Source organism: Daejeonella sp. JGW-45, assembly GCF_029360805.1.
Classification (GTDB): Bacteria; Bacteroidota; Bacteroidia; order Sphingobacteriales; family Sphingobacteriaceae; genus Daejeonella.
Map to the genome: position 1 here is coordinate 230,687 of NZ_JARKNC010000010.1, position 57,671 is coordinate 288,357.

A 57,671-nucleotide genomic window follows, 5' to 3' on the forward strand; every position below is an offset into this window, starting at 1 on the left:
GTTAAACAGAGCCTGAAGGTTTTTTACAATCTCCGGATGATCCTCGACAAAAGCCCTTGATCCGTTCAAACCCTGCTCTTCACTTCCCCAATGTCCAACGAGGATTGTTCTTTTAGGATTAGGATAAACCTTTTTAAGGATTCGCATGGCTTCCAGCATGGTTATAGTTCCTGTTGCATTATCTGTTGCGCCGGTACCGCCATCCCATGAATCGAAATGCGCGGATAACATCACATATTCGTCTGGTTTCTCTGTGCCTTTAATTTCGGCAAGAGTATTAAATGTAGGCACCATGCCGTGTTCCTTAGAATCAGCTTTTACACTGATCTTAGGCTTAATGCCCGATTCGGTCAGCCTGTAGAGCAAGCCGTAGTCTTCCAGCGAAAGATCTATTGTCGGGATCTTGGTTGTATGGGCGCCGAATATTTTATTGACACCAAATCCTGCCGACCAGTTGGAAGCCAGGATACCAGCAGCACCTGCCCGTTCCAGCGCCAGCGCAAAATTTTTGGCGCTTAAGCGTGTATTTAGCGTACGGTTGCGCCATGCAGCTGTTTGAACCTCCCGTTCAGCTTTCATCTTCTCAAAAGATTCCTTTGTTGCCCATTCCTGCCAGTTGTAGTCGGGGCGACCCGTAGGCTGGTTCATGGATATCATCACAAACTTTCCTTTAACTGAAGGAAGCCATTTCTGAAAGGTTATAGAATCAGGGTTATCTGCCAGGATTATAGTTTCAGCTGTAACGGTCTTTCCACCCGTTGAAGGGCTCCAGGCGAGCTGCATGCCCTCAAGGGTTTTTACCCTTGGATATACCATGTCAATGTGGGATACACCTCTTTCCCATCCGCGCCATTCTCCCCACTTCTCATTTCTTGCGGAGATTCCCCAGCTCTGATATTTTGCCACAGCCCAGTCGTGCGCTTGTTTCATCTGCGGTGTTCCCACAAGCCGCGGGCCGATGCCATCTGTCAGCTCGTGTGCCAGCTGCTTTAACTGTGAATTCTGGGTAGCTTCTTTTATGATATTGTCAACAACAGCACTATTGCCCTGTGAGAAAGCGAGATTTGCTGCAAAAAGCAATGAAACAGACAGGAGTTGAAACGATCTCTTCATGAATAAGCGGTTAGGAGTTTATAATGGTTGAGACAAATATATAAAAATGTAGATATAGCACGGAAAGGGTATACCACCGTTTTATTTTTAGGCTCCGGTTCCGGCGATCAGATCATCATCGCACATGCCGGTGCTTCCGGTTTGAATAATTCTTCTTAATTTCCCCCCAACCTTACACAATAATCAAACATGATATCGTTAAAACCGGGCATAGCAAAGTTTCTTGCTGTTCTGGCGGGCTTAATTGCCAGTCATTCAACCGTATACTCACAATCCATATTTTCAGGTAAGGAAGCCTTGTTCACTACGCCGCGGCAATACATAGCCACGTTCTCTCATACGGCACCGGTAGTCGACGGGAAAATCGACGATGCAGTCTGGCAGAGCGCAGCCTGGACAGACAAGTTCATTGACATTGAAGGTGAAAGCAAATCCTTACCGGCCTGGGACACCCGGGCCAAAATGCTTTGGACCGCAGAAGGCCTGTATATCGCGGCTGAACTATTGGAACCTCATGTTTGGGGATACCTGAAAAACCACGACGATATAGTTTTCTATGATAACGACTTCGAAGTGTTCATCGATCCGGATAACGATACACACCGCTACTATGAGCTAGAAATAAATGCAGTGAATACCATTTTTGACCTGTTTATGCCTAAACCATACCGGAACAGCGGTGGTGCGATGTTCACGTATAATACGCCGGGTATGAAGACCGCTGTCAGCGTGCAGGGCACGGTAAACAACCCCAGTGATACAGATAAAGGCTGGACAGTGGAAATGTTTATTCCATTTCTGGCTGTAACCATGGGCAATGTCGCTAAAGTGCCGGCCGATGGAGAGTTCTGGCGAATTAACTTCTCGCGGGTAGAGTGGGACGTGGAAGTGAAAGGCGGCAAATATGTAAAGCTAAAAGACGCAAACGGCCGTAACCTGCCTGAACATAATTGGGTATGGTCGCCACAAGGCGTTATCAATATGCATTATCCGGAACGCTGGGGCTATTTGTTTTTCAGTAAGCCCGACGCCGGAAAGCCGCTGGCAGAATACAAAATTCCGTACAGCGAGGAACAAAAAAAGCATTTATGGCTTGTTTATTATCGTCAAAAGGAACATTTTCAAAAGAACCGTACCTATGCCAGGGACCTGAAAGAACTTGGGATAACTGCCACTGATATAAAAATCGATGGGAAGGATAATAAATTATCAATGGAAGCTACGAGCAGGCAATTTATGGTTTACATAACCGGCGAGCAGGTAACCTACACTGTCAATGATGAAGGCCTGGTACAGGCCATCAGACTTCCCAGGTAAGCGTTAGTTAAGCCTTAGTGAATGCTCGAACGTAGGATAAACGTAAGATAAACGTAGAATAAACGTAGGATAAACGTAGGATGATACCTCCTTAGTCCTTTCTAACTATAGCCCTTAAGTTCATACATCAGCACGCCAACAATTTCACGCATGAGCCTTTCCCAATTGCGAATATTCCGGGTATCCGGAATAAACAGGTCTTCGGGATAGTACCCTTGCTTGGCGGGTTCGGGGTCGGTAGAGTAAATATCTGCCGGTATCCCTGCCTTATCAAAACATCCTTTCGCCCTTCTCATATGAAACGCAGAGGTGATCAGTACCGGCGATGAGATTTTGTTTTGCTCTAAGATCTTTTTGGTTTCAACGGCATTCTCATAAGTATTGCGTGAAACAGTATCGATCAATATAACCGAATCGGGCACATGGCACTGTTTTACGAGGAACTCCCTGGCCAGCAATGCTTCGCGGGTATCGATCACCATGCTGCCTGAGCCTCCGCTGATCAGTATTTTGTCAACCTGCCCCTTTCTGTACATACTCAGCGCTTCCGTTAAGCGATCCACATCATCACCAAAAGTAAGGCGATGCAGTTCCGGGTCGCGGGTCATAAAGCCCGACAAAACAATAGCTATATCATATTGTCCATTCTGAGTAAACGCGGTGTCTTTTAACTCCCAGGCCCTCATTAGACGGCCGATGATAAACGGATTGCTGAAAATAAGCAGGAGCACCAGGGATGTAACAAGCAACCGCCGCTTTGTTTGAACCTTTCTAGCGAGCAGGGCTGCGAACAGGAGCAGCACAATGATCACCGTAGGGGATATCAGGAAGGTTAACAGCTTAGACAGGTAGAAAAACATTGAAGGATTCGCACATTATTTTGCTAAGGTAAATAAAGCCAATTTATTTGACATTAATATGAATTTTGACAATGGAACAGGCGTAACTATTCTTCCTGTATCCCGTACAACAGCCTAAGACAAAACGGTTTCATTCAATACCGGGGATACATTTACGCTAGTTGCCGCCCAATGCCAATTAAACCTCAACGGTTAATTTTCTTAATTTATCTATGCCTTTTGATACTGGCAGGGATGAATTCGGCCAGCGCACAGCAGAAAGCCATGTTCACCCAGTATATGTTCAATGGCCTGGTGGTGAATCCTGCGTATTCTGCTATCGACGAAACGCTTAATATCACCGCTCTTGCCCGCCAGCAGTGGGTGGGATTTAAAGGAGCACCTAATACCCAAACCTTAACAGTGCACAGTCCGATAAAGCAATCAAACACCTCCGCCGGGATCATCCTGATGCGGGATCAGATAGGAGAGGTTATCAGGGAAAATGGGGCCTTTGCTACCTTAGCTCACCGGGTGCAGCTGCAGGAAGGTACTTATCTTGCCCTGGGAGTAAATGGAGGCATAGGTAAATATGTTGGTGAATATAGCTTAACAGGCAGCGCATCTGCTGCTACTGATCCTGTATTCGGAGATCAAAACTCTCTGCGCGGCAACTTTGGTGTTGGCCTGATGCTCTTCTCAGACAAGTTCTATGCAGGCATATCATCGCCTTTTTTTTATTATCGCGACCTGGGCGGCGAAGCGCCATCAGAAACAGCATACAAGCCACACTATATAATGCAGGGCGGCTATCTGGTAGACCTGGGACCTGAACTCAAGTTTAAGCCCAACGTTCTTGTCAAATATGTAAGCGGTTCACCAGTTCAGGTGGATGTAAACGCTAACTTCCTGCTCAAGGAAACGATCTGGCTTGGCGGTTCGGTTCGCTCTATGGATTCATTTGACGTACTTGCAGAGCTGCAGCTAACACCTAATATTCAGCTGGGATACTCGTATGATTTTACCACATCGAGGCTTGCTAAGGTCGAGAAAGGGTCTCATGAAATTGTATTGAATTTCAGGCTGTGGTCCAGGGGCAATTCTACTACACTGCCCAAATGTTATTTCTAAGCTATTCTACGCTCACTGTAAGACCTTCCTGTTTAAGGATCTTTCTGTAGACTTCTACTTCCGTAAAGGAACCTTCCAGGATAACGCATTTCCCGTCATTATGCACCGTCCATGCTATCCGCTCAGCCTCCTTTTCTGTGTAGTCGAGGTATTTTACGAGGCAATTGATGACATGCTCAAAGGTATTGGTATCGTCATTCCAAAGAATAAGGCGATGGGTGACTTTTAACGCCGCTAATACTTCTTCAAGCGTTAGAGTTTCTTCCTGTACCTGTGTTCCCATTTTGCAAAAATACGGAATGGATAACGATTTCGATATTATAAATTGAGAATGCTATAAAGGAATAAGGAACAGAGAATAAGGAACAAAGATTGAATAGTTTAACTATCCCTTTGATATGTTCATCTTCCGGTATGCAGTCCTTGCTCTTTACTCCTTACTCCCTTTTAGATTAATCTGATTAGCTTCCTTTCGCAGACCGTGTCATCTGCTCAAGCATATCCCACATTTCCGGAGTTATGGCCTCAAGACCGTTAAACTGACCGGCTCCCTGCAGCCATTCTCCTCCGTCTATGGTGATCACTTCGCCATTAATATATCCTGAAAAATCTGAGAGCATAAATGCAGCCAGGTTTGCCAGCTCCTGGTACTCACCCACGCGCCTGAGGGGAACCCGGTTCCTGAAATCGAACTTCCTGGCCATATCACCTGGCAATAGGCGGTCCCATGCTCCTTTAGTTGGAAAGGGTCCCGGCGCGATAGCATTGGTACGGATCCCGTATTTACCCCACTCTACCGCCAGCGAGCGCGTCATTGCAAGCACGCCGCCTTTGGCGCAGGCAGAAGGCACGACATATCCCGATCCTGTAAAGGCATAAGTGGTGACGATATTCAATATAGTACCGGCTTGCTTCTCTTTGATCCAGTGCTTGCCGAAAGCCATGGTGCAGTTTGCCGTACCTTTAAGTACAATGTCAATGATAGTAGAAAAGGCATTGGCAGAAAGCCTCTCTGTTGGCGAGATGAAGTTGCCCGCTGCATTATTCAATAATCCGTGAACTCCTCCAAATGCTTCAATGGACGACTTCAGAACAGTTTCAATCTCGTCCGGATTCCTTACGTCGCATTGCAGGGGAAGGACATTGCCGGCAGTTTCACTTTGCATCTCGGATGCGGCTTTTGTGAGTACATCCAACTTGCGGCTGGTAATAACCACATTCGCCCCTAGTTTCAGGAAGTAGGTACTCATTGCACGCCCCAAACCAGTACCGCCGCCGGTTACGACAATAGTTTTTCCCGACAATGCGTCATCTCTTAGCATGGGTTCGTTGTACATCAGGATGATTTCTGTTGGAGGTTTTGGATAATCGTCTTTAAAATAGAGCGCGTACTCGGCGACCACCATTGTTTTAGCATAATTTCCAGCATCTCAGATTGATCGGCGCCTACCTTCGCAAGGAGTTCTGCCCTTAAATTAGCTTTACTCTGCCGCCACGTGGTTGGGTCCATCTGTATATATTTTTGTATGCTGCGCTCTGCCGCATGCAGAATACTTTCCGGTTTCACCAGCTCATCTACCAGCCCGGACTTGAGCGCCTCGCCGGTGTTCATCAGTTTACCCTCCAGCATATAGCGATAGGCCGTTGCATTGCCCAGCCAGAAGGAATACAGGTGAAAGATACTTTGCGGAACTATTATACCTACCGGTACTTCATTAAGACCGATGATATATTTGCCTTCCGACATCACGCGGTAGTCACAGCAGATTGCCAGAACGCAGCCTCCCGCCGGACTGTGGCCGCTGATTGCAGCGACCATGGGTTTACGAAAAGCAACAAGGGTTTTAACCAGATCCAGGAAGTCTATCCAGAATTGCCTGATGGCTGTTTCATCATAATTATAGAGTTCAATAAGGTCGAGTCCCGCGGAGAAGAAGCCTTCTTTCCCGCTGAGGATAAGCCCTGCAATATTATCGTCTTTCTCTATGCTCCGCACCATTTGCCCGATCTCTGAAACCATTTCCGCATTGATCGCATTTGAACGGCCTCTGTCAAGCTGAAGGACAGCTATTCTATCTTTGATATTAACTTTAATTGTATTCATTATCTTCTCTGTATTTCAGGTGCTACCTGACACTGTAACGGTATACCTGCCTGCCCGGCGAGCCCTTTAAATTAATTCCCTCGACAATGACTTTATAGTTTCCCGCGCCGTCAGCATTGAAGAACTCTACGCTCGATTTGCCATCATTATCGCTGATAACATTAGGGTTCCAGTACACCGTGGTTCTAAGGTCTGCAACCTTTGCATTGATTTTAGGATCTTCGTAGTTAGGTGAGTAAAACTCACGGGCTTTATAGAAGCCTTTGGGGTTATAGCTGATAACACCCGGGGCATAGGTTCTGTAATCTTTATTGCCCTCGGCCCGCTTGGTATTGATCACCAACACACCGCCTCCTCCGCGCATTCCGTAAATGGCTGTGTTACCCCCGCTTTTCAGGACCTCAATACTTTCCACATCATTTGGGTTTACAGATGAGATAAACTCCGGTTCAACATACATCCCATCTATAATGATCTGCATTGGAACAGGCCCGCGGAAGGAAGTGTTCATACTCCTGGTTGAATAAACTATGCCGTTATTCACTATTATACCCGCCACCCGTCCCTGGATACATTGAGTGAGAAAGGAGCAGTTCCGAAGGTCTTCACTTTTTATTATCGCATCAGCGTGGCCGGCGCCGTTAAGATTGGATGAGTGTTTAAGTACTGGCTTTTTCTCAACAATCTTTACTTCGTCGAGAAGGATGCTCCGGCCAACTATCCCGTGAAGGCGCCAGTCGTCATATTGATTTTTGCTGTTTTGAAGGTAAGGCAAAATAGAGCGGTTTACGTTGATCTCTACCTGTGCCTCATTTTTGTTTTTGGTCACCAGCTGGGCAGGAATACGGTTAAGTTCAATCTCAACATTCTTACGATCGCGTTCGTTTCTGGCCTGGACAATGAATTTGGTGCTGTCGCTAAATACTAAATTGGGAAACCTGAAATCACCGTTGACATCGGTCAGCGTATCCAGCAGAAAGACGTCGCCAGCTGAAGAAAGTAAGGTAACGCGGCCACCCACCACAGGCTTACCATTCAGGGCTTTAACCCTTCCGCTTATTTCCATATTAGTCTCGGGCTGATACACGAGGTTAGGGTATGAGTTAGAAAGAATGTTTTTCCATTCGAAGCGCCGCCAGCCCTGGGTCATCAGCAAGATATCCAGGTGCCTTATCTTCGTTTCATTAATATCGGTGAAATAATGATTCGGTTGCTCGATAAATCCCTTCAGATCAGAGCTAAGCAAGAGGTTTGAAATGATAGTCGTTTCCGCAGATTCATTGAACGGGACTTTCGTCTCGTCGATCACCGCAATTGAAAAGCTGCCGCTGGCAGGCAGGCCTTTCGAATCTTTCACATCCAGCATCAGCTTAACCTTTTCACGCTTCTCGTAGCTGCTTTTTGCGGTTCCCACCTCTATCTTCATAAAATCGGAATGGTTAATAAAAACCAGCCGTTCTGCCACTGGCTGATTGCCTGGCGAGAATAGTGTTAATTGCAGAATACCTGTAGGAAAACGGCTCTTAGGTATTTTGGAGCTGAAGGATTGGGCATCGAGTTTATTCTTTGCTACAAAATGCACCACGCCATTTGTCTGGGCTACTAAAGTGAATTTAGAGTCAGGCTGGATCCCTACCGAAGTCGAAATGTGGACATGCAGATTATCAGGGTCCATGTTGTTAACAGTTAATACATAACCCTTCGGAGCCACCCTTGGCAGCGGAAAGGTTCTTTCGGAGCCATCCTCAAATTTGATATGCGCTGTATAAGTTTCGTTTGCCAGCGGCTGTAACCTGAAATGTCCCATACCTGCATGTTCCGACTCGAAGTCAATTACCTTTGCGTTTGCCTCGTCGGAGATATATCCTGTTACCTTCATACCCAATCCGTCAGCGCCAACTGCTTTAAAACCGACCCGCGAACGTATGCCTGCAACAAGATCACCGCTTTCGGGGAAGAACTGCACATCCGCCTGGTTGGATGTAGATTTAACGGGAAAGTTCTTTGATACCAGTGTTTTGTCATCTACTTTGATGCTCGTCGATATTTTTCCTGATTTAAGTATGAAAGGCTGCGTGTTTGTAAAAGCGATCTGCAGGTCACCCTTCGCATCGGTAATGCCTTTGCCTTTTGTAATATTCCTGAAGTCTAAATTCACACTGTACGTTACCTCCTTATTGGCCAAAGGCACCCCATCCATATCTGTGTAATTAATATCAGCAATTACTTTTTCTGAGTTTCCCGTTTTACTGAATTGATAACTGACATTGGTCAGGATATTATTTGAAATGGAGTTCCCAATTGTAAATGTCTTATCAAAAAAATATTCTTCACCGAAATTACGCATCCATGTGGTATAAGCCCGGATGCGATAATTGCCCTCTTTAAGTGAATCGGCAAGCGCAAAATCTCCTGATGCAGTCCCGAACAGGAGGGGCAATTTTAAAGACTGCTTAACAGAGTCCTTTTCGTTGATCAACTCAACATACAGGATCTGGCTTAGAACAGACAACTCATTCCTTTCAGCGTTGACGACATAAGCTTTGAACCATATATTATCCCCAATTGCGTAGTATGGCTTGTCCATGTGCAGATGGACTTTCTCCTGCGGGTATTCGGAGCGATATTTTTCGATCTGCGCTAAGATCTTCTTCAGGGCTTCATCCTCCTGGATAAAACCGAATATAATTGTTGTAATCAGAACAGGTATCAGTAAAAGCAGGCGCTTTTTCATTGGGTTAGTTTTTTGCGGGTCTAAACCCTTTAAATGAGAATACCTCAATTTACGAAAAAATTGAGGTATTACTTTTACCGGCCAGAGTATTTTTACAAGGGCAAGCTTAAAACGAATTCTTCCACATCATACTTTCTACAGGTTTCGTGGTTTTATTATTGTATTTGGCACTGCCCTTCGTGTTATACATAGTTTCTACATCACCGTCGACCACGAAATAAATGAGCTGTCCGATTGGCATCCCGGCGTAGATCTTTACCGGCTGAGCACAGGATATTTCCAGGGTCCATGTATTGCAAAAGCCAACATCACCCTTCCCGGCAGTAGCGTGGATGTCTATTCCTAACCGCCCGGTACTTGATTTCCCTTCGAGAAAAGGTACATGCTTATGTGTTTCGGTATATTCAAGAGTTACCCCCAGGTAAAGAGTATTCGGCTGCAGTATAAAGCCGTCTTTAGGTATCTCAAAATGATCGATCTCGTTATGGGCTTTTGCATCAAGCACCCGGTTCTTGTAGGTTGCAAGATATTTCCCCAGATGTACATCATAGGAATTGGTACCCAGGCAGTCTTTTTTGAAGGGTTCGATAATAATATTCCCTCTGTCAATTTCTTCCAGGATCAGCTTGTCGGAAAGGATCATAAATAAGCTTAAGATTTGGCCTAAATTATGATTTATTTGAGATAGTTTTGCAGGTATTTTGTTTTTTAGAATGTCGCTCGTTTATCATAAGGAATTAGACCCGCATACATCTTTTGCGATATGGAAGATCGAGGAATCTGCGGATGAGCTGCTGGCAAAGCTGCAGTTGAAGTCTCACGAGATCTCGTACCTCGATACCCTGGTAAATGGGAAGCGGAATCTGCATTGGCTGAGTACCCGTGTATTGCTCCGTCGTATGATGAATACCGAAGAGTATATCGACTGCCAGGTAGATCCCAGCGGCAAGCCTTACCTGACAAATTTCCCGCATCACATTTCTCTGAGCCACTCGTTTGATTATGCAGCGGTTATGGTGAGCAGAACCCGGCGCGTCGGTATAGATATTGAGCTTATAAAGGATAAGATCGAACGCATAGCTCATAAATTTATGAATGCCGGCGAGCTTGCCTTTATATCGCAAGACCGTATCGAACACCTTTACGTATGCTGGTGTGCCAAAGAGGCCATTTATAAATTGCACGGAAAGAAGAATATCAGTTTTTTAGACCATATACGGATCATGCCTTTTAATTATCCTGGATCGGGAACTTTCGAAGCGATGCTGGATTTAGGCACACGTATTAATACGTATACTGTGCATTATGATAAGTTTGACGGATATATGATCGGTTACGTGTCAGATAATAATGAAGAATAAGAAAATTATATTTCAGGACTGGGGTATGCTGGATTACCAGGCCGCCTGGGATAAGCAGGAAAGTATTTTTGCTGCAACCATAGCGGCAAAGGTTACTAATCGAACTAACAATTCTGACAATCCGGTTCCCAACCATCTTATCTTCGTTGAGCACCCTCATGTCTATACGCTCGGCAAAAGCGGCCAGCCTGAGAACCTGCTGCTGGACGAGGCAGGCCTGCAGGAGAACGACGCCACCTATCACAAGATCAACCGGGGGGGCGACATTACGTATCACGGTCCCGGGCAAATAGTCGGCTACCCTATCCTCGATCTCGATAACTTCTTCACAGATATTAACCTTTACCTCCGCACCCTGGAGCAGGCTGTAATCGATACCCTTGCCTGGTACGGTATAGCGAGCGGTCGTTACCCCGGCTACACAGGAGTCTGGCTGGATGCGGATAACACTAAAGCCCGGAAGATCTGTGCGCTGGGTGTCAGATGCAGCCGCTGGGTAACCATGCACGGATTTGCCTTCAATGTGAATACCGATCTCGGCTATTTTAAGAATATTATACCATGCGGAATTGACGATAAAGACGTAACCTCAATGAAAAGGGAGCTGGGGAAGGACGTTAATTTAGAAGAAGTTAAGACGGTCCTTTTCAACAATATAGTGAAGTTGTTTGAAATGCAGGCATAATAACAAAAAAGCCCTTCCTGGTTTAGGAAGGGCTTTTTTTCTAAGCAAGGGTTTCTTACATCATTCCACCCATGCCGCCGCCACCCATTGGAGGCATACCTGCGCCACCTGCATTTTCTTCAGGATCATCAGCAAGTACAACTTCAGTAGTCAGAAGCATTGCGGCTATTGAAGCTGCATTTTCTAAGGCTACACGTCCAACTTTAGTCGGGTCAATTACGCCGGCACCGATTAAGTTCTCATACACATCAGTGCGTGCATTGTAACCATAATCAGCTTTACCTTCTTTCACTTTTTGAACTACGATAGAACCTTCAATACCTGCGTTTTCACAGATCTGGCGTAACGGCTCTTCAATAGCTCTGCGGATGATCTGAATACCAGTGTTCTCATCATCGTTGTCGCCTTTAAGAGCAGCAAGAGATTCAACTGCGCGGATGAAAGCAACACCACCGCCTGCAACGATACCTTCTTCGACAGCCGCACGGGTTGCATGTAAAGCATCATCAACACGGTCTTTCTTTTCTTTCATCTCAACCTCAGTAGCTGCACCAACATATAGTACGGCAACACCGCCTGAAAGCTTAGCTAAACGCTCCTGTAATTTTTCTTTATCATAATCAGACGTAGTGGTTTCTACCTGTGCCTTGATCTGATTTACACGAGCCTTGATATCTTCTGATTTACCTGCACCGTTGATAACGATTGTGTTGTCTTTATCAACAACAACCTTCTCAGCAGTACCCAGGTAAGTAAGGTCAGCATTTTCCAATTTATATCCTCTTTCTTCAGAGATAACTGTACCGCCAGTTAAGATAGCGATGTCCTCAAGCATTGCTTTACGACGGTCGCCGAATCCGGGAGCTTTAACAGCAGCTACTTTCAGCGAACCACGGATCTTATTAACTACAAGTGTAGCTAAAGCTTCTCCATCAAGGTCTTCAGCAATGATCAATAGTGGTTTTCCTGTCTGAACTTGTTTTTCCAATACCGGAAGAAGTTCTTTCATTGAAGAGATCTTCTTGTCGTAGATAAGAATGTATGGGTTCTCAAGCTCAACCTCCATCTTGTCGGCATTGGTAACAAAGTATGGAGATAAGTAACCACGGTCAAATTGCATACCTTCAACTGTTTTCACTTCAGTTTCAGTGCCTTTTGCTTCTTCTACAGTGATCACGCCATCTTTACCAACTTTTGCCATTGCATCAGCGATAAGAGTACCAATTACTTCGTCATTGTTAGCAGAGATAGAAGCAACTTGTTTGATCTTGTTGTTATCCTCACCAACTTTTTGAGACTGGCTCTTCAGGTTAGCAACAACGGCAGTAACGGCTTTATCGATACCGCGTTTCAAATCCATCGGATTTGCTCCGGCAGCAACGTTCTTAATTCCGGCTGTAACGATAGCCTGAGCTAAAACAGTAGCAGTAGTTGTTCCGTCGCCTGCGATATCAGCAGTTTTAGAAGCTACTTCTTTAACCATTTGGGCACCCATGTTTTCAAGGGCATCCTTTAATTCGATTTCTTTAGCAACAGTTACGCCATCCTTGGTGATAGCTGGTGAACCGAATTTTTTATCAATAATTACGTTCCGGCCTTTAGGTCCTAAAGTTACTTTCACCGCATTTGCCAGAATATCCACGCCTCTTTTCAGAGCATCACGTGCTTCAACATTGTATTTAACTTGTTTCGACATTTTAAATGAGTTTAGATGTTGGAGTTTATCAAATTAAGTTTGAAAAATCACTCCGGGTTTTAATGTTTATTGAGATGAGTTCTGATGCCGGAAGCCTGATGTCAGACCTCGGACTTCCGTCTTCCATTTATAGTGTTGCGAAAATATCAGCCTCACGCATGATCAGGTATTCTTTACCGTCGTGAGTGATTTCAGTACCAGCATACTTTCCGTATAACACTACGTCTCCTACTTTGTAGGCCATAGGGATTAAATTTCCAGTTTGCTCTGCATACTTTCCAGGACCTACAGCTACAACTGTTCCTTTTTGTGGTTTTTCTTTAGCAGTATCAGGAATATAAAGTCCTGATGCGGTTTTTTCTTCAGCAGGAGCAGCTTCTATAACTACCCGGTCTGCGCTAGGTTTGATATTTAATGCCATAGTTTAATTATGTATTTATTTGATTGAATTTTATGTCTCTTGATCGTCACTAATTATGCCAAAGCATGAAGCCTGCAGATTCTTGTCAAATTTTCCTTTTTAATTATCGAACCCGCGATCTCTAACTATCTGCGGTGTCATGCTGTCAGTCAAATGTCAGGTTTTTGGCAATAAAAAAGGCCTCCCAAAAGGCGGCCTTTTCATAATATTTAAGTTATTTTTTATTTTTTGTTCGTATCAGCTGGCGCAGCCGGAAGCGGCAGGCTCGAAGGAGCTGCGACCGGAACCGCTGGTTTATTGATCTGGTCCTGGATCTCTCTTCCTTCCTGATTAACAGCACCACCCTTATCTACAACTACGTTAACAAGCAGTGATAATACCATAAGGCTAACGGCAAGAACCCATGTTCCTTTCTCCAAAAAGTCTCCCGTGCGCTGTACACCCATAATATTATTAGATCCGGCAAACCCTGAAGACAGGCCGCCACCTTTAGGGTTTTGGATTAAAACGATCAGTACCAGTAAAACACAAACAATGATCGCCAGGATAACAATTGTATATAACATATTTCTTTAATTTACTTTCTTTTCTAATTCACGAATTTGGTCGGCAAAGTACGGGCTTTTTTCCGGAAACTTCAAACTTAATTTTTTGTAAGTGTCAATAGCTTTGTGAAATAACATCTGATCTGTATAGATCTGAGCAAGCGTTTCCGAAACAAGGTCATTAGGATCCTCCGCACTTTTCCGCGCTTTGTTCTCCGTGTCCAGCTTATCAGAATTAGGCGCTTTGATCTGCGGCTCTTCCCGGAGGAACTTTTCAAGTATGTAATCCTCTTTTCGTTTTACCTGAAATGGCACGGTTCGCGGCGCATTTTCAAACTGATCAACCGGCGATTGCAGATGAAAGATGTTTTCGATTATCTGGCTGCTCAACTGATCCACGGTGTTCCTTTTAATGCTTTGGGTAGTATCCAACTGAAAGTTCACGTATGGCTGATAATTTTCCGTATGTTCTTTCCTGGTTTTATTGAGCCACCACAGGAACGAGTAAGGCATCTTATCATCGTCATACTTCGAAACCTTTTGCTGCTCTTCGGCATTGACGTTATGAGAGATGTTTTCCGCAATATCTGCTTCCGGGCGGAAAACATTCTCCGTTTGGTCAATAAGAGGCTCAGTGATCTCTTCTTCTTTCAGATAATCGGCAGGAATAGCATGTTGCTTGATCAGGAGGTCCAGTTCATCTTCTTCGGAAGGTGCCGCTTCGGCTGCTGAAACAGGTGATTCTTTTTTAACATCGCTATCCGCCAGATCTGCAGCCGGTTCGGGTTCAGGCTTTTCCTCCTTTTCAATCGGCGCATCATCAATTTCCGGCTGAAAGAGAACTTCGTTCTCAGGGCTTTCAGCTTCGGGACTTAAAATATGCTCAATATCCTCTAAGCCCCTGATTTCCTCAATCTGATCATCATCACCGTCCAGATCCTGCGGTACGATCGGCTCAGATGGATCCGGTTCAAAGAGCGTATCTTTGACGGGATCAGGATCCATGTTGCTTTTCTCTGGTTCGGCCAGAACCGGCGCCGGACTAACCTCCTCGCGCGTTTCCGCGCTCTTTAAACGTTCAGCATCTTCTATGAGCGTCCGCAGGATATTGCCATTGCCTGAATATAATGCGGCCCGGGCTAATGAACTTTCAAAATCTGCCGAATCTGCCTGGAGAAGCGAGCGGGAATAAAAGGCCCGGATCAGTTGTGAATAAGGATACTTCTCAATTAAACTCTCAAGCGCTTTTGAGTTATCAGCCTGTATGGCAGATGGATCATAAATAAGATCCGAAAACATTTTTTTATTAAGCTCCTGAGAATTGTTCTGTTCCACTATGCTGTTCTGATTTTTGAAATCTAAAAATTTTTTACCAATTGGCAAAAGCCTTGTTAAAAATAAGCTCCGACAATTGCCGGTTAATAAGTGTGATCAGTTTTTGCTGCTGGGATTCTATGGAGCCCTGCGTTAAGCTGAATTCCTGGTTGGCAGAGAAGCTTTCTTCAAAACCAAGTTCGGGCTTAAGCGCATTGGTGTATTTTACGCTTACGGTTACGGTGATCCGTGTCAGCCCCGCGCGGTCGTTTCCCTGAATGGCTACCGGGCGCACTGAATAATCGGTTATCCGGCCCTCAAAGTTGGCGTCCGCCTCTGAGCGTATGATGCTGAGCCTCGACTGGTTCCTGATCCTTTCTTTCAAAGCCTCCGTAAACTGTGAGCTTAAGTAAGGGATCACCAATGTTGCATTATTCTCGAAGAACTGTACCGAAATAGTTTTCATTTCTTCAGGGATCGATGCACCTGTGAAGGTATACACACCACAGCCCTGGGCCAGGAATATCACGGGCAGCATGACGTAGATACAAGCGAGTTTAACACGTTTATACATCCTTAAAAACATTAAAGTTCAAGTTCTTTGATTTTACGGTATAAGGTCCTTTCAGAGATCCCGAGCTCCCCGGCAGCCAGTTTACGTTTGCCCTTATGCTTCTTGAGCGCTTTTTTGATCAGGTCTGATTCTTTGTCGACGAGCGACAAAGATTCTTCCACTTCTTCGGCCTCATGGGTTATTTCGTATGACTTATCATTCGGCTGATGGATCACCAGCTTATGAGGATCTGCCGGGTGATTGGCTGAAGGTAATTCTATATCCCGGTAAAGCTGGTTGATCACCTGTTGATTTGAAGAAAAGTCGGCGGCATTGCCCCCATTCTGTATGATATCAGCAACCAGCTTTTTAAGGTCGGTCATGTCTTTTTTCATGTCAAACAGAACCTTGTACAGGATATCCCTCTCCGAGAAATCATCCTTGTCGGGGTTATGTACACGCATCGGCAGCGTACTGCCAGCCTCTTTGGGAATATAGTTCAGCAGGCTCTGTGCGGTAAGATTTCTCTCCTTCTCCAGCACTGCGATCTGCTCGGCAATGTTTTTCAGCTGGCGTACGTTTCCCGGCCAGCTGTAATCCATAAGTAATTGCTGTGCACTCTGGTCGAGCTGTACCGAAGGGCTGCGGTATTTATCTGTAAAGTCTGCAATGAATTTTCTGAACAGCAGATTGATGTCCTCTTTCCTTTCGCGCAAAGCGGGCACTTTAAGCGGTACAGTATTCAGCCGGTAGTAAAGATCCTCTCTGAACTTTCCGGCTATCACCGCATCAAAAACATCTTTGTTTGTCGCTGCTATTACCCTCACATTAGTCTTTTGTACCTTTGAAGATCCTACCCGGATGTACTCACCTGTTTCAAGAACCCTCAGCAGGCGGGCTTGTGTTCCGAGCGGCAATTCTGCCACCTCATCAAGAAATATCGTGCCACCGTCAACTACTTCAAAGTATCCTTTCCTGGCATCGGATGCGCCGGTGAATGATCCTTTCTCGTGACCGAACAGTTCCGAGTCTATAGTTCCTTCCGGAATCGCACCGCAGTTAACCGCTATGAACGGCCCGTGCTTGCGGGCACTCATAGAATGAATAATATGCGAAAAAACTTCTTTACCGCTTCCGCTTTCGCCGGTTATTAAAACTGAAATATCCGTTGGCGCAACCTGACGCGCTATATCAATAGCCCTGTTTAGGAGCGGCGAATTTCCAATTATTCCAAAACGGTTCTTTATGTCCTGAACGTCCATTTTCTTATCTCCCTGGCTTATATAAGCCTCAATCTCTTATTTAGTTGTCACTATTTTACCGATCAGTGTTGCCGGCGTACACCTCTCGATCATCACGTTTACATAATCTCCCGGTTTATGGTCGCCTGACACGGGAAATATCACTGTGATGTTATATTCTGTCTTGCCTGAAAAATCCAGGTCTGATTTCTTGGAAAGCCCGTCGATCAGTACCCTGTAGGTTTTACCAAGATGCTTCAGCAGGCGTTTATGCGACCCTTCCTGCTGCTTGGCAAGTACCTCATTAAAGCGGCGTGTTTTAACATCCTGCGGGATATCATCCTCAAAACGTTTTGCTGCCAGGGTTCCCGGCCGTTCTGAATAGGTATACATGTATGCAAAGTCATATTGCACATAATCCATCATGCTCAACGTATCCTGATGTTCTTCTTCAGTTTCTGTGCAGAAACCTATGATCACATCCGTGGAAATTGCACAATCAGGTATGATGCGTTTAATTGTATCAACACGCTCCAGGTACCATTCACGGGTATAAGTTCGGTTCATCAGATCGAGCACACGTGAATTTCCCGACTGCACCGGCAGGTGGATATGATTACAAATGTTATCATACTTCACCATGGTGTGCAGTACTTCGTCTGTTATATCTTTCGGATGCGACGTTGAAAAACGTACCCTCAAATCCGGGTCTATCTGGGCAACCATCTCCAGAAGCTGGGCGAAGTTTGTTGATTGCTGTGAATTGCCGGTTGCCAGCAGCTCTGCTGTAAGTTCTCCATTTTCTATCTCCTGTTCCCCATTCCCCGAACTCCATTTATACGAATCCACATTCTGCCCTAATAAAGTAACCTCCTTATAGCCGTTATTAAAGAGCTCGGTTGCCTCCTGAACGATAGAGTAAGGGTCGCGGCTCCGTTCACGTCCGCGGGTAAAAGGAACCACGCAGAAAGAACACATGTTGTCACAACCACGCATGATTGAAACAAATGCCGAGATGCCATTGCTGTTTAAACGTACCGGGCTGATATCAGCGTAGGTTTCCTCACGCGACAATAACACGTTCACAGCACGGCCGCCTTCATCCGCCTGGTTGATCAGGTTGGGAAGGTCGCGGTATGAATCCGGTCCGATAACGATATCGACCAGCTTCTCTTCTTCCAAGAATTTAGATTTAAGCCGTTCCGCCATACACCCGAGTACGCCGATAGTCATCCCGGGGCTTTTTTTCTTGGCGGCGCCAAATTCTCTTAAACGGTTCCTGACCCGCTGCTCAGCATTGTCGCGGATCGAGCAGGTATTAATAAAGATAACATCAGCTTCTTTATATTGAGAAGTGGTCTCAAATCCCATATCAAGCATGATCGAAGCAACGATCTCGCTGTCTGCGAAGTTCATAGCACAACCATAGCTCTCTATGTAAAGCTTACGGCCTGTGTATTTCGCCGTTCGCTCAATCACTAAAGCTTCTCCCTGCCTGGATTCGTCATGAAGCGTGGGATGTAGAGTATCTTTAAAATCAGCTGGCCTGTCAAACATCTATAAAACTATATTAAACCACAAAATTACGAATTTTTCCCCTTAATGACAATTTGGCAGTGATGGTTTTTGAATAAGATGACTAAATTGGGACTAAGAAATAAGCAGCAGGATACGATAATGCCTTATTATTAAACGTTTAGCAGATATATGGTGCAAAAAAGTTCAGGAATCAAAAAATGGAAGTGGCTTGTTTCTATTCTGTTGATCTCTTGTATCCTGATCACATCCTCGGCGATTTACCTCAACTACCGGTGGAAGCCTGTTCTGACCAGCAGGATAAAAAATGCAGTTGAAACGTCTACAAACGGCTTGTACAGTATTGACTTCGAGAATATCCGCACCAATATGGTTACCGGAAGGATAAGCGTAGAGAATATTGTCTTCCTGCCCGATACCTCAATCTTCGATAAGATGAGTGCAGATAGCCTGGCGCCAAGGCATCTTTACAAGGTTGAAGTGAACGAGCTTATACTTAAGCGGGTGCACCCCTGGAAAATCTATTTCAATGGAATCCTGGAGATGGGTTCTGTGGTCATAGATAAACCGAAGCTGGAAATAATTTTTACGAACAGCAAAAGAAACAAAGCCACAGTCAAACCGGATGTCAGAACCGCCTGGCAGCGTCTTGCGCCGTATTTGCGGTCGCTGAAAGTCAAGGACATCACGTTCCAGGATGCCGACTTTCAATACGTTGACAAAAGCGAATCACCGGCGCGTATTACTAACCTCCGGGGTTTAACGATTAAAGTGAGCGACCTGCTGATAGACTCTTTGTCGCAGTATGATAAATCGCGCCTCTATCACACGAAAGATATTTATGCCGAGCTTAATTCCTACCGTTCTGTTACCGCCGACAGTAACTATACGATCCAGATAGGACAATTAACGGCCTCCACGGGTGAAGGTTATGCGCGGATCAAAGATTTCAAGCTCGTACCCCGGTATGGCGAGATGGAATTCTCCCAGCGCTTCAAAACCCAGACAGACCGCTATTCAGTAAGCGTTGCAGATATGGAACTTAAAGATGTCGATTACAGGATGCTGAACAGTCAGCGCCGGCTCCTGGCTTCGCGGCTTAGACTGGACAAGGCTAATATTTCCATTTTTCTGAACCGCGCCATGCCTGATTCCCTGCGCGACCGCGGTAATAACTTTCCCCAGATATCATTGCAGCGGTTTAAGCTCGAAGGCCTGATCGATACATTGTTCCTCCAGGATTCGCGTGTAAATTACTCCGAGTATAACCCCGATTCGAGGCGAAAAGGGACCGTGATCTTCAGTAAAATAAACGGCAATATCCGGAACATAACAAATGATTCGGCGAGCCTCGCTAAAAACTCCCGGTCAGAGGCCGACCTGACCGCCCTGCTCATGGACCGCGGCAGGTTTAACGTTAACATGAAATTCGACCTGGTCTCACCACAGGCTGCCTTCAGTTTCAAAGGAAATATTGGCCAAATGGATGCGGATATGTTTAATGCTGCAATTCGCCCGCTGTCCCTTATCGAGGTTAAATCAGGTTCTTTAAGTAAGATGGATTTTAGTGGGGAAGGAAGCATTAAAGGGGTAAAGGGACTGGTAGCATGCTACTATAATAATCTTAAAATAGCCCTTCTCGAGAAGAGTGAAAATAGTACCTGGCTCAGGCGCCGGGGTATTGCATCGATATTTGCCAATGTGCTGATCATTGAAAGCGAAAATCCATCTCCGGGCAAGCCTGTGCGAAAGGTGAATTATAATTATATCCGCCCGGACCATTCCTCTTTTTTCAATATGATCTGGAAGGGACTGTCTTCTGCGCTTTTAGGCAGCATTGGCTTTGATGCCGAAACACAGCGTGAGATCAAAGCCCGTTTGCGTAAAATGGAAATAGAGCGCTTTAACAAAGAGCAGAGGCGTGATGAAAGAGAAAAAAGGAAGGTGAAACGTAAGATCAACCGGCGGGACAGGAATAAATAAGAAAAGCTGCCCGGATAATCAGACAGCTTTTCTTAATAATTTATTAAAGGAATTATCCTACGAAATAGTTCCAGCCGAACTCGTCGGCGGCACGACCGTATCTGATCTCGTTAAGTGTATTTAAAACCTTATTGGAAAACTCCCTTTTTGCAGGATCCGGTAATGTGTAAACCTCGCCTTCATGGGCTATTTCAGCAATGTGAGCTATTGTGGCCGCAGTGCCAGCGCCAAAGGCGTCGGTTATCCTGCCTTCTTTAATGCCCTGAAGGATCTCAGCAACCGAAACACGACGCTCCTCAACTTCGATACCCCAGCTTTTCGCCAAGGTAATAACAGTGTCGCGGGTTACCCCTTTTAGAATCGTGTCACGTGTTGAAGGTGTGATAACTTTTCCGTCCATCATGAACATAATATTTGCTGCACCGAGCTCTTCCATATAGGCGTGCTCGCGTGAATCGGTCCAGATCAGCTGATCAAAGCCCTCTTCGGTCGCCCTGCGCGCCGGAAGCATGGAGCCGCCATAATTGCCGGCTGCCTTTGCGAAACCGAAGCCACCATCGCTCGACCTTGAGAAATTGGTCTCGATTTTTACCCGGAGATTCTTAGAGAAGTAAGGGCCGACCGGTCCGGTAAGGATCATAAACTTATATGTCTCGGAAGGAGTAACGCCTAAATAAGGATCCGTTGCAAACATGAACGGCCGGATATAAAGACTATGACCCTCTTTTGAAGGTATCCAATCCTTATCAATTTCTACGATAGCAGAGAGAGCTTGTAAATACATTTCAACCGGTATCTGAGGCATACACAGACGTTCAGCCGACGCATTCGAACGTTCCGCATTTTTCTCAGGACGGAAAATCGCGACCCGCCCATCCACATGTTTATAAGCCTTGATCCCTTCAAAGAACGCTTGCCCGTAGTGTAGCGCAGAAATAGCAGGGCTTAATCCGATCTCCCCGTAAGGGACTATCTGAAAATTCTTCCATTCACCGCCTTCATAATCGGCAACGAACATATGGTCAGAAAAGGTCTTGCCAAAGGGCAAGTTGTCAAAGTCTATCTTGGACAGACGTGACTCCGCTGTCTTAGTAACAGCGATGTTTAAAGTATCGGTTAACATGGTAATTATGGTTGGGAAGCGCAATTTACAAAAAAAAGTATTACGTCCTGTGCCAACCTGCGCATTTCTGCTCGTTCTCAAGCAGTAAGCATCTAAAATTCCCCCCAAAGCAAGGGTAGTCTTTTATTATTGATATATAAATTTATATAATATAAGAAGGAAATTACTCTGATACAATTAGGAAGCTATTCGGAAATTGGTCGGATCCTATCCCTATCTCGGAGTCATTTCCGAATAATGTCCTAAGAAATAGCCTCGAAATATATAATTTAACTTCAGTTCACTCCAGCTTGGCGGAACTGTCAGCAGTTCGGTTTTAGCAAATAAGGCGGTATCGGATCGGGCTAAAAGCCCGTGGCAATTAACCGGTGGTAATCCCGTGGTAACAACCGGTGGCTGTACCAAATCTAAAAGCCCGTACCAAAATCAGCCTGTGGCAAAGTAAGGCTTAGTAAAGTATCCTGAACTTAATCGTATGATCGATCTGCTTCAGGTCTTTGAGCACCTGTTTATCGTACTGGTCGCTTACATCAGTGATAACATATCCGATAGAGGCGTTAGTCATGAGATACTGGCCAACGATGTTGATATCATGATCGGCAAACACCTGGTTGATGCTGGCCATAATTCCTGGTACATTGCGGTGGATATGGATAAGGCGGTGTGCGCCGGCAATGCGCGGAAGCTGCAGGTTGGGGAAATTGAGGCTCCGATAGGTGTGACCGTGGTTGATGAAGTTGATCATCCGTTTTGCGATGAACTCAGTGCTTCCCGGGCTATTTTTACGATCGTCGAAGATGACTATACCCATATCTGTGCAGATATCTTTCGACAGGGCGAGCCTGCTGTTGCCAAGGTATCCCACTGTTTTAAGCTTAACGGCGAGTTTTAGTTTTTCATCGTCAAGCACTTCGCCGTTTGCCAGCAGCATCATGCCAACATCAGGAACATATTTCTCTTCAAAACTGGTTTTGTGGCGGATAGAGAAGCCGTCCTTTTTTAAGGTTTGTATGGCAAGGGCCGGCACCTCGCCGATAACCAGGCAAAGGATCCTGTTTTTAGGATAAGATATTGCCCTTGGCAGGTTGTTAACGTAGAGGAATTCGTCGAAGCTCGGGGTAATGTGGTCGGCTTTCTCAGCTACGGTTTTTCGTTCTATATTTTCTGTAAAAGCATAGAACTTCTTGATCATTCCGAATTCCTTTAACTGGAAGTCTGAGTGCCCGTCGCCGATGCCATAAATATCTCCCTTTAATTTCAGGTTCTTCAGCAGGGTAACTTTTCCGCCCTCGTTAGAGAGCGGGTTCTTCTCATCATAACCAATGATCTTGCCCGCTTCGTCGAACACGAAAGTATTGGCATAGATATTTTCTTTTGGGATGTGATAGGATGATACCACAGGCGTAATGAACTCTTTAAACCCACCAGATACGATAAGCACATCGTGCGCGTGTCTTTTAAAAAAGGTCTTGTTTCTTGAAAATGAAGCTGAAACTTTTTTCTTAAGGTGCGTGATGAGTTGTTTCAGGTGTTCTTTATCGGCTTCAAGCAGTTTAACGCGGGCAGTAAGGCTTTCGCGGAACGACATTTTGCCTTCCATCGCAGCATTGGTCAGATCTTCGATCTCTTTATAAATGCCCTCACGATTCGGGTGGTCCTGTAATGAAATTCTGGCCAGTTCGTCCAGCGCTTCTACCTGTGTAAATGTGCTGTCGAAATCTATGATATAAAACTGCTTCAAGGGATCGGTATATTTAATTCTTGTTGTACGTGCTGCAAACCTCTGCGATGGAATCTTTCACGGATTTGAATTCCAAATTTAAGGCCTTTTTGATTTTTTCATTAGAATAATTCTGCTTTTTGAAGGCAGTGCGAACGGTATCCTTACTTAACCCGTAGTTTTTACCGGTAAAAGCTGATGCTATCACTGCCCCCAGGCGCGCAGATTCGAGCATCCACGGCTTAAGCGCTATGACAGGCGGCTTTTTGCCAAACTGAAGGGCGATCTCAGTAAAAAGCTCGCGGTAAGTCTTGTTTTCAGAGGTGATAATATATCGTTCGTCAGAGATATCGCTTTCCATTAAAGCGATCATAGCTGTTACCACGTCTTCAACATCTACATAAGCAAAACTGCCACCCGGATAAAAAGAAAGGCCTTTCCGTATTGTTTCGAAGAGTTGCCCGCTTCCTTCCGTGCCTGCGTTTTTGCCAATGATGATCCCCGGATTTATTATCACTGCATTCAATCCTTCTGCAGCAGCGCGGAATACCTCCATCTCACTTTCATATTTTGAAATAGAATAGCCGCTTTGCCTGGTGCTAAATTCCCAGTGATGTTTTTCGGTAATAAGTTCACCCTTTTTACTGTTGCCTACAGCAGATACGGAACTTACATGCAGGAATTTTACTACGTTATTTGCAGCACAAACATCGAGCAGGTTCCTGGTACCTTCGACGTTCACCTTCATCATCTGCTTTTTGTCCTTCGCACTCAGGGAAACCAAAGCAGCGCAATGATATACCTGACCGATACCCTGCATAGCGTCTTCGAGGCTGTAGTAATCCAGGAGGTCGGCATCTACCCATTCAAGACCACCCTCATTTTTCAGGATCTCAGGGATATTGGATGAGGCACGTTTCATAGCACGTACTTTCTCACCGTTAAGCAATAATCGCCTGACTAATTCTGAACCTAAAAAACCGGTTGCGCCGGTAACTAATATCATCCGGTATGAATTTTAGTAAATGCTTTCAAAAGTAATTGAATAAAGTGATATTTGCTTTCAGTTGGCCAGGCAATCTTAATTGTAGCCGGCTGTTTTTTGTTTCAGGGGCTTGTATTAATTATAAAAATCCGGTTCAGCTTATATCCTATGTCATTATCCGATTTTTTGTCTCCTGTAAACTATACCACTCCGCAGAGCGGCTTCTATACCAGTCATCTCGGAGCAAAACTGGAGATCTATCATTCACATTTTCCTGATCTGGAAAGTAATACCTATGATATTGCGATTATTGGGGTGCTCGAAGATCGTAATGCAGTCAATAATTCAGGTACTGCTTTATCTGCCGACTATTTTCGCGAGAAATTCTATTCACTTAACGAAGGGAATTACGCAACCAGGATAGTCGACCTCGGAAATATTAAGGCCGGCCACACTGTTTCTGATACCTATGTAGCGTTAAAGCTTGTCGTTGCCGAGCTGATAAAGAAGGATATCGTTCCGGTTATTATCGGCGGCGGGCAGGACCTGACCTATGGGCAGTTTATGGCTTATGAGGAATTGGAACAAAAAGTGGATCTGCTCGTGGTCGATTCGCACTTTGACCTCGATGATGATCCCCAGAATGTAAACGGTACAACTTCAGCTTCGTATCTCAACAGGATCTTTCTGCATGAGCCCAATTATTTATTCAATTACAGCAATATCGGTTATCAGACCTTTTTCGTAAACCAGGAAAGCCTGAAGGTGATGGATAAGCTGTATTTCGATATTCACCGGCTTGGGGATGTTGCAAATAATATGACAACAGCAGAGCCGATCATTCGCAATGCTAATATGATCAGTTTTGATATGTCTGCCATCCGCTCGTCGGATGCCGGAGCCAATGCCAATGCTTCTCCCAATGGTTTTTATGGAGAGCAGGCTTGCCAGATATGCCGTTACGCTGGGATGAATGATAAGCTTTCGTCGATAGGATTTTACGAGTTCAACCCAGCCTATGACCAGAACGGGCAGACAGCGTTGCTGCTCGCGCAGATGGTCTGGTACTTTGTGGATGGCTTTTACAATCGTAAAAAGGAACACCCGCTGCTGCCGAAATCACAATATATTACTTATCGCGCAAGCCTTAAGGACGGCTCGCACGAATTGATCTTCGTGAAGAGCAAAAAATCAGACCGCTGGTGGATGCAGGTGCCTTACCCTACCGGCTTGTCCAAGAATGAACGCCATCACCTCGTTCCATGCCGGTATGAGGATTACCAGCTGGCGAATGCAGGTGAGATGCCGGATCTGTGGTGGAAGACGTATCAGAAACTTAATTGAGTTGTACGTGGTACGTTTTACGTTTTAAGTTCACGTGCTAACTCATAATTTTTTAAGAGATTGTTAACCTACAGCGTTTAGAAACTTACAACGTACCACGTAAAACTTACAACTCAAAAGGCGTTTAGAAACTTACAACGTACCACGTAAAACCTACAACTAATATGCTATTACTCGGCATCGACCTCGGTACTTCGTCCATCAAAGTATCTGTTATTAATTCGCAGACGCAGAAATGTATTGCAAGCGCCCAGTACCCGGAGACAGAATCGGAAGTGATCGCATTGCAGCCGGGCTGGGCAGAGCAGTCGCCGGAAATGTGGTGGGAACATGTGCAGCAGGCAATTATTATATGTAACTCTAAGAAATTATATGATCCTGGGGAGATCAGGGCAATAGGTATTGCCTACCAGATGCACGGACTGGTTCTGTTAGACAAGAATCAGCGGGTACTCCGGAACTCGATCATCTGGTGCGACAGCCGGGCGGTGGAGATTGGCGACAGAGCCTTCGAGGCTATTGGTACTGATAAAGTCTTAAGCGAGATGCTTAACTCGCCGGGTAATTTTACTGCATCAAAGCTAGCCTGGGTTAAGGAGAATGAGCCGGGTATTTACAAGGATATCGATAAGATGATGCTGCCCGGCGATTTTATCGCAATGAGGTTTAGCGGGGAAATTACTACGAGCATTTCATCGCTTTCGGAAGGGATATTCTGGAATTTTAAAGAAAACAGCCTCTCGGAAGATGTGACAGGTTATTATGGGTTCAATAAAGATCTTATCCCCGATATTCAACCTGTGTTTTCTGACCATGGGAAACTGAGGGCCGAAATTGCTTCAAAGCTTGCCCTGAGGCCGGGAATTCCTGTAACCTACAAGGCTGGCGACCAGCCAAACAACGCGCTGTCGTTGAATGTGCTTCAGCCCGGAGAAGTTGCAGCTAATGCCGGTACGTCAGGCGTGATCTACGGAGTGTCGGATGAGCTGACCTATGATCAGCAATCCAGGATCAACACCTTTGCGCATGTTAACCATACCAACTCAAGGAAGAGGTTGGGTGTGCTGCTATGTATCAACGGAACAGGTATCCTGAACCGGTGGGTAAAAAATACGTTCACGTCCGGAACGACTTATAACGAGATGAACGCTGCGGCTGCCGGCGTGCCTGTTGGGAGCAACGGGATCCGGGTCATACCCTTCGGTAACGGGGCGGAGCGGATGCTTAATAATAAGAACATTGGAGCCCATTTCCATAAGCTGGACCTGAATGTTCACCGCCAGGCGGATATTTTTCGGGCTGTGCAGGAAGGCATTGCCTTCTCTTTTCGCTACGGATTGGATATTATGCGAGAGAACGGCATGAACCCGAAGGTGATCCGGGCAGGCAGGACCAATCTGTTTTCGAGCCCGGTATTTACAGAGGCTTTTGTAAATGCCTGTGGTGTTCCGGTCGAGCTTTACGAGAACGATGGAAGCGTCGGGGCAGCGATCGGAGCCGGGATAGGAATGGGGGAGCTGACGCTGGATAATGCGTTTAGTAAAGTCAGGCCCCTGGGTATAATTGAACCAGAGCTTGAGAGGGAGTATGATGATGTATATAGGGAGTGGAAGGGGGTGTTGGAAAGCCACCTTCGCAAATAACCTCTCGGTAGGCCATAAAGGGCTGAGAGCTTCCCTTCGAGTAAGCCACCGTGTACTGATATCTTATATTTTAATTCAATGCCTGACCCGGAACGGGTTAAATGTTTGTAGAAGATATTTCTGGCCCCAAACGCGCCCCTGAAAGTGGTCGCATGTTTATAGCAATCGCTCCAATTTTACTCGGAAACTAATGATCTAATAAATTCCCCACATTTAATTCATACTACCTGCTTGTTTTAAAATGATAATCTGCAGCGTATTCCTATTGGGGTCAGATCACTATAGCGTATAGTCATTGAACGGTGTCATACAGGGATACACATTTAAATGCATAGATAAAGTTTCTGCATATAGAAACTTTTGTTTAATTTTGAATGTAATACTATTGAATAATGAATTCATATGACATATTAGTATTAGATGAAGCAAAAGCCTTTATTAAGGCTATGCCCAAATCAGCTCAAAAAAAGTTGGTTAAGGCTATGGATTATGTACGGATTGGGAGTATTAAGAAGGATTATTTCAAGAAGCTTACAGGCACAGATGATATATGGGAATTTCGTATTGCTGATTCAGAGAAATGGTACCGGATACTGGCGTTTTTTATGAAAGCAAACGACGGTCCGGTGACGGTGATTGTCGCTACCCATGGATTTGAGAAAGAGGGAGCGAAAACGCCTTCTCAACAAATCGGACGTGCGGAACGTATTAAAAAGGAATTTCAGTCAGTAAATAAATGATATACCCGGGTGTAAAGCGGTTCCGCACCGGTATTGAAATACAGAGCCGCCATTTGAATTTTTAAATCTTACAATAATGAAAAAGTCTGCACCCTTGAAAAAGGGATACTCAAAAGGTGGGATCAAACTACCGTCTGGCTACAGCGGTGTGTCAATGGAGGAGTTAAAGGACGACCTGTTTGGCTCGGAAGGAACTGTTGAACGTGATTTGTACGAAACCGAGTTGAAAGAAGAAATACTTGGTGATGTGATAAGACACATGCGGAAATTAAAACACCTTACCCAGGAAGAACTCGGCAGTAAGGTAGGGGTTGGTAAAGCGCAGATCAGCAGGATTGAAAAAAATTATAACAATGTAACTATTGCCAATTTTTTGAGGATACTGCATGCGCTAAATGTTAAGGTCAGGTTGTCTGTTGAAGTAGAAGCACAGGAAAAAAAGGAAATCGAATTGTCGATCTAATAAATTCCCCACATTTAATTCATACTACCTGCTTGTTTTAAAATGATAATCTGCAAATCTTATAAAGTTCTTCCAGTCAAACAGCGTCAGGTTATGTGCACCGGTACGGTTATGATAGCCCAGTGGAGATTGGATGATGGCAGCGTCCGGTGCCGGGGGTTCTTCTCCAAGGGCAGACTTTTGCTTGTATAAACTGTAAACCTTTTCTGCGTTTTTGAGGGCTAAGAACGTTCCCTTCGGATCGGCCCACAGATCTTCAGTTGCGTTGGTTGCATAAACGGGCCTTGGTGCTACGAGCGCAATAAGCTGATGCTGATCGACAGGCAGAAGGCTTTCCTTATCGTTGAATTTCTTATAGTTTGTATTGAACCAGTGCGGGAAGGAGGTGTTGATCCGCCTGACCCTTTCCCCGAACTCTCTGCGTGCCAGCTTCGCCCCGGTGCTTCCCGAGCAGTTAGAAATACAAAGTGCAAAGCGTTCGTCCTGCGCCGCAGCCCACAGTGCGGCTTTTCCGCCGCGTGACTGACCGGCAATGGCTATTTTATCTTTGTCAATAAGCGGCTCGTTTTCAAAATAGTCCATCACCCGGCTTGCTCCCCAGCCCCATGCACCGATAGCACGCATACCATTGTCGGCAGATAATTGCTCCGGATATAGTTGCAGTACACCATTCATGAAGAGCTTAGCATCATCCGGAGCTACATCGCTGATATGGAATGCGGCAATGGCGTATCCGTTTTCAATAGCAAGCTCCGCAGGCCAGAAATCGCTTTTAACAGTGCGGGTCGGATCTGTTTGGTCCTTTGCCCTGTTGTTGATCAAAAGAAAAGCAGGAGCTGGCTCAGAGGTATTGTTGGGGATAAAAAGCACCAGGTTTATTTTTACACTTTTGTTTCGGCGGAACACTTCAATAAGTACTTCCTTCAGGTGAGCTTTTCCATTCATAACACCCGTGTCTTCATGGATCGCCGAATATTTTATGCTATCATAATTCTTAGGTACCTGGCCGTAGATGTTCTCCTCGAAAAGTCTTAATGTTTCCGGTTTCCTGATCTTCTCCCATTGATCTTTGTTCCTGATGGTTTTACCAGCCTCCGTCTTTAACGGATCTGGCAAGGTATATAGAGGAACTTTAGATTCGTCATAATTGGATTCTTTATGATCCTGTGCCTGGACCAAAACGATACTTAGGAAAAAGATCGAGGCAGCTAATAGTGTTTTCATGGAAGCGATTTTGCACAAATTATGAAAAGGAGATGGCTTTTGAAAAAGGATTGATACAAAGGGCGCTCTTCCCCGATCAAGTCGGGGAAGAGCCCTGCGTCACGTCCACAAGTGTTGAGGAGGCTTTTAAGTCTGCAAAACTATCATGTAAAACCAGGCACCATAACCCTGCATACGTTATTTACAGCTGCGCTGGACTTTTAAAACCCGCGTTATTTACATTCCTCGCCGGGCATTGCTGCACATGCCCGCAGGAGGAATGTTTGGTGTGCACTCTTCCCCGACTTGATCGGGGATCTCGTTAATAACACGCGGCCAAAGCCGCAAGTGTTAACCGGGAGATTAAGGTCGCGCAAAAGCTGCAAGCTATTTACAGCTGCGCTGGAGGTTTAGATTCCTGACATTCAAAGGCATTGTGAACGCGGGCTGCGCCGCGTCTGGGAGGAGATCCCCGATCAAGTCGGGGAAGAGCCCTGCGTCACGTCCGCAAGTGTTGAGGAGGCTTTTAAGTCTGCAAAACTATCATGTAAAACCAGGCACCATAACCCTGCATACGTTATTTACAGCTACGCTGGACTTTTAAAACCCGCGTTATTTACATTCCTCCTGCGGGCATTGCTGTGCATGCCCGCAGGAGGAATGTTTGGTGTGCACTCTTCCCCGACTTGATCGGGGATCTCGTTAATAACACGCGGCCAAAGCCGCAAGTGTTAACCGGGAGATTAAGGTCGCGCAAAAGCTGCAAGCTATTTACAGCTGCGCTGGAGGTTTAGATTCCTGACATTCAAAGGCATTGTGAACGCGGGCTGCGCCGCGTCTGGGAGGAGATCCCCGATCAAGTCGGGGAAGAGCCCTGCGTCACGTCCGCAAGTGTTACGGAGCCTCTTAAGTCTGCAAAACTATCATGTAAAACGAGACACCATAACATGCTGTGTGCCCGCAGGAGATCCCCGACTAAATCGGGGACGAATTCCCTCCCCCTTTCACATAAATTCTATAAATTAGAAAACCCAAAGCTATTATATGTCAAACATCACAACCGGAGATAAAGAATTCTTTAAAGGAATAGGACAGGTAACATACGAAGGCCCGGACTCAGACAACCCGCTTGCCTTTCGCTGGTACGACGAGAATAGAATGATTGGCGGCAAAACGATGAAGGAGACCCTGCGTTTCGCCTGCGCTTACTGGCATTCATTTGTAGGGAATGGTGCTGATCCTTTCGGCGAACCTACTCACATATTCCCCTGGAACGAGAAGACTGATCCCGTAGAACGTGCAAAGGATAAAATGGATGCGGCGTTTGAGTTCATTACTAAAATGAACTTGCCGTTCTATTGTTTCCATGATGTGGATGTAGTGGACTATGGCAATGACATCGTAGAAAATGAGAGGCGCTTACAAGTGCTTACTGAATACGCAAAGCAGAAGCAGAAAGTCAGCGGCGTAAAACTCTTATGGGCGACAGCTAACCTGTTTTCGCATAAACGATATATGAATGGTGCAGCAACCAATCCGGACTTTCATGTGTTAAGTCACGGCGCTGCGCAGGCTAAAGCGGCACTTGACGCAGCGATTGCCCTTAACGGGGAGAACTATGTTTTCTGGGGTGGGCGCGAAGGGTATATGAGCCTGCTGAACACCAATATGAAACGTGAACAGGAAAACTTAGCCCGTTTCCTTCATGTAGCAAAAGATTATGCCCGTAAGCAAGGTTTCAAGGGAACTTTCTTTATTGAGCCCAAGCCTTGCGAGCCTACCAAGCACCAGTACGATTATGATGCGGCGACTGTAATAAGTTTCCTTCGTCAGTATGATTTGATGGGCGACTTTAAACTGAACATTGAAGTAAATCACGCCACCCTTGCCGGCCATACCTTCCAGCACGAGCTGCAGGTTTCAGCCGATGCAGGCTTGCTCGGTTCCATTGACGCTAACCGCGGGGATATGCAGAACGGCTGGGATACCGACCAGTTTCCGAATAACATTAACGAGCTCACGGAGGCGATGCTTGTTATCGTCGAAGCGGGCGGACTTTCAGGCGGCGGTATAAACTTCGATGCCAAGATCAGGAGGAATTCCACCGATCCGGCCGACCTGTTCTATGCTCATATCGGGGGTATGGATGCCTTCGCCCGGGCGCTTATTGCCGCTGATAATATTCTTAACAGATCCGATTACAAGAAGATCCGGCAGGAGCGCTATGCCTCATTTGATTCCGGCAAAGGAAAAGATTTTGCTGCAGGCAAGCTTTCTCTTGAAGATCTGAGGGCTTATGCGATTGAAAAGGGTGAGCCGGAGGCGAGGAGTGGGAAACAGGAGTTTTTGGAGAATCTGGTGAACAGGTGGCTATGAAAATATAGATTTAAATGACGCATGTCCCTCGTTCGATCCTCACCTCATAAACCAGCATCTCAACCCCCGTCTCCACTTTATATTTCTTTGAAATCCGTTCTGCCAGATCCGCAGCTGCTTCCTCTTTTACCAGGTTGATCGTACAGCCCCCAAACCCCCCGCCCATCATCCTCGCACCTAAAACATTAGGATCATCCTTAACCAGGTCAACCAGCAGATCCAACTCTTTACAGCTCACCTCATAAAGCTTGCTAAGCCCCTCATGGGTTTCATACATCTTTTTACCGAAGGCGACAATGTCATTATTCTCTAAGTCTTCACATCCCTTAAGAAGCCTTTGGATCTCGGTCACAATAAACGTGCAGCGCTTATATACCAATTCATTTACGGGTTTCACAAATTCCAATAGCATTCCCTCCGTCACGTCCCTCAGACTTCCGATGTTCTGGCTTTGAGCTTCGAGCTTTGAGCTTTGAGCTTCCACAAGGCGAACCCCCTCCTCGCACTGTTCCCTTCTCTCGTTATAAGCAGACGATGCCAGCGAGTGTTTAACCCGCGTATCAAACAGGAGCACTTTTACGTCCTTTAGTTTAAATGGAAAATGATTGTATTCCAGACTCCGGCAGTCCAATCGGATCAGGTGATCCTTCTTGCCAAACATGCTCGCAAACTGGTCCATAATCCCACACTTCATTCCCACGAACTCATTCTCTGCTGCCTGCGAGATCTTAACCATATCTATCTTTGAAATCCCCAGACCAAACAGTTCATTAAGCGCATAGGCCGTCGCACACTCCAGCGCCGCAGAAGACGACAGCCCGGCGCCCGGAGGTATATCCCCGCCAAAAACAACATTAAAGCCCGTCGTTATTCCCTTAGCAGAATCATTTTCTCCACCCAGCATCCTATCAATCCTACCCATCCTATGCATCCTATTCCCCTCTCCGCCCAGCATCTTAATCTGCTCCACCACTCCCAACACATAATCCGGCCACAACTTCCCCGACCTTACGATGGCATCCGTCGTCGCTTTATGATCATCGTCATAATCCAGCGCATACAAATGAATCTCATTGTCATCCCGTTTCCCGATCCCAAGATAGATCGCTTTGTTAATAGCAGCCGGCAAAACAAAGCCCATGTTATAATCGGTATGTTCACCGATCAGGTTGATGCGGCCGGGAGCGCGGATGATCAGGGGCTGCTGATTGAAAAGTTCGGTAAACTTTTCTGCGATAGCTTTCGGATAATCTGATTGTGGCAGGCTCATGTAATGCGTTTCTTAACAAACATAATATTTTTGCGTTGTTAGCCTTCAATAAGCGATTATTTTAACTTTGCCAGACTAAGTTTTAATTACAAACGTTTGTCACTGCGAACGAAGCGAAGCAGTGATTTTGTATCCTTCACCGTTATTATACTATTCCAGTTCATGAGATACTTTAAATTAATCATATATCTGTTCCTTTTTACAGGCACGAATCCTGTTTTTGCACAGGGCGCTTCGTTCACTGTTAACGGTACTGTAGACCCAAGTCTGAATATTGAGACCGTGTACTTCAGTCAGGCCACCTTTATAAATAACACATTTCAAAAATCTACCAGGATTCCGGTCGTCGGGGGTAAGTTCATTATAACAGGGACTCTCAAAGAACCCGGGCCGGGCTTGATCTCATTGGTAGAAGACCTTAAGCCCAAGAACCCTGCGGATATTAAGCAGTTTATTCTGGACAAGGGGATAATCAGCTTTACTGTGAAAGATAAACTGTCTTCAGCAGTGATCAGCGGATCAAAAGCAAACGATGACATTGTAAAATATACAAGCGGTCAGGTGTCTTATGTGCAGAAGATCAATGCCCTTAATGAGATTGCAGACCAGCAATCCCGGCAGGGCGTGCCTATGGATTCGATCGTCAGCACCTACGGTCCGCTATTGAAAGATGCTTCCACCGAGCTCTACGGGTACCAGCGTTCATTCGTTACTCAGCACCCATCAGCCTTTATATCTTTATTGCTGTTGCCGGAGATCGCGCGGTTTAACAGTAATTTCCTCGAAGCAGATTCTATTCTGGAAGGGCTTGACCTGGTTGTAAAGTCCAGCCCAACGGGAACTGCGATTAAAAACTATATCGGCGCGGAGAAGAAAACATCTGTGGGTGCCTTTGCACCTGAGTTTGCGGCCTCCGATACTGCCGGCAAGAAGTTTGCACTCTCGTCCCTGAAAGGGAAATATGTCTTGCTTGATTTCTGGGCAGCCTGGTGCGGACCCTGCCGTCAGGAAAACCCTAATGTGGTTAAGGCTTATCAGACATATAAGGACAGGGGCTTTACCGTGCTTGGTGTCTCCCTCGACCGCGACCGCAAAGACTGGCTTAAAGGCATACGTGCCGACAACCTGACCTGGCCGCATGTGTCTGACTTAAAACACTTTGCAAGCCCTACAGCGGTGTTGTATAATATTACCAGTATCCCGAGGAATTTTCTTCTTGATCCGAAAGGAAAGATAGTAGCGAGAGATCTGAGGGGGGTGGATCTGCAGGAGAAACTGGAAGAAATCTTTGGAGAACAAGGAATCAGGAAAGAATAAAGACTTTGCGTCTAATTTACAAACGGGCCTTAATCTTTGCTCTTTAATCTTTGCTCTTTAATCTTTGTTCTTTATTCTTTGCTCTTTATTCTTTGCTCTTTAATCTTTGTTCTTTATTCTTTGCTCCTGACTCTACATGAGGTCCGCCCCAATATCCGCCCTGAAATACCTTGCATCAAAATAGATCCTTCCGGCATCAGCTGTAGCCGACTGGACAGCATCAAATAGATTATCCTGAAGAGAGGTTATCGCCATAACGCGGCCGCCGTTTGATTTCACGATCCCGTTTTCGAGTTCTGTGCCGGCATGAAAAGCTATAGAATGCCGCAGGTTATCCATACCGGTTATGGTTTTGCCTTTCATATATTCACCCGGGTAGCCCCCGGCAACAAGCATGATGGTGGCTGCGGTTTTAGGAGAAATTTTAAGCTCCTTATCGGCAAGATTTTCTTCGGCAACGCCTCTGAACAGTTCAACAAGGTCGCTTTCAATTCTAGGGATGACGCTTTCAGTTTCCGGATCGCCCATGCGTACATTATATTCAATAACATAAGGGTCTTTTCCTTCAGGACTATGTGACGCCATCAGGCCTATGAAAATGAAGCCTTTATAAGGGATGTTGTCTTTTTTCAGGCCTTCAATGGTCGGGATAATGACACGCTCCTCCACTTTCTTCATGAAAGCTGCGTCTGCAAAAGGGACAGGTGAGACAGAACCCATTCCGCCGGTGTTTAAGCCGGTATCACCTTCGCCGATTCTCTTATAATCTTTTGCTTCAGGAAGTATCTTGTAGGATTTTCCATCTGTGAGTACAAAAACAGACAGCTCAATGCCGGTAAGAAATTCCTCTATTACAACCATGCTGCTGGCTTCGCCGAACTTTGCATCAGCAAGCATAGCTCTGAGCTCAAGCTTGGCTTCGCCGAGTGTTTCACAGATCAGAACGCCCTTACCCGCGGCAAGTCCGTCAGCTTTCAGAACAATGGGAAGTTTCTGGGTGTCGAGATAGGCCAGTCCTTGTTCGAGGGTATCAACCGTAAATGATTTAAATGCAGCCGTCGGGATGCCGTGACGGATCATGAACTGTTTAGAAAAATCCTTACTTCCTTCAAGCTGTGCACCTTCCTGCTGCGGGCCGATAACCGGGATATGCTTTAATTCGGTTCTCTCAAGAAAGTAATCATGGATTCCCTTTACCAGCGGTTCTTCCGGTCCTACTACGACCATCGTGATGTTATTTTTAAGCACGAATGCTGCAATCGCTTCGAAATCGGTAGCTTTAAGGTTAACGTTCTTGCCATAAGCACCAGTACCGCCGTTTCCGGGAGCTATGTAGAGCTTCGATAAAAGTGGGCTTTGTGCGATTTTGGATGCAAATGCGCTCTCGCGGCCGCCCGAACCAAGAAGGAGGATATTCATAATGCAAACATAAGAATTAGCAGATTAGCATCCTATGAATACGATCATCCTATGAATCCTATTCTCATAATTAAATCGTAATTTTGCACTCCAATTATGCCATTATGACTTTAAATAGTAATGGCTTAGTTGTTGTATAAACTTGTTTTTCATAGAATAAACTATATATGTTAGGTATTTTAAGTAAGCTATTCGGGAGCAAATCTGACCGCGATATAAAAACAATTCAGCCTCTTGTTGAAAAAACTAAGGAAGAGTATGCCAAATTAGCGAATTTGAGCAATGATGAACTGCGGCAGAAGACGGTTGACTTTAAGTCCCGCATAGCTGCTTTCCTTACGGATATTGATAAAGAGATCGCTGATGTAAGATCAAGGGCAGATGCTGAAGATCTTCCGATCAACGAGAAAACAGCCATCTATGATGAGCTGGATAAACTTCAGAAAGATCGCGATAAGGAACTTGAGAAAGTTTTACTCGAGATCCTGCCGGAAGCCTTCGCGGTGATCAAGGATACTGCACGAAGGTTTACTGAAAATAAAACATTAGAAGTAAGCGCTACACAGGCCGACCGTGAGCTTGCTGCCCGGAAGTCAAACGTTGTTATTCAGGGCGATAAAGCGATTCACCACAACACCTGGCTTGCTGCCGGAACTGAGGTTACCTGGAACATGATCCATTATGATGTCCAGCTGATCGGCGGTATTGTGCTTCACCAGGGCAAGATAGCCGAGATGGCTACGGGTGAGGGTAAAACCCTTGTCGGTACCTTGCCTGCGTACCTGAATGCGCTTTCAGGACAGGGAGTGCACATCGTAACGGTGAATGATTACCTGGCACGCCGTGACTCGGAGTGGAACGGGCCTTTATTTGAGTTCCACGGTTTAACAGTCGATTGTATAGATAAACATCAGCCGAACTCTGAGGAGCGCAGAAGAGCTTATGCTGCAGATATTACGTTCGGTACAAATAATGAGTTCGGGTTTGATTATCTGCGTGACAATATGACATTGAACCCGGAGAGCCTGGTTCAGCGTAAACTGCATTTTGCTATGGTGGATGAGGTCGACTCAGTATTGATCGATGATGCGCGTACACCATTAATTATTTCAGGACCAATTCCCCGCGGCGATGAGCACGAGTTCTATGAGCTTAAGCCAAGGATTGAAAGGTTGGTTACTGCACAGAAGAATTTCGTTGTTGATGTGCTTAACCAGGCGAAGCGGTCAATTAACGCAGGGCAATCAGGGCCTGACGAGGGCGGTTTAGCCTTGCTTCGCGCTTACCGCGGATTACCAAAGAGCAAAGCGCTCATCAAGTTCCTGAGTGAACCGGGTATGAAGCAGGTGCTTACCAAATCTGAGCACCATTACATGGAAAACCAGAACAAGGAAATGCCTAAGGTTGATGCGGAGCTTTTCTTCGTGATTGACGAAAAAAATAACCAGGTTGAGCTAACCGAGAAAGGTATAGAGCTGATCACCACTTCCGGTGAAGATCCGAACTTCTTTGTGATGCCCGATGTAGGAACTGAGATAGCCGAACTGGAAAAATCTGATCTTTCAACAGAAGAAAAGATAGCAAAGAAAGACGCGCTGATGCGTGATTACTCAATTAAGTCTGAACGGATCCATTCCATAAACCAGCTTCTTAAAGCATACACCCTGTTCGAGATAGATGTCGAGTACATCGTTGATGAAGGTAAGATCAAGCTGGTTGATGAGCAAACGGGCCGTATCATGGATGGCCGCCGTTATTCTGACGGCTTGCACCAGGCTATCGAGGCTAAAGAAAATGTTAAGGTTGAGGATGCTACGCAGACCTATGCAACCATTACCTTGCAAAACTTCTTCCGGATGTACCATAAGCTTTGTGGTATGACCGGAACAGCAACAACAGAAGCCGGTGAGCTTTGGACGATCTATAAACTGGACGTTGTGGAGATCCCTACTAATGTTCCTGCACAGCGTAAAGATCATGAGGATATGGTTTATCGTACCGTGCGTGAGAAATATAACGCCGTGGCGGATGAAATAACCAAGTTGACGCAAGCCGGCCGGCCGGTACTCGTGGGTACAACCTCGGTTGAGATTTCGGAGTTGTTAAGCCGCATGCTCAAACTGAGAGGTATCAGGCATAATGTATTGAACGCTAAACTTCACCAGAAAGAGGCAGACATTGTCGCTGAAGCCGGACAGGCGGGTACAGTTACCATTGCAACCAACATGGCTGGTCGTGGTACAGATATTAAACTGGGTGCAGGCGTTAAAGAAGCCGGAGGTTTGGCCATTGTAGGTACTGAGCGCCATGAATCGCGCCGTGTCGACAGGCAGCTTCGTGGTAGGGCAGGCCGCCAGGGCGACCCGGGATCAAGTCAGTTCTTTGTATCCCTGGAGGATAACCTGATGCGTTTATTCGGTTCTGAAAGGATCTCGAATATTATGCTTCGGATGGGAATTGAAGAAGGCGAGGTGATCCAGCATTCTATGATCACCAAGTCGATAGAACGTGCGCAGCGTAAGGTTGAGGAAAACAACTTCGGGGTACGGAAACGTTTGCTGGAGTATGATGACGTGATGAACTCGCAGCGGTCGGTGATCTATGCGAAGCGGAAGAATGCACTATTTGGCGAGCGCCTGGACGTGGATCTGAACAATACTATTTTTGATGTTGTTGAGGATATTGCCACTGAGTACAAAGAAGATAATAATTATGAAGGTTTCCAGATGGAGATCATACGCATCTTCTCTGTAGATCCTGAGATTACCGATAAGCAATTTGCCGACTTGAATGCTACCAGGCTGACAGACGCAGTGTTTGCAAGGATCGATGATTTCTATCGCCGCAAGCTTGAGGCCGTGGCAAGCCAGACACTTCCGGTATTAAAAGATGTGCTGCGTGAAAGGGGAGATCAGATTGAAAATATTGTTGTTCCCTTTACTGACGGGGTACGCCAGGTTCAGGTAGCTACCAATCTCAAAAAAGCAGTTGAGTCGAACGGTCATGAAGTTTTCAAGGCATTTGAGAAAACGGTAGTTCTTGCACTGATCGACGAAGCCTGGAAAGAGCACCTGCGTGAGATGGACGAATTAAAGCAGTCGGTTCAGAACGCCGTTTACGAACAAAAGGATCCATTGATCGTTTACAAGATGGAAGCCTTCAACATGTTCAAGCAGATGCTTGCAACAGTGAATAAGGATGTGGTTAGCTTCCTGTTTAAAGGAAATATTCCTTCTCAGAATCCGGAGCAGGTTCGTGAGGCTCGCCCTCAGCCACGCCAGGATATGAGTAAGCTTAAAGTCTCGAAACCAGAGCTTGCCCAGACCGCGAACGGGCTTCCTGTTGATGACACCAGGGAATTACAAAAAACACAGCCAATCCGCGTGGAGCAGAAGATCGGAAGAAACGATCAATGCCCTTGCGGGAGTGGAAAAAAATATAAAAACTGTCACGGAGTAGGAGTAGATTAATTGATGCACAGGAAGCTGGCCATAGGATTTTTCTTTAGTTTCTTTTTAATACAGGTTGTTTCTGCCCAGGAAAAGGGTAAGGTGCTTGTGATAAAGGACCCCCAGATAGACAGCCTGATAGCAAAGAGACTGGAGCTAAGCCGGATGGGCAGCAGTGGAAACACCGTAACCAGCCTTGGTTTTAGGGTTCAGATATTCTCAGGACTGGAGAGAGAGCAGGCCTATGCGGAGCAGACGAAATTCAGGGCCTTATATCCCACAGTAAGGACTTATATCAGTTATACCCAGCCCAATTACCGGGTACGTGTAGGTGATTTTCGTACTAAACTGGAAGCTCAGAAATTCCTCACCGAATTAAAGAAACAGTACCCTTCACTTTTTATTTTTGCCGAAAAGATAAATCCCAGATAATGCTTAAAGATAAAATAAGCCAATTGGCTCAAGACATCCATAAGGAAGTTGTAGGAAACCGCAGGCACCTTCATGCCAATCCGGAGCTTTCGTTTGAAGAATATGAAACTTCAGCATTTGTAAAATCGAAACTCGATGAGCTGGGTATCAGTTACCAGAATATGGCTGATACTGGTATAGTTGCGCTGATCAAAGGTTCCAAGCCTTCCGATTCGGTAGTAGCCTTACGTGCTGATATGGATGCATTGCCTATTCTTGAAGCAAACGATGTCCCTTATAAATCGACCAAACCAGGTGTAATGCACGCTTGCGGGCATGACGTTCATACTTCATCGCTGTTAGGTACTGCAAGGATACTGACGGAATTGAAGGATGAGTTTGGCGGGACTGTAAAACTTATCTTCCAACCCGCTGAGGAGAGGCTGCCTGGCGGAGCGAATCTGATGATCAAGGAAGGCGTACTGGAAAACCCAAAGCCGCAGGCAGTGATCGGGCAGCACGTAATGCCGCACATCGAGACCGGGAAAGTAGGCTTCCGTGCAGGAAAATACATGGCTTCAACGGATGAGATCTACGTAACTGTTTACGGAAAGGGCGGGCACGGTGCTCAACCGCAGCAAAACATCGACCCGGTTCTTATCACTTCACATATCATTGTTGCACTGCAACAGATTGTCAGCAGAGTAGCAAACCCAACAGTACCTTCCGTACTTTCTTTCGGTAAAGTTATTGCGAACGGCGCAACGAACGTTATTCCTAACGAGGTGAAGCTTGAAGGTACATTCAGGACTATGGATGAGGCCTGGAGGGCAAAAGCTCATGAAAAGATGAAGAAAATGGCGGAAGGCATTGCTGAAGCGATGGGCGGAAGCTGTGATTTTAACATCATGCGCGGTTATCCTTTTCTCATCAATGAAGAGAAGCTCACAGCAAATACCCGCGCTTACGCGGAAGAATATTTAGGCAGCGAAAACGTTATCGATCTGGACATCTGGATGGCTGCCGAGGATTTCGCATATTATTCACAGGTCTCTGATGCCTGCTTTTACAGATTGGGTACCGGAAACGAGAAGCGTGGTATAAGCTCTTCAGTTCATACGCCTACTTTCGATGTCGATGAGGAATCGCTCAGACTGAGCACCGGTCTGATGACCTACATTGCGCTCAAGCAATTGGGCAATTAATTGCGGTGCGCTGCATTAGAAGAATTATGAAGAAGCTCGTTTTTTTACTCGGCCTGTTGCTTAGCGTGATAGCAGGTTTTAGCCAGAATATTCCCCGTTTTAATCCTGATACGATATGGACGGTAAATATTGATTCGGCTATCACTGTTCAGTCGACACGCCTTACTGCCGAAACATTTATCCAGGAAGTGATGAATGATACCAGCTTTTATAAAGCTTTCCGCAACATGAAAAAGTATTCGTTCACGGCGGAAAACAACATTTTCACGTACGATAAAAAGAATAAGGTTGAAGGAAGTATGTATAGCAGGATCTATCATAACAACAACGGGCCTTATAAAATGCAGGTACTGGAGAAGAGAGATAATGGTAAGATCTATAAGAAGAATGGTAAGTTTTCACTCTATACCGTAGAGATGTTCGACTACATATTCATGAATCCTTATAATTCTGATTTTACCAGACCCGACGACGCTAAGGGTACGAACGAGTCTTATAAGGATAAGCTCAAGACCCTGATATTTAGCCCTGGACGCCCCGTAAAAGGAATTCCCTTCATCAGTAATAAGACGGCAATCTTTACTCCTAATATGCGCCAGTATTATGATTACACCTATTATCGCGGCACGTACCTGGACTCCATTCCTGTCTATATCTTTAAGGTGAAAATGAAGCCGGGTTTATCCAGTTGGACCCAGGATGGTATCATGATTAAAGAACTGGTTACTACCTTTGATATGAGGAATTTCCAGATCCTGGGCCGTTCTGTAGACATGAAATACGATAACCTGGCTTTTGACTTTGATGTTCAGATGAATATTGAGTGTAGTTATTTTGGTGATGACCAAACCCTGCTTCCAACAAAGATCAGCTACCAGGGTAACTGGGATCATCTGGCAAAAAAGGAAGAACGGGCGAGTTTCCTGATACTGCATAAGGGGTATAAAATCGGAACGAAGTAAACCCGGTATACCTATCGCATTTTATACTAAAGTGCCACGACCCCTTCTTTAATCCCCCAGCAAAGCATCTGGTAAAAGTTCCGAAATCCCATTTTTCTGAGCATATTCTTCCGGTGCGTCTGCACGGTAAACTCACTTATAAATAGCTTATCAGCCATTTCACGGCTGTTATATCCCTCAGCCATCAGCTGCAGAATTTCATTTTCGCGCTGGCTGAGCGTGACGTCTATAACCGTGGGTTTATCTAATATTAAAGCATGCATAACATGTGGGAATTATCTTTATTCAAATTTCCACGGCAGCGCTATTATCTCTCAGGGGCGATCCACCTGAAATAGTAGGGTGTTTTTACGGTATTGAGATAGAGATATTTACGGTTGTTTTGTGTTTAAGTTTTTGTTGATATTAGTGGAAACTTAAACTTAAAATTCATAACCATGCCAATTAAAATTAATGATTCTAACCAAAAAGATGTAAACAAGCGTTTAAAAAAAAATGATGTAAGGGAGATGGTACAGCACCATCGCAACAACAAACCATTCAAAAAAGCACACTTTTCTCATTTTATGTTAACGGAAATTTTAACATTGTTTCGAGATAATGGAGTAATTGATTTTACAAAACCACTTCAATCCCAGCTGACAGCAATTAAAGACTATGGGGTAAAATTTTATTCCGGAGTACACTTTAAGCCAGAAACTTGTGACGGGAAACCCGATTATCTTAACCATTCAAATATAATTATCTGCAATACCAAAGATGATGGAAGTAATTTCTATAAAGATATGTTGGACGATAATAAATCGATTTCATTTTCTGGCGCGTTTGACGGTCTTGACATGGGGCAGATTTGCCCTCCTGAGTGCGGGGGGACGGATGACGTAGTATAAAATGATAGAATTCCTCAAGTTGCCGTTTACATTAATATCAGAATGGGTGTGTTTTATCGCATCCATTCTGATCATAAAAAGATATCATCCTAGTACCTGGAGAATCTTTCAGATATATCTTTTTATTGTTATATGTGTAGAAACCTTAAGCTATTTTGGATTACGTTTAAAATACATAACAACTACGCAATGGCTTTATAATTTATTCATGCCGGTACACGGCTTATTTTATTTTTATGTATTTTCAAAGATAATACGCTTGAAATCTATTAATACAGCTTTCGTGTTTGCCTGCATTCTTTTTATATTCTCTCTATTATCAGAGGGATTGTATCAAGGATTTAGTCAATACTTTTTTCGAAGCTATATTATTCTGTGCATTTTAGCTATTGGTTTTTGTATTATGTATTATTATAGCCTTTTTCAGCAGATAGAATATTCCAATTTGCTTAAGGAACCGGCGTTCTGGTTTGCAGCCGGCAGCCTGGCCTATTTTGCAATCGGTACATCAGTAACAGTTTTTTTTGCAGAATTGGTTAGTCTTAAAGTTAAAAACCAGATCCCATTAAGAGGCATTATAATGGGAATTATTAATGTTATTATGTATGGATGTTGGATTAAATCATTTTTATGCCTTCAGAACAAACGGGACTATACACGGCTATCTTATTCTCAGCATTAATATTCCTCTTAATTGTTTTCGGGTTAATTTTTCTTGTGTTAACCTACAACCGCCGCAAAAAAGATCACATCACTGAAAAACAAACCCTACAAAAAGAACACGAAGCCGACCTGTTAAAAACGCAACTCGAAGTCCAGGAGCAAACCATGAAAACCATAGCCGCCGACCTGCATGACAATATTGGCCAGTTATTAAGTCTCACGAGCATTACCTTGGGATCCATTACCGTTACAGATAAGAAAACATCCAGGAAATTAGACGATTCTCAGCAACTTGTACGGCGGTCGATAAAAGAATTAAGGCAGCTGGCAAACCTGCTGCATGGTGAGAAAATAATTGAAACAGGATTAATCGACGCGATAGTCTATGAGACCGAATGGCTAAAGAAGTCTGGCAATTACATTGTAAATTTCGACAATAGCGTTCACGAAGATCCAAGCCCGTCCACTGACAAAGACCTCATACTCTTCAGGCTGTTGCAGGAAGCGATAAACAATATCATAAAACATTCATCAGCGACCGCGATAACAATATCTTTAGCGCACGTACAGGGTGATCTGCTGCTTTCAATTACCGATAACGGGATAGGGTTTATCGCAGAAGAGGTGGAAAAAAACGGAATGGGTTTGTCGAATTTATTAAGAAGGGCGAAAGCAATGCAGGGCGAAATTGATATCATTTCTGCCATTGGCAATGGTACTACGATTGCCATAAAAGTTCCATATCCGTAAGTATGATAGAAAAGATTTCCATTGTGATCGTTGATGACCATACCCTGTTCCGTTCGGGTGTGGCTAACTTACTTTCTGAGTTTGAGGAGATAAATGTGCTATTCCAGGCATCAAGCGGTAAAGACCTTCAGCAAAAACTTTCTGCCGATAATTTGCCAGATATCATATTGATGGATATTACCATGCCCGCAATGGATGGTTACGAGGCCACAAAATGGGTAACTGGTTTATATCCTCAAATCTGCGTGCTGGCTTTAAGCATGTTTGACGATGAAAAATCAATCATCAGTATGCTAAAGGCCGGGGCCTGCGGATACTTGTTAAAGGAATCCGACCCATCCGATCTTCTTGAAGCCATTAAAATTACAAAGGAGAAAGGCTTGTTCATCAACGAAAATGTTTCGGGGAGGATGTTGGTCTCCCTTCGTCATGATTCCAAAGCCGGTGCTGCTAATCTAAAACCCAGCCAAAGGGAAATGGAATTCCTGCAGTACTGCGCCACGGAACTTACCTATAAGGAAATTGCCGATAGAATGAACGTGAGCCCCAGGACGGTTGATAATTATCGGGAATCGCTTTTCAGCAAATTGAATATCAAGTCGAGAACAGGTCTGGTAGTTTACGGAATAAAGAACTCCCTTATCCAAATCTGATTCTAATCAAAAATTACCCAAAGCTGGGTATTGCAGCTTGGTAAGTTTATTCGAATTTTATAATGCGGGTCAGGTTAACTTATTGCCAGCAGGACTGGTTTAAATAAATCTTACCCTTTGTTTTCTGTTAACCTTTATAAAATAGAATCCGGCAAAGGTGAGTTGATTGGTTTATCGCGGGCGGCATTAGAGATAATGCCGCTTTTTTTATAAGATATTTAACTGTATTCCGTTTTCTAAGAAATTTCCCCGTTTCACTATGGGACACGAAATTTTGATTAATTTTAGACCCTAGCTGTTAAATCTTGATCCCAAAAGAGACCGTCGATAAAATCATTGAGGCTTCACGCGTAGAGGAAGTTGTAGGGGATTTTGTGTCGTTGAAAAGACGCGGGACCAGCCTGATCGGGAATTGCCCATTTCATAACGAAAAAACTCCTTCCTTTCACGTTTCGGTTGGTAAAGGGATTTACAAGTGTTTTGGATGCGGAAAAGGCGGCGACTCTGTCCGGTTCATTATGGAGCACGAGAAGGCTACCTATCCGGAAGCCTTAAGGTACCTGGCAAATAAATACAACATTGAGATTGCGGAGGTTGAAAATACCCCGGAAGAGCAAGCGATCAATGATAGGCGGGAAAGCCTCTATATTGTTTCTGCTTTTGCCGCCAAGTTTTTCCAGCAGCAAATGCTGGAAACTGAGGAAGGCCAAAATATCGGCTTAAGCTATTTCAAAGAACGGGGTTTTCGCGAGGATATCATCAGGAAATTTGAATTGGGTTATTCCCCAGACGCCTGGGATGCATTGTCAACAGCCGCAACAGGCGCTGGCTATAATATCCAGTTTCTCGAGGAGACGGGCCTTACCATCCGGAAGGATAATGATAAATTTTACGATCGTTTCAGAGGCCGGGTAATGTTCCCTATCCACGGCTTCACTGGTCGTGTGATCGGCTTTGGGGGGCGTACGTTAAAGACCGATAAAGCGGTTCCGAAATACGTTAACTCGCCCGAGAGCGATATTTACCACAAGTCTAACGTCCTCTATGGTTTATCCTTCGCAAAAAAGGCAATGCGTGACCTGGATAACTGTTATCTTGTCGAGGGCTACGCCGATGTGCTGTCAGTTCATCAGGCGGGTATTGAAAATGTTGTTGCATCTTCGGGAACCTCGCTTACTGTAGAGCAGATTCGCCTGGTAAAACGTTTTACAGAGAATATTACCATCCTATACGATGGAGATGAGGCTGGTATCAAAGCCTCTCTAAGGGGACTGGACATGATCCTTGAAGAAGGTCTGAATGTGAAAATAGTTCTCTTTCCGGATGGAGATGATCCCGACTCATATGTTCAGAAATTCGGCAGCGCCGCGTTCAAAACCCATATAGAACAAAATAAGAAAGACTTTATTCTCTATAAAACCAGTATCCTTTTAAAGGATGCAGGAACTGATCCCATCAAAAGAGCTGGTCTCATAAGGGAAGTTGTAGAAAGTATTGCAAAGATTCCGGACGGGATAAAGGCTTCGGTCTTCGTAAGGGAATGCAGTTCGCTTTTGCAGATTGAAGAGCGGGTACTGATTTCAGAGTTAAATAAGATCAGGCTTAACAAAACTAAAAATTCATATCAGCCTCAGCCTGCTGCGCAAACCCCTCCTGAGCCGGATTTTATTGAAATTCCCGGTTCGGTGTCTGATACCGACGAGGCACAGGAGAAGGAGATCGTGCGTTTGCTGCTTAATTATGGACATGAATTGGTCCATTGGGATGGCATAACCGATACTTATATTGCCCCTTATGTTATAGGGAACCTTGCCGATGTGACGTTCGACAGCGAGCTTTGCAGTCGTGTGATTGATGAATATAAAAAGCAGCTTGAGCAGGGAGAACTTCCCTCCGAGCAGGATTTTATCAAGCATCCTGACCATCGAGTTGCAGATCTGGCTATCTCTATGGTGTCCTCACCGTACATTCTTAGTGAAAACTGGTACGCAAAACGAAAGATCTATGTCAAGAGTGAAAGTGAAAATTTACGATCGACAATTCTTGGAGGCATATTTCATTTAAAAAAGCGCAAGGTTGATCGCATTTTGAAAAAGATACGCGAGGAGATCCAGTCTGAGAGTGATGCAGATAATCAGGCGATACTGATGAAGAAATATTTGCAGGTTAAAGAGGTCGAAAAAGGAATTTCCGCGTTCCTGGGATCAGTCGTCGTCAAGTGATGGCCGCTCATAATGATACCGGCACCAGAGGTGAATTGCTTGCAAGGAAATATCTCGAGGAGAAAGATTACGAGATTCTCGAAGTAAACTGGCGATCCTGGAGAGCTGAAATTGATCTGATCGCATTTAAAGATGAAATCCTGATCTTTGTGGAGGTGAAAACAAGAAGCGGAGATTTTTACGGTCAACCGGAAGACTTCGTAGACTCAGCAAAGCAGTCGCAGCTAACGTTTGCAGCAGAAGAATATATATATAAGATAAATCACAATGATGAGATCAGATTCGACATTATATCGATCCTGTTTGATAAATTTGATAATCATACCATAAATCATATTGAGGATGCTTTTTGGCCGGGATCATAGCATCTGTCTAACTATAATCAAATGCGCTTAAAACTAATTCCACTTTCGCTTATAGCCATTTTAACGCTTTCTTATTGTAAGAACGATAAAAAGATAACAGAGGAGACTTCAGCTTTTGTTAGTCCGCAGGCTGGTAAAACTATAAACCTGGGAGATACTGTTAACCTGCAGGTTAAACTTACTGATAAAGCTGATTCGGTCGTATACTATGCCGACGGAGAGCGCCTGCTAAACGCCGCCGGTGAAAAGGCTGTAAGTATGCAAACCCATGACTTACAGCTTGGTATAAAAGCTATTACTGCCAAGATCTACCGGAATGGTTCTGAGCAGGAAGAAATAAGCACCAATATTGTAGTTAAATCACAGTTGGTACCACAGAAGCTAAACTACACACTCGTTCAGGAATTTAAGCATGATACAAGTTCATATACCCAGGGACTCGAGTTTCACAACGGTTTTTTTTATGAAAGCGACGGGTATGCAGGTGAGTCATCTATACGAAAAGTGGATCCGGCCACCGGCAAAGTAATTCAGCTCACCCCGGTTGATAAGTTTTTTGCTGAGGGTTTGACTATTGTGGGAGATAAGGTCCTGATGCTTACCTACACGGAGAACGTAATGATGGAGTACGACCTTAAAACGTTGAAGCTTCTCCGTCAATGGACACCGCCTTATAACAGGCAGGGCTGGGGCTTATGTAATGACGGTAAGAAAATTTATAATTCAAATGGCTCTAATACGATCTTCATACTGAATAAGGATACGTATATGCAGGAAAGTTATATCGAGGTTTATGATAATAACGGACCCGTGCATGAGCTTAATGAACTGGAATATATCGATGGACGGATCTATGCCAATATTTATGATTCTACGAGGATAGTAATCATAAATCCTGCCAATGGGCAGGTCACGGCCGAATTTGATCTGGCAGACCTATACCCCGACGCCAGCAGGGCGATGAAGGACATCGACGGCTACGTGCTTAACGGGATTGCGTGGGATAGCTCGGACAAACGGTTATTTGTTACCGGAAAGAAATGGGATAAGCTGTTCCAGATAAAGCTAAGCCCTCAAACCTCCACCCTCCACTCCTTATATTGATTGATCAGCCCATTGGTCGAAGAATCATGGGTCGAAACTCGCGAATCATCCTTTAGTTCAGGCAAGATATTACCGGCAAGCTGTTTGCCAAGTTCCACTCCCCACTGGTCAAAACTGAAAACATTCCAGATTATGCCCTGCGTGAATATCTTATGTTCGTAAATCGCGATAAGCAATCCGAGGTTAAACGGAGTGATCTTTTTTATTAAGATCGAGTTGGTAGGCCTGTCACCATCGAAAACCTTAAACGGAGCCAACTCAACGATTTCCCTCGCACCTTTCCCGGCAGATTTAAGTTCAGCTTCCACTTCTGCGCGGGTCTTGCCATTCATAAGAGCTTCTGTCTGTGCAAAGAAATTGGAAAGCAGCAGCTGATGATGGTTTCCAAGAGGGTTGTGACTCTGAGCCGGGGCTATAAAATCACAGGGAATAAGTTTCGTTCCCTGGTGTATCAATTGATAAAATGCATGCTGTCCATTGGTACCGGGTTCGCCCCAGATCACCGGGCCGGTTTGATAGTCGATAACATCGCCATCCCGGTCGGTAGATTTGCCATTGCTTTCCATATCAGCCTGCTGGAAGTATGCTGCAAAACGGTGCATATACTGGTCATAAGGTAAAATAGCATGGCTTTCTGCACCAAAGAAGTTGGTGTACCAGATACCCAATAAGGCTAGTATAATGGGAATATTGCTTTTAAATTCCGTATTCCTGAAGTGCTCATCCGCTTCATGCGCGCCGTCCAAAAGCGCCCGGAAGTTCTTAAACCCTATTCCGCAAGCAATGCTCAACCCTATGGCGCTCCAGAGTGAATATCTGCCGCCAACCCAATCCCAGAACTCAAACATATTTGTAGTGTCTATTCCGAATTCTGAAACTCCTTTCTCATTTGTTGAAATAGCCACGAAATGCTTCGATACCGCCTCTTTAGATCCGCTACTCCTTGTGAACCAATCGCGGGCAGTATAAGCATTTGCCATGGTTTCCTGAGTAGTAAATGTCTTGGATGCAATCAGGAACAAGGTCGTTTCAGGATCAACATCCTTAAGCGTTTCAGCAATATGGCTGCCGTCAACGTTTGAAACGAAATGCAGCCGGATATGATTGCGGTAGGGCTTTAAAGCTTCGGTGACCATAACCGGGCCCAGATCAGAGCCGCCAATACCGATATTGACAATATGTTGTATAGCCTTTCCACTGTAGCCTTTCCATTCGCCGCTGATCACTTTGTCTGAAAAGGATTCCATCTTATCCAGGACACCGTGTATATCTTCCAGGATATCCCTACCCTCCAGTACAAAACCTTTGCGGGCCGGAAATCTCAAAGCCGTGTGAAGAACAGCCCTGTCTTCGTTCTCATTGATCTTCTCTCCGGCAAACATGGCGTCTATCGATTCCCTGAGGCCGCATTCCACAGCAAGGTCTATCAATAATTGCATGGTATCTTCTGTTATCCTGTTTTTCGAATAATCAAGAAGTATCTCACCGAACCTGACGGAAAATTTCCTGAACCTTTCCTCATCCCGGAACATGTCCTTCAGATGCACCTTCCTGACATGTTCGTAGTGAGATGTTAATGCCTTAAAGGCTTTTGCGGATGTGAAGTTTTGACGTGGCAGCATATTGAGTTATACGTTTTACGTTGTAAGTTTTACGTTCTGGACCCAGAGAGCTTAATACTTAACGTGATATTACGAAATCCGGTGCAATTAATTGTAAAATTAGATGTATATCCATTAATTTGGATTTATTCCAAGCCAATCAAGTAGAAAGCGAACGTTGTGTTATGCTATCGGGCGGGAGCACAGTTATCGAATTATTAACTCGATGTTCCGGTATGGATTTGATGATTCGCTGATTAAAAATTTAGTGAAAATACCGATGGTATTAGCAGAAATTTAATGCCGGACTACCCTATGGAATTAGAGGAAAAATCCGACTCTCGGTATGTGCTGAATCAATAATCTTCAGCATCCTCGAGCTTACTTCCGGGTGCTGCTTAGCGATATTGTTTTTCTCCTGTGGATCTTTGCTCAGATCATAGAGTTCTAATGCCCGTTTTGCCGGATCTTTTACATTCAAGTAAACCGCCTTCCAGTTTCCCTGGCGCACTGCCTGCCTTCCGCCTAATTCATGGAATTCCCAATATAAATATTCGTGCTGCTGCTGCTCGGTTGTGCCAAGCAGTTCCGGTAGAATAGAGATGCCATCTATGTTCTTAGAACCTGCAGTGCCGCTAAGTTGCGTCAGGGTTGGATAGATATCCCAAAAGGCTCCGGTAAAGCTGCTGGTTGAACCGGCCTTTATCTTTCCGGGCCAGCTGGCAATAAAAGGTACCCGTATGCCGCCTTCGTACAAATCGCGTTTGGTTCCCCTGAATCCACCCGAGCTGTTAAAGAATTCCGGATCGGCGCCGCCTTCCTTATGAGGGCCGTTATCGCTCGTGAAAATGACCAGTGTGTTTTGGTCGAGCTTCAATCGTTTCAGCGTGCTCATCACCTGCCCGACATAGATGTCCAAACGGGTAACCATTGCAGCAAATGTAGCGTGAGGCTTATCCTGAGAGGTATAACCAATGGGAGTAGCGCTCTCTCCATAATCATCTCCTTTAAAGGGAGTCTCGGGGAATTTTCCGTCAAAACGGGCGAAGATATTATCTTTAGGAACTTCCAGCTCAGCATGCGGAAGAGTGTAAGGTAAGAAGAGAAAGAACGGTTCATCTTTATGCTCTTCAATAAATGACAGTGCCTTTTCCTGTATCAGCCCGGGGGCATAAACTGCTTTTGTCTTCAGGTCATCTTTTCCGTTGATAATTACCCGGGTCCTATTATCCCACAGGTGCCCGGGATAATAACGGTGTGATTCGCGCTGGCAGTTATACCCATAAAAGCTGTCGAATCCCTGGTTCAAAGGGTCGCCTTCTGTACCCACAAACCCCAGGCCCCATTTGCCAAAAGCCGCCGTGGTATATCCTGTACTTTTTAATACTTCGGCAATTGTATGTACAGAATCAGGAATCGGTTGCTGGCCTTCCGGATAAACTTCCTTGTTTCCGCGTATATAGGTGTGGCCGGTATGCTGGCCCGACATCAGCGAAGACCTTGAGGGTGCGCAGACACTCGTGCCTGAATAGAACTGAGTAAACCGCATACCCCGGGCAGCCAGGCGATCTATATTTGGTGTCTTGAATTTTTTCTGGCCGTAACTGCTCAGGTCGCCGTAGCCAAGATCATCAGCCACGATCAGGATAATGTTGGGTTTATCAGTCTTCTGGCCAAAAACCGATATGGCTAATGAGCAAAAACAAATGAGAGTGGTTATGATCTTTTTCATGCCTTATGGACGATCTGGAAATGAATCTCCTTTTTTAATAGCACAGCCTTTATAGATCTTCCCATTAAAGTTTACCTCGGCAGAGTAATTATATTGGCGGTCTGACATGCCATCGCTGCATTTCTCTTCCCGAATTAGAACGATAAGCTTATCGTTTGCCGGGTTCGTAGCTTCGTAGCGATGTACACCCTCTTTAATAAGGGCTGGCGAATAGATAAACTCGTGTACTTTCTCAACTCCCACATCTTTAAGTACTATCCGCTGCTCCCCGGGAATAATATCAACCGACCAGAACGGCTCATTTCCCAGGATAATAAATTCATAATTATAGCATTCTGTGCGGAAGTTCTTAGCCTCCACCTTGATGATATCGGTTACTATAAGTACATTTTCATACCCGGAAGCATACCCCAGTTTTGATTTCCCCGCCAGGTAACCTTTCACTTCAGCATAAACACTTTCATAAGGATAGGATGGAAAGCGGTGGGTCTTTTCGTAGTGGTCACGCAGACTTGCGAGACTATCGTTTACCCAGTATACCTTTTCAGGGCTCCCGCAATGCCGGAATGTATTTATTTCGTTGCCAAAAGTATAAAGGCCTTTAAAAATCGTGGGCACTGTGTCTGCCTGAGTCTCGTCTTTAACTACGGTTTTAACCGAATCAGCTGTATGGGTCTGTTTATCCGGGGTATTGCAGGCTTGTAGTATAAATGCGGCGCAGAATAAAAGGATGGAAGTTTTCATAGCTTATGATTTAACTCGCTTAAAGATGCGATTTTTTCTATTTTTGTATCATGACCAAAGAAAACATTACGGATTTAAGAGACAGGATAACGTCTCTGAGGAGGCATCTTTGACATCGACAGGAAGTTAGATGATCTCAGGAACGAGCAGGATATAGCACTCCGGCCTGATTTCTGGGACGACCCGAAAGAAGCTGAAAAAGCACTGCACTCAATAAATACTAAAAAGAAGTGGACCGACGAATTCGAGGAGGCAGAGGCATCTGTCGAAGACGCTGCCGTTATGCTCGAATTTTTCCAGTCGGGCGATGCCACAGAAACAGATCTGAAAGAACAGTACGAAACTTCCCTTGCTAAGGTCGAGGAGCTGGAGTTTAAGAATATGCTCAGCTCTGAAGAAGACCAGTTAAATGCCGTTATGCAGATCACGGCTGGTGCCGGCGGGACAGAGAGCTGCGACTGGGCTTCCATGCTCCTGCGGATGTATATCATGTGGGGAGAAAAGCACGGCTTTAAAATAACAGAGCAGGATTACCAGGAAGGCGATGTTGCCGGAATCAAAACCGTCACCATTCAACTGGAAGGCAGCTTCGCCTATGGTTACCTGAAAGGAGAGAATGGTGTGCACCGTCTGGTAAGGATCTCACCGTTCGATTCAAATGCCAAACGCCATACCTCGTTCGCATCTGTGTACGTCTACCCGCTGGTTGATGACACCATTGAGATTGACGTTAATCCATCTGATATTGAATTCGAGACTTTCCGTTCGGGCGGTGCCGGCGGACAAAATGTAAATAAGGTTGAAACAGCCGTACGGCTTTATCACAAGCCCTCAGGAATTATTATCAAGAACCAGGAATCGCGCTCGCAGTTGCAAAACAAAGAGAATGCAATACGTTTATTGAAATCACAGCTTTATGAGATAGAAATGCGGAAACGCCGGGAAGCCTCTGCAAGCATTGAAGGAAGCAAGAAGAAGATCGAATGGGGATCTCAGATCCGCAACTATGTGCTGCATCCTTACAAGCTGGTAAAAGACCTCCGGACTAACTATGAAACCTCCAACGCTCAGGCTGTACTCGATGGTGACCTGGATGAGTTCCTTAAGTCTTATTTGATGGAGTTTTAGAATGGAGTAAGGAGCAAGGAGCAAAGAGCAAAGAACAAAGAGCAAAGAGCAAAGAACAAGGAGCAAAAATTTATTAATAACGTTAGTCCTTCATCTTTAATCTTTGCTCCTTTATCTACTCCGGTTCCGGAAATATCCTAAGCAGCTCCTGTAATTCCTCTACTTTATCTAAAGCTGAAAGCTTTTCATAGGCACTGATCAGATTCCGCAGTACGCGCTGAATAATGTCGACATTGGTACAAGGTTCATAAAAATGCTGGTTGGCTTTCAGGTTGAGTTGTTTTAAAAAAGCATCCACATCTTTACGGCCGAATATAAAGCCCTTATTAAAAGCGTTGATATAAAACAGGATACGGTCTTCGAATTCTTCCTTCTGCACTTCGATGCTTTCCGACGGGCTTTCATCTACATAGGCAAGTATAAAATGCTGCGGCAGGTTAACGCCGTATATGGGAATATCAAGCTTTTGTGCAATGATGGAATAGATCACCGCCAACAAGATCTGATTCCCTTTCCTGCTTTCCAGTACCTGGCTTAGATAAGAGTTTTGCGGATCCTGGTGGTTCGTGGTGTTACCGGTAAAGCCGTGGATACTATAGAGCACATGGTTAATTAGCTTTACTTTTTCAACCGCACTCATCTCGTAGACCATTTGCATCCAGATATCGCGTTTAATATCCTCTAACTGGTTGACAACTTTCTGCTCATCCAGGTCGGGATATTGGTATTTGTTAACTATCAGTATGCCCTGCAAAAGATCGAAAGCGCCTCCAATATACCATAGCTCAAGCTCTCGTTTTACATTCAGGAACTGGATCTTGTGAACCAGGTTTTCTATCCGTTCCTGCAGCACCGTGTCAAGCGATTGCGCCCATGCACTTTCGAGCTGTTCAATCACATCATTCCCGTATGATAACAGCTTTTGCTCTACATGATTCGCAATCTCCAGGTCCGGATCATCCAGTAACTTGATCAGCGATTCTATTTCTTTATCGTTCATGGCGTGGCCTAAATTAAAAAAAAATGTTGCATGGAGGCGAGAAGTGAGATACCAGACGTTTATCGTTATATCAAAGCGGTTTATTCTCACATCTCACTTCTCGTTTCCCGCTTCTCGTTTCTCGCTTCTCCTCACTATCTTTGCCTTATGATAAACCTGCGGTTAGCAGCCGATTATTTAAAACATCGCTTGACATCCAAAACCCGTCACGGTGTGCATTCGCCCTTCGCATACCATCTGGTTGATAAAGTTATTTACGACTTTCATGCCAAACCGGATTACTTCACTATCGAAGAATTGAGGACTGAACTGCTTACCGATGCACGGACTATCAACATCACAGACCTCGGTGCAGGTTCTCATGTCAACAATAATAAACAAAAACAAGTAAGAACGCTGGCCAAAAATGCACTCAAACCTGCGCGGCTTGCCCAGCTCATACACCGGCTTGCGGTTAATGCAAACCCCGGCAACATAATCGAGCTCGGAACCTGCCTGGGAATAACCACAGCCTATTTAGCAACCGCAGCACCTGACGCCCAGGTGATAAGCATTGAGGGCTGTCCCGAAACAGCTGCGATCGCTGAAGACAACCTTTCCAGGCTCGGAATAAAAAATACCGGTCTTCTGGTAGGCAATTTCGACCAGGTCTTGCCCGGCGTCGTAGAGATGCTGCCGAAGCTGGACTTCGTCTTTATTGATGGCAATCATCGGAAACAAGCTACACTGGATTATTTTCACTGGTGCCTGCCCAAGCTTAGCGATAATTCCATAATGATATTTGACGATATCTATTGGAGCCGGGGAATGAAAGAAGCCTGGGAAGAGATCAAAGCCCACCCGGAGGTGACAGTTACTATCGATCTTTTTTGGATCGGGTTGGTGTTTGTCAGGAAGGGACAGGCGAAGGAGGACTTTCGGATTAAATTTTAGAACTGAAAGCTGAAAACTGAAAGATGAGAACTGAAAACTGAAAACTGAAGTGCGGCGTCTAGAAATTTTCAGTTTTCAGTTTTCACCTTTCAGCTATCTAACATACGCCTGCCCATACAACGCCCTGCCGCTTTTTGTTCCCAAATGCTTCTCGTTCTCAACAACCAGCTCGCCATTTACAAGCACATATTTAAATCCTTGTGAGTAAGCGTGCGGTTGTTCGAATGTAGAGAGGTCCTTCACTTCCGCTTCGCTGAATACAACAATGTCGGCTGCATAGTTAGGAAGAAGGAAACCGCGGTCGCTAAGGCCGAATTTCTGTGCCGGGAGGGACGTCATCCTGCGGATAGCATCTTCGAGCGAGATGACCTTTTCTTCGCGGACATATTTTCCCAGCACGCGGGAGTTGGTACCATAGCCGCGGGGATGCGGCATGCCCTGGCCAAATACCCTTATCCCCGCATCGGCAGCGAACATGCTAAAAGGATATTTCATGATGTATTTCACATCTTCCTCGTTCATGCTGTTATAAATCATTTGCGCACCGCCGGCAGCTACCATATCCATAATGGTCTCTGCTTCATTCGCTGCGTTCGACTTCTTGCCCAGCAGTTTATTTATTTCGGTAATATTTTTACCGTTATAGGTTGTGTCGGCGGAGTAGTTAGCCACCACCGCATAGGAATAATTTGGGAAAGCATAGTCTTTTAACTGCTGCAGCATTTCTTTCTTGATCCTCGAGCGGGTTTTCGGATCAGCTAAACGTATCTTCATCGAATCATTACCCCCCTGGAAGGTCCAGTCAGGCAGGCGGATGCCCAGGTTAGTACTGCTGGCCGTGTATGGATACTGGTCTATAGTTACTTCCCAGCCATCCAATCTCGCTTTTTTGATAAGGTCTACCGTTTCATTCGATCTGCCCCAGTTCGATTTACCGCCTACCTTAAAGTGCGAGATCTGAACAGGGATATTAGCTTCCTTGCCAATGTTTATCGCTTCGTTTATAGCATCTGCAACGTTGTTCTCTTCATCACGAATGTGAGAGGCATAAACACCGTTATATTTAGCGGCCGCTTTCGCGAGGCTGACTACTTCCTCGGTCTTTGCAAAGGTGCCCGGTATGTAGATCAGGCCGGTTGACAGCCCGACAGCGCCCTCTCTCATGGCCTTAGCCACCAGTTCATCCATTTGCTTTTGCTCTTCGGCACTTGGCGCGCGGTTGGCGCGCTGTAGCACCTGAGAACGCACAGTATTGTGGCCTATCAGCGAGGCAATATTAATTGAAGGGCGAATACTGTCCACCAAACGAAGGTAACTACCGATATTATCATCAGATCCGCCGCAATTACCCGTAATTACTGTGGTTACACCGTCCAGAATATAGTTATCTGCCGTCGGGGTTCTTACCACCCCCCCCTCTATATGTCCATGCACATCAATAAACCCTGGCGCTACGATCAAGCCTTTTGCATCAATGTCCCTGGCTGTTCTGAGGTTGCCGAGGTAGCCCACCTTAAGGATCTTTCCGTCTTTAATCGCTACATCTCCGTAAAACCAGGAGTTGCCGGTTCCGTCAAGGACTTTCCCGTTCCGGATAATTACATCCGCTATGGTTTGTGCGGTTTGTGCGTTTGAAACGAGAATGCTTCCTAACAAATAGGCAGATAATAAGATTTTTTTCAT

The 57,671-nt window shown here is 45.1% G+C and carries 49 protein-coding genes (1 of these 49 cut by a window edge); 23 read left to right on the top strand and 26 right to left on the bottom strand.

Going from position 1 to position 57,671, the window contains the following annotated elements; genetic code table 11:
- A protein-coding gene (locus P2W76_RS14600) for a M20/M25/M40 family metallo-hydrolase (protein ID WP_276348595.1) crosses the window boundary here: on the bottom strand, positions 1 to 1,113 show its 5' portion. 441 nt of this gene lie to the left of the window's left edge; 1,113 of the gene's 1,554 nt are visible here — the first part of the coding sequence; its start codon is at positions 1,111 to 1,113; the stop codon falls past the left edge of the window.
- A gap of 189 nt (positions 1,114 to 1,302) precedes the next feature.
- Between P2W76_RS14600 and P2W76_RS14605 the strand changes: the two genes are divergently transcribed.
- Positions 1,303 to 2,430, top strand: coding sequence for a carbohydrate-binding family 9-like protein (locus P2W76_RS14605; protein WP_276348596.1), 1,128 nt, complete (start codon positions 1,303 to 1,305; stop codon positions 2,428 to 2,430).
- Positions 2,431 to 2,531: 101 nt separating this feature from the next.
- Here the strand turns inward: P2W76_RS14605 and P2W76_RS14610 are convergent, their stop codons facing one another.
- On the bottom strand, positions 2,532 to 3,290 hold the full coding sequence (locus P2W76_RS14610) for a YdcF family protein (RefSeq protein WP_276348597.1): 759 nt from the start codon (positions 3,288 to 3,290) through the stop codon (positions 2,532 to 2,534).
- A 171-nt stretch (positions 3,291 to 3,461) separates the two neighbouring features.
- Between P2W76_RS14610 and P2W76_RS14615 the strand changes: the two genes are divergently transcribed.
- The gene (locus tag P2W76_RS14615) at positions 3,462 to 4,400 is read left to right on the top strand and encodes a type IX secretion system membrane protein PorP/SprF (RefSeq protein WP_276348598.1); all 939 of its coding nucleotides are present in this window, start codon (positions 3,462 to 3,464) and stop codon (positions 4,398 to 4,400) included.
- Between the two features lies 1 nt (position 4,401).
- Here the strand turns inward: P2W76_RS14615 and P2W76_RS14620 are convergent, their stop codons facing one another.
- The 5 genes from P2W76_RS14620 to dcd form a co-directional block, all read right to left on the bottom strand.
- Positions 4,402 to 4,683 (bottom strand): ATP-dependent Clp protease adaptor ClpS, encoded by a 282-nt coding sequence (locus P2W76_RS14620; protein WP_276348600.1) that lies wholly within the window; start codon positions 4,681 to 4,683, stop codon positions 4,402 to 4,404.
- A 178-nt stretch (positions 4,684 to 4,861) separates the two neighbouring features.
- Entirely contained in the window at positions 4,862 to 5,737 is an 876-nt protein-coding gene (locus P2W76_RS14625) for an SDR family oxidoreductase (RefSeq protein ID WP_276349277.1), read from the bottom strand.
- Entirely contained in the window at positions 5,737 to 6,504 is a 768-nt protein-coding gene (locus P2W76_RS14630; protein ID WP_276348601.1) for an enoyl-CoA hydratase/isomerase family protein, read from the bottom strand. The genes P2W76_RS14625 and P2W76_RS14630 overlap by 1 nt, the downstream gene beginning before the upstream one ends.
- A gap of 22 nt (positions 6,505 to 6,526) precedes the next feature.
- Positions 6,527 to 9,238: a TonB-dependent receptor plug domain-containing protein gene (locus P2W76_RS14635; protein ID WP_276348603.1), complete on the bottom strand. Its 2,712-nt coding sequence runs from the start codon at positions 9,236 to 9,238 to the stop codon at positions 6,527 to 6,529.
- Positions 9,239 to 9,344: 106 nt separating this feature from the next.
- Positions 9,345 to 9,881: a dCTP deaminase gene (gene dcd, locus P2W76_RS14640; RefSeq protein ID WP_276348605.1), complete on the bottom strand. Its 537-nt coding sequence runs from the start codon at positions 9,879 to 9,881 to the stop codon at positions 9,345 to 9,347.
- Between the two features lie 70 nt (positions 9,882 to 9,951).
- Between dcd and P2W76_RS14645 the strand changes: the two genes are divergently transcribed.
- Positions 9,952 to 10,599 carry a 4'-phosphopantetheinyl transferase superfamily protein gene (locus tag P2W76_RS14645; protein WP_276348606.1) on the top strand — a complete coding sequence of 216 codons (648 nt, stop codon included), beginning with the start codon at positions 9,952 to 9,954 and terminating at the stop codon, positions 10,597 to 10,599.
- Entirely contained in the window at positions 10,589 to 11,284 is a 696-nt protein-coding gene (gene lipB / locus P2W76_RS14650; protein WP_276348607.1) for a lipoyl(octanoyl) transferase LipB, read from the top strand. Before P2W76_RS14645 ends, lipB begins: the two co-directional genes overlap by 11 nt.
- A gap of 55 nt (positions 11,285 to 11,339) precedes the next feature.
- On the opposite strand, the gene groL is transcribed toward lipB, so the two are convergent.
- The 7 genes from groL to miaB form a co-directional block, all read right to left on the bottom strand.
- Positions 11,340 to 12,980, bottom strand: a complete 1,641-nt coding sequence (groL, locus tag P2W76_RS14655; protein ID WP_276348608.1) for a chaperonin GroEL — start codon at positions 12,978 to 12,980, stop codon at positions 11,340 to 11,342.
- A 127-nt stretch (positions 12,981 to 13,107) separates the two neighbouring features.
- Positions 13,108 to 13,401: a co-chaperone GroES gene (locus P2W76_RS14660; protein WP_276348609.1), complete on the bottom strand. Its 294-nt coding sequence runs from the start codon at positions 13,399 to 13,401 to the stop codon at positions 13,108 to 13,110.
- A 221-nt stretch (positions 13,402 to 13,622) separates the two neighbouring features.
- Positions 13,623 to 13,967 carry a preprotein translocase subunit SecG gene (gene secG, locus P2W76_RS14665; RefSeq protein ID WP_276348610.1) on the bottom strand — a complete coding sequence of 115 codons (345 nt, stop codon included), beginning with the start codon at positions 13,965 to 13,967 and terminating at the stop codon, positions 13,623 to 13,625.
- Between the two features lie 6 nt (positions 13,968 to 13,973).
- A complete protein-coding gene (locus P2W76_RS14670; protein WP_276348612.1) occupies positions 13,974 to 15,281 on the bottom strand; it encodes a hypothetical protein in 1,308 nt (435 codons plus the stop codon).
- A 34-nt stretch (positions 15,282 to 15,315) separates the two neighbouring features.
- The gene (locus P2W76_RS14675) at positions 15,316 to 15,834 is read right to left on the bottom strand and encodes an LptE family protein (RefSeq protein ID WP_276348613.1); all 519 of its coding nucleotides are present in this window, start codon (positions 15,832 to 15,834) and stop codon (positions 15,316 to 15,318) included.
- A gap of 11 nt (positions 15,835 to 15,845) precedes the next feature.
- The gene (locus tag P2W76_RS14680) at positions 15,846 to 17,075 is read right to left on the bottom strand and encodes a sigma 54-interacting transcriptional regulator (RefSeq protein ID WP_276348615.1); all 1,230 of its coding nucleotides are present in this window, start codon (positions 17,073 to 17,075) and stop codon (positions 15,846 to 15,848) included.
- A 36-nt stretch (positions 17,076 to 17,111) separates the two neighbouring features.
- A complete protein-coding gene (miaB, locus tag P2W76_RS14685; RefSeq protein ID WP_276348617.1) occupies positions 17,112 to 18,611 on the bottom strand; it encodes a tRNA (N6-isopentenyl adenosine(37)-C2)-methylthiotransferase MiaB in 1,500 nt (499 codons plus the stop codon).
- A gap of 150 nt (positions 18,612 to 18,761) precedes the next feature.
- On the opposite strand from miaB, the gene P2W76_RS14690 reads away from it, so the two are divergent.
- Positions 18,762 to 20,573 (top strand): hypothetical protein, encoded by a 1,812-nt coding sequence (locus tag P2W76_RS14690; RefSeq protein WP_276348618.1) that lies wholly within the window; start codon positions 18,762 to 18,764, stop codon positions 20,571 to 20,573.
- A gap of 52 nt (positions 20,574 to 20,625) precedes the next feature.
- Here P2W76_RS14690 and P2W76_RS14695 read toward each other — a convergent pair whose 3' ends face one another.
- The 3 genes from P2W76_RS14695 to P2W76_RS14705 all read right to left on the bottom strand — a co-directional run bounded on the left by P2W76_RS14695 (position 20,626) and on the right by P2W76_RS14705 (position 24,422).
- Positions 20,626 to 21,696 carry a branched-chain amino acid aminotransferase gene (locus tag P2W76_RS14695; RefSeq protein ID WP_276348620.1) on the bottom strand — a complete coding sequence of 357 codons (1,071 nt, stop codon included), beginning with the start codon at positions 21,694 to 21,696 and terminating at the stop codon, positions 20,626 to 20,628.
- Positions 21,697 to 22,144: 448 nt separating this feature from the next.
- Positions 22,145 to 23,437 (bottom strand): HAD-IB family phosphatase, encoded by a 1,293-nt coding sequence (locus P2W76_RS14700; RefSeq protein ID WP_276348622.1) that lies wholly within the window; start codon positions 23,435 to 23,437, stop codon positions 22,145 to 22,147.
- A 13-nt stretch (positions 23,438 to 23,450) separates the two neighbouring features.
- Positions 23,451 to 24,422, bottom strand: coding sequence for an NAD-dependent epimerase/dehydratase family protein (locus P2W76_RS14705; RefSeq protein WP_276348624.1), 972 nt, complete (start codon positions 24,420 to 24,422; stop codon positions 23,451 to 23,453).
- Between the two features lie 147 nt (positions 24,423 to 24,569).
- On the opposite strand from P2W76_RS14705, the gene P2W76_RS14710 reads away from it, so the two are divergent.
- The 4 genes from P2W76_RS14710 to P2W76_RS14725 all read left to right on the top strand — a co-directional run bounded on the left by P2W76_RS14710 (position 24,570) and on the right by P2W76_RS14725 (position 28,591).
- Complete coding sequence (locus P2W76_RS14710) at positions 24,570 to 25,745, top strand: formimidoylglutamase (RefSeq protein ID WP_276348626.1); 1,176 nt, start codon at positions 24,570 to 24,572, stop codon at positions 25,743 to 25,745.
- Positions 25,746 to 25,909: 164 nt separating this feature from the next.
- The gene (locus P2W76_RS14715; protein ID WP_276348628.1) at positions 25,910 to 27,388 is read left to right on the top strand and encodes an FGGY family carbohydrate kinase; all 1,479 of its coding nucleotides are present in this window, start codon (positions 25,910 to 25,912) and stop codon (positions 27,386 to 27,388) included.
- A 392-nt stretch (positions 27,389 to 27,780) separates the two neighbouring features.
- Positions 27,781 to 28,128 (top strand): type II toxin-antitoxin system RelE/ParE family toxin, encoded by a 348-nt coding sequence (locus tag P2W76_RS14720; RefSeq protein WP_276348630.1) that lies wholly within the window; start codon positions 27,781 to 27,783, stop codon positions 28,126 to 28,128.
- 76 nt (positions 28,129 to 28,204) lie between these two features.
- A complete protein-coding gene (locus P2W76_RS14725; protein ID WP_276348632.1) occupies positions 28,205 to 28,591 on the top strand; it encodes a helix-turn-helix transcriptional regulator in 387 nt (128 codons plus the stop codon).
- Between the two features lie 24 nt (positions 28,592 to 28,615).
- Here P2W76_RS14725 and P2W76_RS14730 read toward each other — a convergent pair whose 3' ends face one another.
- Positions 28,616 to 29,815: a prolyl oligopeptidase family serine peptidase gene (locus P2W76_RS14730; protein WP_276348634.1), complete on the bottom strand. Its 1,200-nt coding sequence runs from the start codon at positions 29,813 to 29,815 to the stop codon at positions 28,616 to 28,618.
- A 1,023-nt stretch (positions 29,816 to 30,838) separates the two neighbouring features.
- Between P2W76_RS14730 and xylA the strand changes: the two genes are divergently transcribed.
- Positions 30,839 to 32,170, top strand: a complete 1,332-nt coding sequence (xylA, locus tag P2W76_RS14735; RefSeq protein WP_276348635.1) for a xylose isomerase — start codon at positions 30,839 to 30,841, stop codon at positions 32,168 to 32,170.
- Positions 32,171 to 32,180: 10 nt separating this feature from the next.
- Here the strand turns inward: xylA and galK are convergent, their stop codons facing one another.
- On the bottom strand, positions 32,181 to 33,440 hold the full coding sequence (gene galK, locus P2W76_RS14740; RefSeq protein ID WP_276348637.1) for a galactokinase: 1,260 nt from the start codon (positions 33,438 to 33,440) through the stop codon (positions 32,181 to 32,183).
- Positions 33,441 to 33,602: 162 nt separating this feature from the next.
- Here galK and P2W76_RS14745 point away from each other — a divergent pair, with 162 nt between their 5' ends.
- Entirely contained in the window at positions 33,603 to 34,757 is a 1,155-nt protein-coding gene (locus P2W76_RS14745; protein WP_276348639.1) for a TlpA disulfide reductase family protein, read from the top strand.
- A gap of 132 nt (positions 34,758 to 34,889) precedes the next feature.
- Here P2W76_RS14745 and purD read toward each other — a convergent pair whose 3' ends face one another.
- Positions 34,890 to 36,176 (bottom strand): phosphoribosylamine--glycine ligase, encoded by a 1,287-nt coding sequence (purD, locus tag P2W76_RS14750; protein WP_276348641.1) that lies wholly within the window; start codon positions 36,174 to 36,176, stop codon positions 34,890 to 34,892.
- Between the two features lie 167 nt (positions 36,177 to 36,343).
- Between purD and secA the strand changes: the two genes are divergently transcribed.
- The 4 genes from secA to P2W76_RS14770 are packed head-to-tail and all read left to right on the top strand — an operon-like array spanning position 36,344 to position 42,203.
- Entirely contained in the window at positions 36,344 to 39,646 is a 3,303-nt protein-coding gene (gene secA, locus P2W76_RS14755) for a preprotein translocase subunit SecA (RefSeq protein WP_276348642.1), read from the top strand.
- A gap of 3 nt (positions 39,647 to 39,649) precedes the next feature.
- Complete coding sequence (locus P2W76_RS14760; RefSeq protein ID WP_276348644.1) at positions 39,650 to 40,057, top strand: SPOR domain-containing protein; 408 nt, start codon at positions 39,650 to 39,652, stop codon at positions 40,055 to 40,057.
- Positions 40,057 to 41,241 carry a M20 family metallopeptidase gene (locus P2W76_RS14765; protein ID WP_276348645.1) on the top strand — a complete coding sequence of 395 codons (1,185 nt, stop codon included), beginning with the start codon at positions 40,057 to 40,059 and terminating at the stop codon, positions 41,239 to 41,241. Before P2W76_RS14760 ends, P2W76_RS14765 begins: the two co-directional genes overlap by 1 nt.
- Before the next feature lie 26 nt (positions 41,242 to 41,267).
- Positions 41,268 to 42,203 carry a hypothetical protein gene (locus P2W76_RS14770; RefSeq protein ID WP_276348647.1) on the top strand — a complete coding sequence of 312 codons (936 nt, stop codon included), beginning with the start codon at positions 41,268 to 41,270 and terminating at the stop codon, positions 42,201 to 42,203.
- 26 nt (positions 42,204 to 42,229) lie between these two features.
- On the opposite strand, the gene P2W76_RS14775 is transcribed toward P2W76_RS14770, so the two are convergent.
- Entirely contained in the window at positions 42,230 to 42,466 is a 237-nt protein-coding gene (locus P2W76_RS14775; RefSeq protein ID WP_276348649.1) for a helix-turn-helix transcriptional regulator, read from the bottom strand.
- A 174-nt stretch (positions 42,467 to 42,640) separates the two neighbouring features.
- Between P2W76_RS14775 and P2W76_RS14780 the strand changes: the two genes are divergently transcribed.
- The 6 genes from P2W76_RS14780 (at position 42,641) to P2W76_RS14805 (ending at position 48,850) form a co-directional block, all read left to right on the top strand.
- On the top strand, positions 42,641 to 43,093 hold the full coding sequence (locus P2W76_RS14780; RefSeq protein WP_276348651.1) for a hypothetical protein: 453 nt from the start codon (positions 42,641 to 42,643) through the stop codon (positions 43,091 to 43,093).
- Between the two features lie 630 nt (positions 43,094 to 43,723).
- Positions 43,724 to 44,506, top strand: coding sequence for an ATP-binding protein (locus P2W76_RS14785; protein WP_276348653.1), 783 nt, complete (start codon positions 43,724 to 43,726; stop codon positions 44,504 to 44,506).
- 2 nt (positions 44,507 to 44,508) lie between these two features.
- On the top strand, positions 44,509 to 45,159 hold the full coding sequence (locus P2W76_RS14790) for a response regulator transcription factor (protein ID WP_276348654.1): 651 nt from the start codon (positions 44,509 to 44,511) through the stop codon (positions 45,157 to 45,159).
- Between the two features lie 305 nt (positions 45,160 to 45,464).
- Positions 45,465 to 47,381 carry a DNA primase gene (gene dnaG, locus P2W76_RS14795; protein WP_276348656.1) on the top strand — a complete coding sequence of 639 codons (1,917 nt, stop codon included), beginning with the start codon at positions 45,465 to 45,467 and terminating at the stop codon, positions 47,379 to 47,381.
- Positions 47,381 to 47,746, top strand: a complete 366-nt coding sequence (locus P2W76_RS14800) for a YraN family protein (protein ID WP_276348657.1) — start codon at positions 47,381 to 47,383, stop codon at positions 47,744 to 47,746. Before dnaG ends, P2W76_RS14800 begins: the two co-directional genes overlap by 1 nt.
- Before the next feature lie 21 nt (positions 47,747 to 47,767).
- The gene (locus P2W76_RS14805; RefSeq protein WP_276348659.1) at positions 47,768 to 48,850 is read left to right on the top strand and encodes a glutaminyl-peptide cyclotransferase; all 1,083 of its coding nucleotides are present in this window, start codon (positions 47,768 to 47,770) and stop codon (positions 48,848 to 48,850) included.
- Here the strand turns inward: P2W76_RS14805 and pgi are convergent.
- From pgi to P2W76_RS14820, 3 genes are all read right to left on the bottom strand, one after another.
- Positions 48,820 to 50,472 carry a glucose-6-phosphate isomerase gene (gene pgi, locus P2W76_RS14810; protein WP_276348661.1) on the bottom strand — a complete coding sequence of 551 codons (1,653 nt, stop codon included), beginning with the start codon at positions 50,470 to 50,472 and terminating at the stop codon, positions 48,820 to 48,822. The genes P2W76_RS14805 and pgi overlap by 31 nt on opposite strands.
- Positions 50,473 to 50,764: 292 nt before the next feature.
- Complete coding sequence (locus P2W76_RS14815) at positions 50,765 to 52,183, bottom strand: arylsulfatase (protein ID WP_276348662.1); 1,419 nt, start codon at positions 52,181 to 52,183, stop codon at positions 50,765 to 50,767.
- A gap of 3 nt (positions 52,184 to 52,186) precedes the next feature.
- Entirely contained in the window at positions 52,187 to 52,927 is a 741-nt protein-coding gene (locus P2W76_RS14820) for a hypothetical protein (RefSeq protein ID WP_276348664.1), read from the bottom strand.
- Between the two features lie 50 nt (positions 52,928 to 52,977).
- Here P2W76_RS14820 and prfB point away from each other — a divergent pair.
- Positions 52,978 to 54,055, top strand: a protein-coding gene (prfB, locus tag P2W76_RS14825) for a peptide chain release factor 2 (RefSeq protein WP_276348666.1) whose coding sequence is annotated in 2 segments (ribosomal slippage) — positions 52,978 to 53,037 and positions 53,039 to 54,055 — 1,077 coding nt in all. Because the reading frame shifts where the segments join, the coding sequence is not laid out codon by codon here.
- A 115-nt stretch (positions 54,056 to 54,170) separates the two neighbouring features.
- Here the strand turns inward: prfB and P2W76_RS14830 are convergent.
- Positions 54,171 to 55,055 (bottom strand): transglutaminase-like domain-containing protein, encoded by an 885-nt coding sequence (locus tag P2W76_RS14830; protein WP_276348668.1) that lies wholly within the window; start codon positions 55,053 to 55,055, stop codon positions 54,171 to 54,173.
- A 147-nt stretch (positions 55,056 to 55,202) separates the two neighbouring features.
- Between P2W76_RS14830 and P2W76_RS14835 the strand changes: the two genes are divergently transcribed.
- Positions 55,203 to 55,988: a class I SAM-dependent methyltransferase gene (locus P2W76_RS14835; RefSeq protein ID WP_276349278.1), complete on the top strand. Its 786-nt coding sequence runs from the start codon at positions 55,203 to 55,205 to the stop codon at positions 55,986 to 55,988.
- Positions 55,989 to 56,081: 93 nt separating this feature from the next.
- On the opposite strand, the gene P2W76_RS14840 is transcribed toward P2W76_RS14835, so the two are convergent.
- The gene (locus P2W76_RS14840; protein ID WP_276348670.1) at positions 56,082 to 57,671 is read right to left on the bottom strand and encodes a D-aminoacylase; all 1,590 of its coding nucleotides are present in this window, start codon (positions 57,669 to 57,671) and stop codon (positions 56,082 to 56,084) included.

What these genes read in the sequence shown, in the direction of transcription:
- P2W76_RS14830 (WP_276348668.1), bottom strand. Translation starts at nt 55,055, where the DNA reads ATGAACGATAAAGAAATAGAATCGCTGATCAAGTTACTGGATGATCCG.
- P2W76_RS14840 (WP_276348670.1), bottom strand. Translation starts at nt 57,671, where the DNA reads ATGAAAAAAATCTTATTATCTGCCTATTTGTTAGGAAGCATTCTCGTT.
- groL (WP_276348608.1), bottom strand. Translation starts at nt 12,980, where the DNA reads ATGTCGAAACAAGTTAAATACAATGTTGAAGCACGTGATGCTCTGAAA.
- P2W76_RS14725 (WP_276348632.1), top strand. Translation starts at nt 28,205, where the DNA reads ATGAAAAAGTCTGCACCCTTGAAAAAGGGATACTCAAAAGGTGGGATC.
- P2W76_RS14715 (WP_276348628.1), top strand. Translation starts at nt 25,910, where the DNA reads ATGCTATTACTCGGCATCGACCTCGGTACTTCGTCCATCAAAGTATCT.
- P2W76_RS14615 (WP_276348598.1), top strand. Translation starts at nt 3,462, where the DNA reads ATGCCAATTAAACCTCAACGGTTAATTTTCTTAATTTATCTATGCCTT.
- P2W76_RS14645 (WP_276348606.1), top strand. Translation starts at nt 9,952, where the DNA reads ATGTCGCTCGTTTATCATAAGGAATTAGACCCGCATACATCTTTTGCG.
- P2W76_RS14620 (WP_276348600.1), bottom strand. Translation starts at nt 4,683, where the DNA reads ATGGGAACACAGGTACAGGAAGAAACTCTAACGCTTGAAGAAGTATTA.
- P2W76_RS14800 (WP_276348657.1), top strand. Translation starts at nt 47,381, where the DNA reads ATGGCCGCTCATAATGATACCGGCACCAGAGGTGAATTGCTTGCAAGG.
- galK (WP_276348637.1), bottom strand. Translation starts at nt 33,440, where the DNA reads ATGAGCCTGCCACAATCAGATTATCCGAAAGCTATCGCAGAAAAGTTT.
- P2W76_RS14820 (WP_276348664.1), bottom strand. Translation starts at nt 52,927, where the DNA reads ATGAAAACTTCCATCCTTTTATTCTGCGCCGCATTTATACTACAAGCC.
- P2W76_RS14635 (WP_276348603.1), bottom strand. Translation starts at nt 9,238, where the DNA reads ATGAAAAAGCGCCTGCTTTTACTGATACCTGTTCTGATTACAACAATT.
- P2W76_RS14605 (WP_276348596.1), top strand. Translation starts at nt 1,303, where the DNA reads ATGATATCGTTAAAACCGGGCATAGCAAAGTTTCTTGCTGTTCTGGCG.
- P2W76_RS14760 (WP_276348644.1), top strand. Translation starts at nt 39,650, where the DNA reads ATGCACAGGAAGCTGGCCATAGGATTTTTCTTTAGTTTCTTTTTAATA.
- P2W76_RS14780 (WP_276348651.1), top strand. Translation starts at nt 42,641, where the DNA reads ATGCCAATTAAAATTAATGATTCTAACCAAAAAGATGTAAACAAGCGT.
- P2W76_RS14690 (WP_276348618.1), top strand. Translation starts at nt 18,762, where the DNA reads ATGGTGCAAAAAAGTTCAGGAATCAAAAAATGGAAGTGGCTTGTTTCT.
- P2W76_RS14625 (WP_276349277.1), bottom strand. Translation starts at nt 5,737, where the DNA reads ATGTACAACGAACCCATGCTAAGAGATGACGCATTGTCGGGAAAAACT.
- P2W76_RS14720 (WP_276348630.1), top strand. Translation starts at nt 27,781, where the DNA reads ATGAATTCATATGACATATTAGTATTAGATGAAGCAAAAGCCTTTATT.
- P2W76_RS14785 (WP_276348653.1), top strand. Translation starts at nt 43,724, where the DNA reads ATGCCTTCAGAACAAACGGGACTATACACGGCTATCTTATTCTCAGCA.
- P2W76_RS14680 (WP_276348615.1), bottom strand. Translation starts at nt 17,075, where the DNA reads ATGGACGTTCAGGACATAAAGAACCGTTTTGGAATAATTGGAAATTCG.
- secG (WP_276348610.1), bottom strand. Translation starts at nt 13,967, where the DNA reads ATGTTATATACAATTGTTATCCTGGCGATCATTGTTTGTGTTTTACTG.
- P2W76_RS14675 (WP_276348613.1), bottom strand. Translation starts at nt 15,834, where the DNA reads ATGTATAAACGTGTTAAACTCGCTTGTATCTACGTCATGCTGCCCGTG.
- dcd (WP_276348605.1), bottom strand. Translation starts at nt 9,881, where the DNA reads ATGATCCTTTCCGACAAGCTGATCCTGGAAGAAATTGACAGAGGGAAT.
- P2W76_RS14770 (WP_276348647.1), top strand. Translation starts at nt 41,268, where the DNA reads ATGAAGAAGCTCGTTTTTTTACTCGGCCTGTTGCTTAGCGTGATAGCA.
- secA (WP_276348642.1), top strand. Translation starts at nt 36,344, where the DNA reads ATGTTAGGTATTTTAAGTAAGCTATTCGGGAGCAAATCTGACCGCGAT.
- purD (WP_276348641.1), bottom strand. Translation starts at nt 36,176, where the DNA reads ATGAATATCCTCCTTCTTGGTTCGGGCGGCCGCGAGAGCGCATTTGCA.
- P2W76_RS14630 (WP_276348601.1), bottom strand. Translation starts at nt 6,504, where the DNA reads ATGAATACAATTAAAGTTAATATCAAAGATAGAATAGCTGTCCTTCAG.
- P2W76_RS14805 (WP_276348659.1), top strand. Translation starts at nt 47,768, where the DNA reads ATGCGCTTAAAACTAATTCCACTTTCGCTTATAGCCATTTTAACGCTT.
- xylA (WP_276348635.1), top strand. Translation starts at nt 30,839, where the DNA reads ATGTCAAACATCACAACCGGAGATAAAGAATTCTTTAAAGGAATAGGA.
- P2W76_RS14660 (WP_276348609.1), bottom strand. Translation starts at nt 13,401, where the DNA reads ATGGCATTAAATATCAAACCTAGCGCAGACCGGGTAGTTATAGAAGCT.
- P2W76_RS14775 (WP_276348649.1), bottom strand. Translation starts at nt 42,466, where the DNA reads ATGCATGCTTTAATATTAGATAAACCCACGGTTATAGACGTCACGCTC.
- P2W76_RS14815 (WP_276348662.1), bottom strand. Translation starts at nt 52,183, where the DNA reads ATGAAAAAGATCATAACCACTCTCATTTGTTTTTGCTCATTAGCCATA.
- pgi (WP_276348661.1), bottom strand. Translation starts at nt 50,472, where the DNA reads ATGCTGCCACGTCAAAACTTCACATCCGCAAAAGCCTTTAAGGCATTA.
- P2W76_RS14730 (WP_276348634.1), bottom strand. Translation starts at nt 29,815, where the DNA reads ATGAAAACACTATTAGCTGCCTCGATCTTTTTCCTAAGTATCGTTTTG.
- P2W76_RS14610 (WP_276348597.1), bottom strand. Translation starts at nt 3,290, where the DNA reads ATGTTTTTCTACCTGTCTAAGCTGTTAACCTTCCTGATATCCCCTACG.
- miaB (WP_276348617.1), bottom strand. Translation starts at nt 18,611, where the DNA reads ATGTTTGACAGGCCAGCTGATTTTAAAGATACTCTACATCCCACGCTT.
- P2W76_RS14745 (WP_276348639.1), top strand. Translation starts at nt 33,603, where the DNA reads ATGAGATACTTTAAATTAATCATATATCTGTTCCTTTTTACAGGCACG.
- P2W76_RS14765 (WP_276348645.1), top strand. Translation starts at nt 40,057, where the DNA reads ATGCTTAAAGATAAAATAAGCCAATTGGCTCAAGACATCCATAAGGAA.
- P2W76_RS14695 (WP_276348620.1), bottom strand. Translation starts at nt 21,696, where the DNA reads ATGTTAACCGATACTTTAAACATCGCTGTTACTAAGACAGCGGAGTCA.
- P2W76_RS14710 (WP_276348626.1), top strand. Translation starts at nt 24,570, where the DNA reads ATGTCATTATCCGATTTTTTGTCTCCTGTAAACTATACCACTCCGCAG.
- lipB (WP_276348607.1), top strand. Translation starts at nt 10,589, where the DNA reads ATGAAGAATAAGAAAATTATATTTCAGGACTGGGGTATGCTGGATTAC.
- P2W76_RS14705 (WP_276348624.1), bottom strand. Translation starts at nt 24,422, where the DNA reads ATGATATTAGTTACCGGCGCAACCGGTTTTTTAGGTTCAGAATTAGTC.
- P2W76_RS14835 (WP_276349278.1), top strand. Translation starts at nt 55,203, where the DNA reads ATGATAAACCTGCGGTTAGCAGCCGATTATTTAAAACATCGCTTGACA.
- P2W76_RS14790 (WP_276348654.1), top strand. Translation starts at nt 44,509, where the DNA reads ATGATAGAAAAGATTTCCATTGTGATCGTTGATGACCATACCCTGTTC.